The following is a 56823-nucleotide window of genomic DNA, read 5'->3' on the forward strand; positions in this document are numbered from 1 at the left end:
GCGCCCGAACCCGCCGCGCCGCCTGCCGTGGCGGCCCCGCCCGCGCCGAATGCGAACCCGAACGCCGTCACCTACCAGGTGACCGGAAACCGCCAGCTCATCGACCTGGTGACGATCGTCTACACCGACGCCCAGGGCGCCCTGCAGACCGACATCAACGTGGCACTGCCCTGGACCAAGACCGTGGTGCTGAACCCGGGCGTGACGCTCAAGTCGGTGACCGCGACCAGCGTCGCCGGTCAGCTCAACTGCACGATCACCGACGCGTCGGGCGCGGTGCTGGTCTCGCAGGCCAACAACAGCATGATCACCACCTGCACGCAGTGACGCGGTTGGGCCTGGCGTCAGGCCAGGCCCAACTCCTGCATGCGGGCCTGGTGGGTGCTCTGCAACCGGCCGAAGAACTCGGCGAGCTGGGTCAGGCCCTCTCCGCTGGACATCACCAGGTCCACCAATTCGTCGTGATCGGCCAGCACGTACTGCGCCTGGGTGACCGCCTCACCGAGGAGGCGGCGCGCCCACAGCGCCAGCCGATGCCGCTGACGGTCGCTGGCGGTCACCGCCGCGCGCACCTCGGCCACCACGAACTGTGAGTGGCCGGTCTCGGACAGCACGGCCCGGACTACGCCCGCCACTTCCTCTGGCAACGCGTCGGCGATCTCCAGATAGAAGTCCGCGGCCAGCGCATCACCGATATAGGTCTTGACCAACGCCTCCAGCCACGTGCTCGGCGTGGTCATCCGGTGGTAGTTCTCCAACGCCGAGGCGTAGTTGGTCATCGCCGGAACGACGTCAACTCCCCTGCGCTCCAACGCATCCCGCAACAACTCGTAGTGGCCCATCTCGGCGGCGGCCATGCTCGCCATGTTGATCCGGCCGCGCAGATTCGGGGCCATGCGCGCCTCGTCGGTGAGCCGGTAGAACGCCGCGACCTCGCCGTAGGCGAGCACGGCGAACAACTCGTTGACTCCCGGATGATCCGCCTTCACGCCCGATTCGACCGGTTTGACGATCTCCTGTGCAGCAGGCTGAGGGGAATTCATGAGGTCAACTCTAGACGCCATCGGGACACCGTGATCGGCTGGCAAATCGGCCCAGATCCCGCGACCAGCTACAATGGCAATCGGTAACGGCTTCGAGCCGACTATTTCATCGCCTGAGCCGCTACCAGGAAATGTGCGTGCACGCAGTTGGCCCGCCCTGTGGAGCTGGGCCCAACGGATCGGCAGCGCCGAGAGATACGAACCGTATCCGGGTGAACCCGACCGTTTCACCGTCAGACTCGTGTGCGCTGGATGCCCATGAGGTTTGACAGTGAAAGGCCACCTCCACCCACCATGACTCATCTGAATAAAACGTTTGCCGAGCTCGGCGTGCGTGAAGAAATCGTTCGCGCTCTGGCCGAAAACGGCATCAACCACCCGTTTGCCATCCAAGAACTGACCCTCCCGCTGGCGCTGGCCGGCGACGATCTGATCGGCCAGGCCCGCACCGGTATGGGCAAGACCTACGCCTTCGGTGTCCCGCTTTTGCATCGCATCTCCACCGATGAAGCCCGCCCGCTCAACGGCACTCCCCGAGCCTTGATCGTGGTACCCACCCGTGAGCTGTGCATTCAGGTCTACGGCGACCTCGCTGGTGCGGCCAAGTACGTGACCACGGGCGACCGGAAATTCTCGGTGACCTCGATCTACGGTGGTCGTCCCTACGAGCCGCAGATCGAGGCACTGCGCAAGGGCGTCGACGTCGTCGTCGGCACGCCGGGCCGGCTGCTCGACCTGGCCCAGCAGGGCCACCTGCAGCTGGGCGGCCTGTCCGTGCTGGTGCTCGACGAGGCCGACGAGATGCTGGACCTCGGCTTCCTGCCCGACATCGAGCGCATCCTGCGACTGACACCCGACGACCGGCAGTCCATGTTGTTCTCGGCCACCATGCCGGACCCGATCATCACGCTGGCCCGCACCTTCATGAACCAGCCGACCCACATCCGGGCCGAGGCCCCGCATTCGGCGGCCACCCACGACACCACCGAGCAGTTCGCCTACCGGGCGCACGCGCTGGACAAGTCTGAGCTGGTGAGCCGGATCCTGCAGGCCGAGGGCCGCGGCGCCACGATGATCTTCACCCGCACCAAGCGCACCGCGCAGAAGGTGTCCGATGAACTCGCCGAGCGCGGGTTCAAGGTCGACGCCGTACACGGTGATCTGGGACAGGGTGCCCGCGAGAAGGCCCTTAAGTCGTTCCGCACCGGCGCCGTCGACGTGCTCGTCGCCACCGATGTGGCGGCCCGCGGCATCGACATCGACGACGTCACGCACGTCATCAATTACCAGTGCCCCGAGGACGAGCAGGCCTACGTGCACCGCATCGGGCGTACCGGCCGCGCGGGCAAGACCGGCGTGGCGATCACCCTGGTCGACTGGGACGAACTGGCCCGCTGGGAAATGATCGACAAGGCGCTGAACCTTGGCTGCCCCGATCCCGCGGAAACCTATTCCAGCTCACCGCACNACCGGGCATCCCGAGGGCACTGCGGCGCCGGCGCAGGACAGCGCCGATGCCGCACCGGTGACCGATGCGGACACCGCCGGTGAGGCCTCGACCAACGGGCGTCGCCGCCGCCGGCGTCGTCCCCGCAAGACCGAGACCGCGACAGCCGGCTGACCGGCGCTCGCCGAGTCGATGGTCAAACCCGAACGCCGCACCCGCGGCGACATGGCTGCCGCCGCGGCAATCGTCGCGATCGTCGCGCTGGCGGCGGGACTGATCTGGTGGACCAGTGATGCCCGGGCCACCATCAGTAGGCCTGCCGCCACGCCGGTTCCCTACCTGACGCCGGCCCGCGAGGTACCGGCCGGGCTGCAACAGCTGTGGGCCGTCGAAAGCCCCAAGACCACCCAGCCGGTGCTGGCCGGCGGGTCGGCGGTGACGGCCGACGGCTCCACCGTCAGCGGGCGTGATCCGGTCAGCGGTGCGGTGTTGTGGAGCTATGCCCGCGATCTCGAACTGTGCGGTGTGACCTCGGTGTACCAGTACGCCGTCGCGGTGTATCCCGACGTCCGCGGCTGTGGACAGGTCAGCACGATCGACGGCAGGTCCGGCAAGCGAGGACCCGCGCGCACCGCCTACGCCGATCCCGAGGTGCGGTTGTCCTCCGACGGCACGACCGTGCTCTCGGCCGGGGACAGCCGCCTCGAGCTGTGGCGCTCGGACATGGTCCGGATGCTGTCCTACGGCGCCCTGGACGCCCGCATCAAGCCGGGCGTACCTGCTTCACCGATCTGCCGGCAGCTGTCGGCGGCGGCGAGTTCCTCGGCCGTCTCTGTGCTCGAGTCCTGCCCGAAGAGCAAGTTCGTGCGGCTGACGCTGCTGCGCCCGGCCGACGAAGAAGACACCCCCGAAGTGCGCAACGTCGAACTGCAGGACATCACCGACGAGTCCGGCGCCCAGGTGGTCGCGGTGTCGGGTACGACCACCGCGGTATACCTGCCGACCCCGAAGCCGGCGCTGAACATCATCGACGAAACCGGAAAAACTCTGGCCAGCCTGCCGCTGGCCAAGCCTGCCGCACCGCAGTCGACCACCACCCGCGCCGGCGACCTGATCACCTGGTGGACGGGTGACTCGGTGCTGGTGTTCAGCACCACCGGAGGTTCGGGGCTGCGTTACAAGTTCACCATCAGCCCGTCGGGCCCGCATCTGCCTGTCGGACCGGCCACCGTGATGGCCGGCCACCTGCTGGTGCCGGTCAACGACGGCTACGACGTATTCGACCCGGAGAGCGGAACCGGACAGCGCCACATCGCCCTGCCGCGCACGCCCAGTGTGTCGCCCGTGGTGCCCGCGGTGGCCGGAGACACCCTGCTCGAACAACGCGGCACCCAGCTGGTCGCTCTGGGCGCCGCTTAGGGCCCAGGGTGACCGGGCGGGCCCGGGAGTCAGCCGATGTCGATCACGATCACGGTCGTGTTGTCGCTGCCGCCGGCCGCGTTGGCGACCTGCACCAGCCGCTGCGCCGCGTCGTCCGGTTCGGCACAGGTGGCCGCTGCGGCGACCTCGGCGTCGGCCGCACCCGCGAACAAGCCGTCACTGCTGATCAACAACCGGTCGCCGGGACGGCAGTCGAGGTCGAACAAGTCGGGCCGGATGATCGGGCCGATCCCCAGCGCCCGGGTCAACAGGTTGCGGTGCGGGTGGAACCGGGCCTCCTCACGGGTGATCTCACCGGCGGTCACCAGCTCCCCGGAGACACTGTGGTCATCGGTGAGCTGGCGCATGACACCGTCACGGATGCGGTTCAACGGGGAATCGCCGATGTTGATGGCCATCGGCCCGCCCTGGTCGTCGCCGAAGATCGCGACCAGTGTCAGGGTTGCTCCCGAACTCGTGCCCGACGCGCTGATGTGAGCGAAGACCTGCTCATTGGCCTGCTGCACCGCGCCGATCAGCCCACCACGATCCTGGGTGGCGGCGAATCCGGCGGCCAGCACCTCCAAGGCGATCCGGCTGGCGTGTTCACCGTCCGGCCCGAACCCGTCGGACACCGCGTACAGGATCCCGTCGGCCAGCACCGAATCCTGATTGCTCTCCCGCACCGGCCCCTGATCGGTGGCCGTCGCGGCCCGCAACACCGAAACCATGCCCGCGCCTACACGACCTCGGGCGCGAAGGTCGGCAGCTTCTTGCCCGATTTCCAGTGCTTGAGCAGCGCCTGGGCCAGCTCGCGGTACGCGATCCCGCCCTTGCTCTTGCGGCCGGCCAGCACCGAGGAGCCCGAAGCGCTGGCCTCGGCGAACCGGACGGTTCGCGGGATCGGCGGCGCCAGCACCGGCAGCTCGTAGCGGTCGGCGACGTCGAGCAACACGTCACGGCTGTGTGTGGTGCGCGAATCGTAGAGCGTGGGCAACGCACCCAGCAGGGACAGCTCGGGATTGGTGATCTGCTGCACGTCGGCGATCGTGCGCAGGAACTGGCCGACCCCGCGGTGCGCCAGGGTTTCGCACTGCAAGGGCACGATCACGTCGTTCGCGGCGGTCAGGCCGTTGAGGGTCAGCACCCCCAGCGACGGCGGACAGTCGATGATCACCACGTCGAAATCGGATTCCAGTTTGGCCAGGGCCCGTTTGAGCGCATACTCCCGCCCGGCGCGCATCAACAGCATGGCCTCGGAGCCGGCAAGGTCGATGTTGGCCGGCAGCAGCGTCATGCCCTCGGCCGTGTCGACCAGGGCGGCCCCCGGCTCGACATCGCCGAGCAACACCTCGTGCACCGATACCGGCAGCTTGTCCGGGTCGTGGCCAAGCGAAAACGTCAGACAGCCTTGCGGATCCAGATCCACCAGCAACACCCGGCGCCCCTGCTCGGACATTGCCGCCCCCAGCGACGCCACCGTCGTCGTCTTGGCTACCCCACCCTTTTGATTGGCGACCGCTAATACTCGCGTCACACCTTCATCCAAGCACGCTCCCGACGGCAGTGCCGGGACGTGCGGCAGAATCGCCGGTGTGAGCGACCGCCTGCACCGCCTGATCCTGCTGCGTCACGGCGAGACCGAGTGGTCGGCCAGCGGCAGGCACACGGGCCGCACCGAGTTGGAGCTCACCGATACCGGGCGCGAACAGGCCGGGCTCGCGCGGCCGGCCCTGGCCGAGCTGCAGTTGAACGACCCACTGGTGATCAGCAGCCCCCGGCGGCGGGCACTGGTCACCGCCGAACTGGCCGGCCTGCACGTCGACGAGGTCAACCCGGTACTCGCCGAATGGGATTATGGCGACTACGAGGGGCTGACCACCCCGCAGATCCGCCAGACCGTGCCCGATTGGCTGGTGTGGACCCACGGCTGCCCCGGCGGCGAGAGCGTGGCCGCGGTCGGTGAACGCGCCGATCGCGCCGTCGCGCTGGCACTGCGGCATCTGCCTGCCCGCGACGTGGTCTTCGTCGGGCACGGCCACTTCTCCCGCGCGGTTCTGACCCGCTGGGCCGAGCTGCCGGTGTCCGCGGGCATCCGGGTGTCAATGGTGCCCGCTTCGCTCGCGGTGTGTGGTTTCGAGCACGGCGTGCGCCAGATCATCGCGCTCGGGCTGACCGGTCACCCCAACCCCTGCCTGTCGCAGTGAACCCGTCGTTCGTGCTGGCCGGGCCGACCGGCGCCCTGTTGGCCCACGGGCTGCGCACCGGCTTCGCCGACGTCGCCGAGGCCAAGGCGGCGCTGCGAGCGGGAACGCCGATCGTGCTGGGCGCCTTACCTTTTGACCCGACGGCACCGGCCGCGTTGTACGAGCCCGAGTCGGTTCAGCGGGCCGAGGCACTGCCGGACTGGCCGCCCGCACCGCCCCCGGTGATAGCGCACCGCGAAACCCTGCCGCCGAGCCCGGTGCACCGCGAACGTGTTGCCGAGGCGATCCGGCGACTGCAAGATCCGCGGATCCCGATCGACAAGGTGGTGTTGGCCCGCGCCCTGCGGTTGACCGCGGACTCCCCGTGGGACGTGCGCACCGTGTTGCGCCGGCTGGCCGACGCCGACCCCGCGGCCACCGTCTACCTGGCCGATCTGTCCCCGGCGGGCGGCGACCACACCGGTGCCGCGCTGGTGGGGGCGAGTCCCGAATTGCTGGTGGCCCGCGACGGTGAGACGGTGATCTGTCAGCCGTTCGCCGGATCGGCCCCACGCTCGGCCGACCCGGAGATCGATGCGGCCAACGCCGCCGCACTGGCGGCCTCGGCGAAGAACCGCCACGAGCATCAGCTGGTGGTCGACATGTTGCGGCAAGCGCTGGATCCGTTGTGCGTGGACCTGCGGATCGCCGAATCCCCGGAGCTGCACGGCACCGACGCGCTGTGGCACCTGAGCACCCCCGTCGTCGGCCAGTTGCGCGAAAAGCAGACCACGGCAATCGATCTCGCACTCGCACTGCATCCCACCCCGGCGGTCGGCGGCGTTCCGACCGACCTCGCCGCGGCGTTGATCGGCGAGTTGGAGGGCGACCGCGGGTTCTATGCCGGGGCCGTCGGTTGGTGTGACAGCCGCGGCGACGGACGCTGGGTGGTGTCGATCCGCTGTGCGGTGCTGTCGGCAGATCGGCGCACGGCCCTGGCCAGTGCCGGCGGCGGTATTGTCGCCGAATCCGATCCTGATGACGAGGTCGACGAGACCACCACGAAATTCAAGACCATCCTGACGGGACTGGGGGCGATATGAGCGAGCTGATCCGCCGGGCACGGCCGGGCGACGAGGTCGAGATCACCGCGATGATCCGCGAGCTGGCCGAATTCGAACGGGCCGCGCACGAGTGCACCGTGACCGAAAAGCAGATGCACACAGCACTTTTCGGTGACCGCCCGGTGGCATATGCGCACATGGTGGAGGTCGACGGGCAGATCGCCGCGACCGCGGTGTGGTTCCTGAACTTCTCCACCTGGGACGGAGTGGCCGGCGTCTATCTGGAAGATCTCTACGTGCGTCCGGCCTTCCGGCGCCGAGGTCTGGCCCGGAAACTGTTGTCCACCTTGGCCGCCGAATGCGTCGAGCAGGGCTACACCCGGCTCACGTGGGCGGTGCTGAACTGGAACGTCAACGCCATCGCGCTGTACGACGCGGTCGGCGGCGAGCCCCAGACCGAGTGGACCACCTACCGGGTATCGGGCCCCGAACTCAGCGCGCTGGCCGCCGAGTTCGGAGATGCTGATTAGGTGCACTGGGATGCGGACCTGGCGAACGATTCTGGATCAACTGACCTCGCTCGGCGGACGCCGTGACGCGGGCGCCGAACGGTCACCGCAAGCCCGACTTCTGGACCAGGTTGCCTGGCTGGAATCTGCCGAGATTCTGGAGCCCGGTGAGGTGACCGACGACGAACTCATCGGGTGTGCCGAAGGTCTCGACGTGTTCGACAACGTGGACATGTGGGCGGTGATGTGGGTTCTGCGGGCGCTGGAAGGCAAGCGGGGCACACCGTTTCGCCGGCTCGCATTCTTCGACGACCAGTCCGAGACCACGTTCGATACGCCCTTCGAAGTGGTGTCCGAGTTCGCGCGCATCAGTGGATATCAAGGTCCGTTGCGCCAGCTCCGTCTCGACATGGGCGATGACTGCCCCGCCGGCACGCCAAACGGCCAGCCACCCAATGCGGTCATCGAGTTCGAGATGGGCGCTCAAAGGCACTCGCTGCCATTCGTCATGTACGGCAAGTACTCATCCCGCGATCTGATGATGCAGCTGGCACCCATATTCACCCCGTCCGGCAGCACCCGCCGCTTCTACGGTGGCCGGTTCCGCAAACAGCCGGACATCCATCCGGTCATCACCTACGCGAATCCGGAGAAAGTCGCAGACCTGAACGCAGCGATCTGGAGGAAACCGACTTTCCTCCGACTCAGCTGACACACAACGGTATCCACGGCCCGCCGCGTATCCCTACTAGTCGCGACTGGTGATCCAGTCCACCGCGGACGGGCTGAACAACAGGCCCAGGGTCACCAGCGCGAGCACCCCGACCAGCACGCCGTACACGACGTGGTGGGAGGTGATGACGTACCAGGCCACCGGGAGCAACAGCAGGTTGGTCAGCACCGCGATGCCACGGCCCCAGCGCCGTGCCGTGATCAGCGCCCAGCCGCCGGCGAGCACCCCGCCGCCGATGAGGACGAACCAGATCGCGGTGCCATAACCGCTGACGATCTGCTGGTCGGCACCGCCGATCGCGCGCACCAGCAGCACCACGGCCATGATCAGCGCGGCCGCCCCTTCGGCGGCGGTGAGAAAACCTGCGTAGCGGATCGCGGGAGGCTGTGTCACGACAGCCGCTCCGCCAGGTAGCGCACGGCGTACTCGTATCCGGCCGGTCCGGCCCCGGCGATGACCACCTGGGCGACGGCCGATACGTACGAGTGATGCCGGAACGACTCCCGGGTGTGGATGTTGCTCAGATGCACCTCGACCACGGGTAGGTCAACCGCACTGAGCGCGTCGCGAATCGCCACCGAGGTGTGGCTGTAGGCCGCGGGATTGATGATGATGCCGACGCAGTCCTGCCGGGCCGCCTGGATGGCATCGACCAGTTCACCCTCGTAGTTGCTCTGCACCGCGCGGACCTCGAAACCGTACCCGGCGGCGGTGTCGGCGACCTGCTGCTCGATCTGCGCCAGCGTCGTGGACCCGTAGATTTCGGGCTGCCGGGTACCGAGCATGTTGAGGTTCGGTCCGTTGACGAGCAGTAGACAGGGCTTTCCCGGGCGTGCGGTCACCTTCAGTACGGTACCGGCTGGTTTCACGGCGTCGAGATCGACGCGAGGGTTGTGGTCGGGCAGAATTCGCAACCCTGACGTCGATTTCGGCGTGGGCGACCGGCGGCGATAATTGACCGCGTGTCGAGCGACGAGCACTGCCCCTGCGGCACCGGACATCCCTACGCCGACTGCTGCGGGCCGCTGCACGCCGGCACACGGCCGGCCGCCACGGCCGTCGCCCTGATGCGGTCACGGTTCAGCGCGTTCTCCGTCGGCGACGTCGACTACCTGCTCACCTCCTGGCATCCCGACACCCGCCCCGCAGACCTGTCCCTCGACGAGACGATCGCGTGGCGCCGATTGCAGATCGTCGACACCAACGCCGGCGGCGAGGACGACCCCACCGGTGTCGTCGAGTTCCGCGCCCAGTACGTCCACGGCGGCACCCGCCACATCCTGCATGAACGCAGCCGTTTCGAGCGGGTTAAGGGCCGGTGGCGTTACCTCGACGGGGACATCTACAAATAACGGCAGGACACCTTCCCCGGTTAGGCTCATGCCCCGTGCGTGCCGTGCTGATCGTCAACCCGAACGCCACCTCCACGACCCCGGCGGGTCGTGACCTGCTGGCCCATGCGCTGGAAAGCCGGGTGACGCTGACCGTCGAACACACCAACCATCGAGGTCACGCCATCGAGATCGCGCGTGATGCCGCCCGCGACGGGGTGGACGTGCTGATCGTGCACGGCGGCGACGGCACGGTCAACGAGGTCGTCAACGGCGTGCTCGGCGAGTGCGGCACCCGACCCGACCCCAGCGTGGCGCCCGCGGTCGCCGTCGTGCCGGGCGGTTCGGCCAATGTGTTCGCCCGCGCGCTGGGCATCAGTCCCGATCCCATCGAGGCCACGAATCAACTCGTCGACCTGCTCGGCGGCTACCGGCTGGGACGCCCGTGGCGGCGCATCGGCCTGATGGACTGCGGTGAGCGCTGGGGGGTCTTCACCGCGGGCATGGGCGTCGACGGTGACGTGGTGGCGGCCGTGGAGGCTCAACGCGCCAAGGGACGCAAGGTCACCGCCTCGCGCTACATCCGGGTGGCGGTCCGCGAGATGCTGGCCAGCGCCCGCAAGGAGCCGACGCTGACGCTGCGGCTGCCGGGCGCCGAGCCGGTGACCGGGGTGCACTTCGCGTTCGTATCCAACTCCAGCCCCTGGACGTATGCGAACACCCGCCCGGTGTGGACCAACCCCGACACCACGTTCGACACCGGCCTTGGCGTGTTCGCCATCACGAGCATGAACATCTGGGCAAATCTGCGACTGGTCCGCCAGATGGTGGCCCGGAATCCGCGCCTGACGGCCAAGCATCTGATCCGTGAGGACGACCTGTCATCGGTCACCGTGACGAGCAACACGCCTGTCGCTTGCCAGATCGACGGAGATTACGTCGGCGAGCGCGAAATCATGACCTTCACGTCGGTCCCGGAGGCACTGTGCGTAGTCGCTCCGACGAAGAAAACTGATTGACCTGCGCAAACACACCGATCACGGTGGAATTAGGGCGCAGCTGTGTGTGAGTGTAGTACACATGAGTGAGGGGTCTGGTAACCGACCCCGCCAGTGACATTGCCCACGTGTTAACTCAATGCTATTGACATCTGTTCAGCCTGTGAAAGCATCGTTGCAACAGTGCAGAAACATTCGTGTGCACGCGTTAACAGCCGAAGAAAATCTGGTGCGCTTTGCCGCGCACAGATGAACTATGGAACAAGGAGTTTGATCTTATGGATTGGCGCCACAAGGCCGTCTGTCGCGACGAAGATCCGGAGCTGTTCTTCCCCGTGGGAAACAGCGGCCCGGCGCTTGCTCAGATCGCCGACGCGAAGCTGGTGTGCAACCGTTGCCCCGTGACCACTGAGTGCCTCACCTGGGCCTTGGACTCCGGCCAGGACGCCGGCGTGTGGGGCGGGATGAGCGAGGATGAGCGCCGCGCGCTCAAGCGTCGCAACGCCCGGACCAAGGCCCGCACCGGAGTCTGACCCTCGGTCAAGACCTCGACGCAAGCTATGGCCCCGACGAATGTCGGGGCCATAGCTTATTTATGGGGCAATTATCGATAGCAAATTGCGTAATTGTCGTCACAATCCGCATTGAATTGTCGGGTGGTACGGGCGTCCCACTTATCGGCGGTCAGCGGGCCGACCCGCCCGCCTCACTGGATCCCGCGGGCGCGCCGGCCGATCGGCACGCGCAGCACGACATCGGTCCCGCCCGACGCGACGTCGTGCATACCCAGCGACCCGTCCAGTTCCGCGGTGACCAGCGTCCGGACGATCTGCAAGCCCAACCGGTCGGACTTCTCCAGGCTGAACCCGTCGGGCACGCCGCGCCCGTCGTCGTGCACCACCACGTCGAGCCAGCGTGCGGATCGCTCGGCACGGATCGTCACGCAACCTTGCGACGTGTTGGCGTCGAAGGCGTGCTCGATGGCGTTCTGCACCAATTCGGTGATCACCATGATCAGCGCGGTCGCCCGGTCGGCGTCGAGCACGCCCAGTGCGCCCTCCCGGTTGATCCGGATCGGGGTGTCGACTGAGGCGACGTCGTTCATGATCGGCAAGATCCGGTCGATCACCTCGTCGAGGTTGACCTCTTCGTCGACCGACATCGACAACGCATCGTGCACGAGCGCGATCGAGGACACCCGGCGCACCGATTCGATCAGCGCCTCACGGGCCTCCAGATTGTTGGTGCGGCGCGCCTGCAGCCGCAGCAGGGCCGCGACCGTCTGCAGATTGTTCTTCACCCGGTGATGGATCTCCCGGATGGTGGCGTCCTTGCTCAGCAGCGCGCGGTCCCGCCGCTTCACCTCGGTGACGTCGCGGATGAGGACGGCAGCGCCGACTGCGGTGCCGTGCACCACCAGCGGCAGGGTCCGCAACAACACCGCCGCACCGCCCGCGTCGACCTCCATACGCATGCTGGACCCACCAGCCAGTGAATCGCGCACGTGGTTGGCCAGTTCCTGCGCCTCGAACGGGTCGGAGATCAACGGCCGGGTGACGGCCACCAGGTTGTGCCCGTCGAGTTCGGAGGCCAGGCCCATACGGTGATAGGCCGAGATCGCGTTGGGGCTGGCGAACACCACGTCGCCGACCTCGTCGAGGCGGATGAATCCGTCGCCCACCCGGGGGCTGGACCGCGACATCGCCAGATCCCCGACGTTGGGGAAGGTGCCCTCGGACAGCATGTGCAGCAGATCGCTGGCGCAGTCCAGATAGGCGCCCTCCAGCGGGCTGGCCATGCGGCGGGCCGCCAGCGCGGTCTGATGCGTCAGCACCGCCACCACGTGATCGCGGTGCCGTACCGGCACCGCTTCCACGTTGAGGCCGGGCAGGTCCGGCGAATGCCGTTGTGTGCCACCACTTCCCCGGCCGATCGCCCCGGATTCGAAGGCCGTGGTGACGACGGGCAGATCCGCGGCCGCGGCCAGCGTGCCGACCGAGTCCGCCAGCAACACGGTGGGTGCGGTGTTCGGGCGCACCTGCGCCACGCACACCAGCACGCCGTCGTCGCGGCGCACCCACATCAGATAGTCGGCGAACGAGAGGTCGGCCAGCAGTTGCCACTCCCCGACCACGGCATGCAGGTGGTCCACGGCGCTGCCGGGCAACACCGTGTGCTCGGCGAGCAGGTCACCGAGGGTGGACATCAGCCAACTTCTTTCCGCGCACGCGAGGAGCGAGAAGCTCCCGTGTCAGTCGATCACCGCGATGAGATCGCCGGCCTGGATCACGTCACCCTCGGCGACGTTGACCTTGGTGACGGTGCCCGCGACCTCGGCGAGCACCGGGATCTCCATCTTCATCGACTCGAGCAGCACCAGGGTGTCCCCCGCACCGATCTGATCGCCCTCGTGAACCACGACCTCGAGCACACTGGCCACGATTTCGGCGCGAACGTCCTCGGCCATTTTCACCCCACTTCACTACTGCTGCTAACCCGACTACTTCTGCGGCCTATATCGAACCACAAGCCGGGGTGGACAGCGCCGCCCCCGGGGCATGAGACACTAGGGAGCAAGAACTACACCATCTGGAGGATCATCATGGCCAAGCGTGGCCGCAAGAAGCGGGACCGCAAGCACTCGAAGGCGAACCACGGCAAGCGCCCCAACGCCGGTTCGAAGTCAGTGCGCTAGCCACTTTCGGCAGACTTGACCGCCCGACTCCCCTGGGAGATCGGGCGGTTTGTCGTATGGCCATTCGGGGCCGAAAGGCCCCGTCAGCCCCGGATGATCGTGGTTTGGCTGATCTGGATGCGCAGCCGCTCCCGCAGGCCCTCGGGGGCCTTCTCGCCACTGCACTTGGATGCGATGAGGCGCTTGACGCGCTCCTCTACCCCGTAATGGCGCAGGCAGGCCGGGCATTCCTCGAGGTGATGCTTGAGCTTGTCGCGGCTTTCCGGCGTGCATTCACCGTCGAGCAGCGTCCATACCTCGGCGATCACCGCAGCGCAGTCCGGGTGCTCGGGGTCGACGGGACCGATGGGCGGGGTCCAGCGCTCGTCGTCATCGTGCTTGTCACTCATGACGAGACCTCCTCCGGCTCACCAAGCTGCTGACCTCGGATGAAGCCGCGATCCCTGGCCACGTCGGCCAGGAGGTCGCGCAGCTGCTTGCGACCGCGGTGCAGACGGGACATCACCGTCCCGATGGGAGTATCCATGATCTCGGCGATCTCCTTGTAGGGGAAGCCCTCGACGTCGGCGTAGTACACCGCCATCCGGAATTCCTCGGGCAATGCCTGCAGCGCCGCCTTGATCTCGGTGTCGGGCAGGGCCTCCAGCGCCTCGACCTCTGCCGAACGCAGACCGGTCGAGGAATGCTCGGCATTGGATGCCAGCTGCCAGTCGGTGATCTCGTCGGTGGGGTACTCGGCGGGCTGACGCTGCTTCTTGCGGTAGCTGTTGATGTAGGTGTTGGTCAGGATGCGGTACAGCCACGCCTTGAGGTTCGTGCCCTCGCGGAACGACCGGAAGCCGGCGTAGGCCTTGACCATGGTTTCCTGCAACAGGTCCTCGGCATCGGCGGGGTTGCGTGTCATCCGCAGTGCGCCGCCGTACAGCTGGTCCAGCAGCGGGATCGCGTCGCGCTCGAAGCGCGCGGTCAGCTCGGCATCGGTCTCGGCAGTCGGCTGCGGCGTGTCAGGCTCGGCCTGCTCGACGTCAGTCATCGTGGGAAACACCTTCCCTTCTGTCGCGGCGCCACCAAGCGGTACGGAATACCACCGGGTATCCGCGGGCCGTTCCAGGCATACGGCTGGCACCAGAATCCTCCTTAACGATCCTAGAGCGTGCTACCGACAAGTAGCGCTGAGCAGGTGTCGAGAGCAATAACAGCATGCAGTGGCCCTGATGTTCCCCGCTACTCTGGGCCGATGGCACGTGCAGCCACCCCGGCCATCGCCGCCCTGGTCACCGCCGGTATCGACCATCGAGTCGTGCAGTATCACCACGACCCGCGCAACGACTCCTTCGGCGCAGAGGCGGTCGCGGAACTGGCCGCCGACGGTTTCGCCGCCGAGCAGGTGTTCAAGACGCTGGTCATCGCGCTGCCCAAGGGACTGGCGGTGGCGGTGCTTCCGGTACCCACCAAGTTGTCGCTCAAGGCCGCCGCGGCGGCCCTGGGAGTGCCCAAGGCCGAGATGGCCGACCCGGCCGCCGCGCAGCGCTCCAGCGGCTATGTGGTGGGTGGCATCTCCCCGCTCGGCCAGCGCAAGCCGCTGCCCACCGTCATAGACGAATCCGCGTTGGCGTTCGAGACGGTGCTGTGCAGCGCGGGCAAACGAGGCTGGGACATCGCCCTGGCCCCGGCGGATCTGATCCGGGCCACCGGCGCGGTGACCGCCGGCATCGCCGTGCCGGCCTGAGATCAGGGCCGGAGAATCCCGCCCCGCCGGCATGTCCCGATCGGAAACCTGCCGGTGTCCGAATCCGTGATTTACACCACGCCCGTGGCCCGCTTGCATGGATCCGAACGAGGAAGGCGGGTGCCCATGACGATCAGCGTGGCCGAGCGGGCGGAACTGGCCGCCGCGGTGCGGGACTTGTTGCACGACGAATGCACCGAGCAGGACGTACGACGGGTGATGGCCACCGACGACGGGTTCGATCGGGAGTTGTGGCGCAAGCTGGCCGCCCAGGGTGTCGCCGGCCTCGTCGTCGGCAGTGACTACGGCGGCGTCGGCCTCGGCGCGCTCGAACTCGAAGCGGTCGCCGAAGAGACGGGGGCCGCCCTGTTGCCTGCGCCGTTCCTGTCCAGCGCGGTGCTGGCCTCGGCGCTGATCGACGTGGCGGGCACCGAGGCCGACAAGCACCGGCTGCTGCCGAGCCTGGTGGCGGGAACCTCGGTGGCCACCGTCGCACTGACCGGCGCCCGCGGCACCTGGGCGCCCGAGGGCGTCGCGGTTCGCGCCACGCCGGAGAACGCCTCGGCGGGGCCGGATTACACGTTGAGCGGAAATGCGCACTACGTCCTACACGGGCAGGTCGCCGATGTCATCCTGGTGGTGGCCCGCATCGACGGGACCTTCGGGATCTTCCAGGTCGAAGCCGGCGCGGACGGGTTCGAGCGCACCGCCGCAACGGTTTTCGATCCGACCGTGCCGTTGTCGACCTACACGTTCGATGCCACCCCGGCCCAGCGGCTCGGCACCGCAGGCTGGGATGCGGTGCAACGGGCCCTCGACCTGGCGCTGGTCGCGCTGGCCGGGGAACAGGTCGGCGGGACCAGACGGATCTTCGACATCACCGTCGAATACCTCAAGACCCGAATCCAGTTCGGCAGGCCCATCGGCAGCTTCCAGGCCCTCAAGCACATGGCGGCCGATCTGCTCCTAAAAGTGGAATCGGCCACCTCGGCCGCCCAGCACGCGGCCGCCGAGTTGGCTGCAGGCAGCGAAAAGAGCAGTGGGGCAATCGCACTGGCCGGATTCACCTGCGCCGAGGCCTTCCACACGACCGCCATGTCGGCCATCCAGATGCACGGTGGTATCGGATTCACCTGGGAGCACCCGGCCCACCTGTTCCTGCGCCGGGCCCGAACCGGCCTGCAACTGTTCGGCGGCTCCGGGATGCACCGCGAGCGCTACCTCTCTTCGAAAGGCGCATGAAGATGACGGCCGACAACCTGCCCAGCGCCGATGAACTGCGCACCGAGGTGCGCGACTGGCTGACCGAGAACTGGACCGGGCTACCGAAATCCACCAATCCGTGGGTCAGTTCGCCCGAGCGCGTGGCATGGCTGCACAAGGTGCTCGACGCGGGCTATGCGGTGCCGACGTACCCGACCGAGTGGTTCGGCCGAGAGTACCCGAACTCCCTTGCGGCGGTGATCGAGCGGGAGTTCCGGGCGGTCAAGGCCCCCGGCGCGCGGCAGGACAAGTACAGCATCCCGGCCAACACCGCGCTGAAGTTCGGCACCGAACAGCTCAAGGGCGACCTGATGCGGAGCTTCCTCACCGAACAGATCCGCACCTGCCTGCTGTACAGCGAACCCGGGGCCGGATCCGACCTGGCCGCCGTGCGCACCACCGCGGTCCGGGACGGCGACGAGTGGGTGGTCAACGGCCAGAAGGTGTGGACATCGGGCGCGACCACGGCCGAGTACGCGCTGCTGATCGCGCGCACCGACTGGGATGTGCCCAAGCACAAGGGCTTGAGCTTCTTCATGATTCCGATGCGGCAGCCAGGCATCGAGGTGCGTCCGCTGGTGCAGATCACCGGCGAATCGCACTTCAACGAGGTGTTCATCACCGATGCCCGAGTATCCGACGCCTACCTGCTCGGCGGCGAGGGCAACGGGTGGAAGGTGTTGCAGACCGCGCTGGCCTACGAGCGGTCGATCATGGGTGACGCCGGCCGAGGCTCCCGCAACCGCACCCGCGCCGACGACCTCATCGGCCTGGCCCGCGAACACGGCCGGCTCGGGGATCCGGCGGTGCGCCGGGACCTGGCGAACGTGCTGGCACTGCGTGAACTCAACTCGCTCAACAACGCCCGGGCCAAGGCAGCTGCGGCACAAGGGACCTCCAGTTCGATCATGTCCTTGGGCAAGCTGGCCATGTCGAGCATCCTGCATGCCGAAGCACGACTCAAGACCGAGATCATCGGTGCCGAAGCACTTCTGGCCGGCCCCGACAATCCCGAGGCCGACGACATCAACTTTTTGACCCTCAACGCGTTCTTCACCTCGATCGGTGGCGGCACCGACCAGATCCAGCGCAACATCATCGGCGAACGAGTCCTCGGCCTGGCCAAGGAGCCCGAGGTCGACCGCGACATCCCGTTCCGTCAGGCACGCCGGAGCTGACGTCGATGAGCGACCCAGATCGATACGACCCGCCACTGTCCGGGGTTCGCGTGCTCGACCTGACGCGCGGCCCGATGGCCGCGGTGGGCCGGTTGCTGGCCGACCTCGGCGCCACCGTCACTCAGGTCCACCTGCCCGGTGTCACCGACGAGCCTCCCGCCGCGATCGGAACCGACACCGGGATCGAGCCGGACTCGGTGGCCTGCGCGATCAACCGGCGCGGGCTGGAGTCCGTCGTCATCGATCCGTCGGTCCCCGGCGGACACGACCGATGGGTCCAGTCGCTGGCCGGTGCCGACATCCTGATCGAGGGCACCCGGCCGGGGTCTCGCGCCGAAAAATCCTTGGCAATCAGCATGATTCACGCCGAGCACCCCGGGCTGGTCATCCTGTCGATCAGCGACTTCGGCCGTGACACCGACTACCGCGGCTGGCAGGCCACCACCCCGGTGCTGCACGCCCTGACCAGCGAGCTGTCCCGTTCCGGCATCCCCGGTCGCGCGCCCCTGGTACCACCGGCCGCGCAGCTCCCCTATCACGTGGCCGCCGCCCAGGCCGCGGTGATGACCGTCAGCGTCTACCTGGACCGGTTGCGCACGGGCGAAGGCGATCTCATCGACTTCTCCATACTCGACGGGGCCATGCAGACGCTCGACCCGCCGTACGGCACAGCGGGCACGGCCTCGGCCGGTGTCGCACTCAGCGCGCAACAACGCGACTGGGACGCCGAACGGCTGCGCTACCCGATCATCGCGTGCAAGGACGGGCACGTCCGGATCTGCCTGCTGGCAAAACGCCAGTGGCACGGCATGTTCGAGTGGATGGGTCGCCCGGAGCAGTTCACCGATCCGTCGTTCGACCGGCTACGGGTGCGGTTCAGCTCGCCGGAGCTGATGACCGCGATCGGGCAGTTCTGCGCCGGGCAGACCCGAGCCGAGTTGGAGGCCGCCGGCCAGCGGCACGGCGTCCCGACGGCGGCGGTGCTGACCCTGGCCGAAACCCTGGAAACCGCACAGGTCAAGAGCCGTTGGTTCTTTCACGAGGCGGAGCTGGCCCCCGGGGTCTCGGCACCGGTGCCGGCCGGCGTCATCGAGATCGACGGGCACCGAGCCGGCGCACTGGCACAGGCCGAACCGCACCGACGCCTCGATGTCGCCCCGGTGCTCGGGCGCCGCCAACGCCGCGACGAAGGCCTTCCGCTGGAAGGCGTGCGGGTGCTCGATCTGGGCGTGATCGTGGTCGGCTCCGACACCGGACGACTCTTCGGTGACCTCGGCGCCGAGGTGATCAAGATCGAGAACTCGGCGTTCCCGGACGGACTGCGCGGCAACCTGGCCTCGATGTCGCAGACCTACGCCGCCGGCCATCGCAACAAACGGTCGATCGGCATCGACCTGAGAACCGCGCAGGGCCGGGACCTGGCGCACCGGCTGGTGGCGTGCTCCGATGTGGTGCTGACCAATTTCAAACCAGGGGTGGCCGAGACGCTCGGGATGGACTACCGGACCTTGCGAGAGGTGAACCCGGGCATCGTGGTGGTCGACAGCTCGGCTTTCGGCCCCACCGGGCCATGGGCCAAGCGCATGGGATACGGCCCGTTGGTGCGCGCGGCGGCCGGCTTCACCGATCTGTGGGTCTACCCCGGTGAACCGGAGTCGTTCTGCGACACCGTCACCGTCTACCCCGATCACGTCGCGGCACGGATCGGCGCGCTCGGCGCGCTGGCGCTGTTGCTGCGCCGCGAACGCACGTCCTCCGGCGGTGCCGTCAGCGTCGCGCAATCGGAGGTCATGCTCAGCCACCTGGCGGCGGAGATCGCCGCGGACGTCCTGGTGCGCCGCGGGCATGCCGCATCGACCAGGCCCGCCCATGATGCGCCGTGGGGCCTGTTCCCGGCCGCCGGCGCCGACCGGTGGGTTGCGGTCACGGTGCGCGACGACGCCGACTGGCGCGCGTTGTGCGCGGTGATCGACCGCCCCGATCTGGCTGCCGACGAGCGCCTGGGCACCCGCAGCAGTCGGCACGCCCAGCGCGAACGCATCGATGAGGCGGTACGGGCCTGGACGTCCGCGCATCCGGCTCCGGAGGCGATGGGCCTCCTACAGGCGGCCGGGGTGCCGGCCGGGGCTGTCCTGAGCGCCACCGAGGTGGCCGACTGGGATTACTACGTGCAGCGCCGGGCCTTCCGTGAAGAACTGCATCCCCACGCCGACGAGCCGTTCACGATGGAGAACGTGCAGATCCACTCGGATCGCATCGCCGATCCCCCACTGCGGCAGGCACCGTTGCTCGGCGAGCAGACCCGCGAGATCGCCTCCGAGCTACTGGGTTTGGCCGATGCGGACATCGACGACCTGATCGCCGCCGGAGTGCTGGAGGTGCCACCGAGCGAGGCCCGACAACGGGCCGCCGGATCAGCACCGAACAGCCGCTGACCGCACGTCTCGTACCATTCGTGGGTCAGCCACCCTCGAATCGTCGGAATGACCGCATGGACTTCACCAGACTCAGGTACTTCGTGGCGGTCGCCGAGGAACTGCACTTCAAGCGGGCCGCCGACCGGCTGATGATCACACCGCCGCCGTTGAGCAAGCAGATCAAACTGCTGGAATCAGAACTCGGCGGGCAACTGTTCGAGCGCAACTACCACGAGGTCCGGCTGACCCCGCTGGGCGCCAAGTTGCTCGGGCCGGCCCGCGAAATCCTGCGCCAGGTCGACGATTTCAAGGCCGCCGCCAACCGGTTCGTCGAGGGCGCGGCCACGGTTCGGGTCGGTGCCACCGCCTATGCACCCTCCGATTTCGTGGCCCGGGTCGAGTCCGCCGTGGGCGATCTGCCGGTGCCGACCGAGTTCAGCGTCCCCGGGTCGGCGGCGGAAGTGACGGCCAAGCTCGTGTCCGGTCACCTCGACCTCGGTCTGATCCATCTCCCCACGTCCGACAAACGACTGCACTACCGGGTGGTGGCCACCTTCCAGGGTGCGGTGGCGGTCCGCTTCGACGACCCCCTGGCCGCGCGGGATCTGGTGTCGATCGAGGAACTGCGCGATCGCGACGTGGTCATCGACTTCGCCCGGCCCAATCCCGTCATGCTGGCCGGTCTGACCCGCGCCCTCAACGCACGCGGGGTGACGCGCATCGTGCGCACCACCAACCAGTTCGGTGGTGAGCTGGAGATGGCCGCCCAGGTGTTCAACCGCCACCTGGTCGCCGTCGTGCCCTACGCACCCGAATCACTGATCGGCAAGATCTTCTCGCCCCCGGAGTTCACCCTGGTTCCGATCGACGAGGGCACCTGGGCACCGGCCCGGATCGCGCTGGCCTGGGTCCCGGACCGGCTGAAGAACCCGGCGGAGATCGAAGCGCTGGTGGACCGGCTCGAGCCGGTGATCGCGCGCGGACGGGCGCAGTAGTGTGGTCACAGTGATGCCGATGATGGTCGCGAGCACGGCCTCGACAGTCGCCGCCCTGGCGGCCCTGCTCGGCACGTCCACCCCCGCACCGCAGATCCGGCTGGTCGACGACTCCGTCCCGATGCACCAGGGTGACGGCTCACTGCCCGACGGACAGGCCCTGACCCCGTTCGACGTGCAGGATCCGGCGATCGGCCGGTTGGATCCGCGGCTGCTGGCCGCCATCCAGAACGCCGCCACCGCGGCGGCCGCCGACGGCGTGACCATGACGATCAACTCCGGGTGGCGATCGGCCGAATTCCAGCAATCGCTGCTGGATCAGGCGGTGCAGACCTACGGCAGCCTCGCGGCGGCTCGCCAGTTCGTTCAGACGCCGACCGCATCCCGGCACGTCTCCGGCGAGGCCGTCGATGTCGGCGGCCCCGAGGCCGATCACTGGCTGATCGCCAACGGTGGGCGGTTCGGCCTGTGCCAGATCTACGCCAACGAACTGTGGCATTTCGAACTGGTGGCCGACCCGGCGGGCAACTGCCCGCCGTTGCAGCCGAACGCGGCCGGCTGACCTGTTCAGGCCTATTCGGTGACCGGCACCATGTCCGCGCCGCACGTGCACTTGTAGCTGCTTTCGGGGCCCTCGCAGTGGCACTCCGACTCGACGCGTATCCGGCACCCGCAGCCCTCGTGTGCACAAGTCAGCACGGTGCCTGCCGGGACGACACTCATGTCTCCTCCATCCTGTTTCAGCCGACTCCCATCGTCCTCCCCTCGACCGCGCTGACGCTGCGAAATCGATGCAAAACGGTCGGCCTATGGTGTCCCTATGACACTGTCCGGGAAGACCATGTTCATCTCCGGCGCCAGCCGCGGTATCGGCCTGGCGATCGCCAAGAAAGCCGCCGCCGACGGCGCCAACATCGCGCTGGTCGCCAAGACCGCCGAACCTCACCCCAAGCTCGAGGGCACCGTCTACACCGCGGCCAAGGAGATCGAGGAGGCGGGCGGCCAGGCCCTGCCCATCGTCGGTGACGTTCGCGACGGTGATTCGGTGGCCGAGGCCGTGGCCAAGGCCGTCGAGCAGTTCGGCGGCATCGACCTGTGCGTCAACAACGCCTCGGCCATCAACCTCGGGTCGATCGAGGAAGTGCCGCTCAAGCGCTTCGACCTGATGAACGGCATCCAGATCCGCGGCACCTACGCGGTGTCGCAGGCCTGCATCCCGCACATGAAGGGCCGCGAGAACCCGCACATCCTCACCCTCTCGCCGCCGATCCGGCTGGAGTCGGAGTGGCTCAAGCCGACTGCCTACATGATGGCTAAGTACGGAATGACGTTGTGCGCGTTGGGTATCGCCGAGGAGATGCGCGAAGCGGGTATCGCCTCCAACACGCTGTGGCCCCGTACCCTGGTGGCCACGGCCGCGGTGCAGAACCTGCTCGGCGGAGACGAGGCGATGGGCCGGGCCCGCAAGCCCGACGTGTATGCCGACGCGGCGTACACGATCTTCAACAAGCCGGCCCGCGAGTTCACCGGCCAGAGCCTGCTCTGCGAGGACGTGCTGCTCGCGAACGGGGTCACCGACCTGTCCGTGTACGACTGCGTGCCCGGCGCCGAACTCGGTGTCGACCTGTGGGTGGACACCCCCAACCCGCCCGGGTATGTCCAGCCGTAGTAGCCCAGCACCGCGAGCGTGCGCTGAATGTGGTTCGGGCCTGCGCAATCCACCGCGTGACGGTGAACTTCTCTAGGCTCGTCTGCATGCCTGACCCACAACCCACCAACTGGGCCGCCGGCCGCTATCAAGCCGTCGCCGATCAGATCGCCGTCATCGCCGGGGAGGTCGTCGCGGCCGCCGACCGGGTGCGTCCGGTCGCCGACACCGAACTGGTCGACCTGGCCTGCGGTACCGGCAGCGCCGCCCTGGCCGCAGTCAAGGCCGGCGCCCGCGTCACCGGCGTCGATCTCACCGCCGAGCTGATCTCGATCGCCGCCGAGCGGCCCGGCGCGGATGCGGTGCGGTGGGTGGTCGCCGACGCTGCGCACACCGGCCTGACCGGCGGCGGGTTCGGCACCGTGGTGTCGAACATGGGCATCATCTTCGTCGAGCCCACCAGCCTGGTCGCCGAGGTGGCCCGGTTGCTGGCCCCGGGCGGGGTGTTCGCGTTCTCCACCTGGGTGCGCGACGAGAGCGGCAACCCGTTCTACAACCCGATCATCGAAACCCTGGGTCAACCGCCCGCTGGGGCCTACTCCCCCGACCAGTGGGGTGTTCCTGACCTCGCGTGCTCCCGACTGGCCGCCGCATTCGACGAGGTACACATCGAATCCGGTTCGCTCACCTGGCGGTTCGACTCGGTCGAGTCCGGAGCGCGGTTCATCTCGGACGAATCACCGATGCATGTCGACCTGCTGGGCCGCCTCGATGAGCCGACGCGGGCCCGCCTGCTCGAAGCCTTCACCGCCGCCCTGCGGGCACACGCCGACGATGACGGCCGGGTCGCCTTCGATGCGCCCTATGCGGTGGTGACCGCAGTCCGAAGCGCGTGAAGCACGCCGCCACACAGCGGGTTCCAGCTCCGAAGGGAAGCCAGTTGAGGTCGTGCGCCAGAGGGGTCACCTCCTTACTTCTCGTCGTCATCCTGCTCTGTACGCCGACGAACCCGACTGCGGCCGGAACTCCCGACGCACTCGCGGCCGCCGTGGAACGCGCGTTCCGGCCACTCATGGCCCAATACGGCATACCCGGCATGGCCGTCGGGGTGACGGTCGACGGCCGGCAACGCTTCTTTGAATTCGGCGTCGCCTCCAGGCAGAGCGGTGCGCCGGTGTCACAACACACTCTCTTCGAGATCGGTTCGGTCAGTAAGACTTTCACCGGGACACTGGCGGCGTACGCACAGGTGCTCGGCCGAATCTCGCTGGACCACCACCCGGGCGCCTACCTGCCGGAGTTGGCGGGCAGCGCCATCGACACGGCCAACCTGCTCAACCTCGGCACCTACACGGCAGGCGGTCTGCCACTGCAGTTTCCGGCCGAGGTCACCGATGACACCCAGATGGTGAGCTACTTTCGGCAGTGGACGCCCGATGCCGCGCCCGGCCGGCAGCGCCGATATTCCAACCCGAGCATCGGACTGCTCGGTCACCTCACCGCGCTGGCCATGAACCGCGATTTCGGTGAGCTGATCGAGGCGGAGATCTTCCCGAGGCTGGGGTTGCACCGCACCTATGTCGATGTGCCGCAGGCCGAAATGGACCACTACGCCTGGGGCTACAACGCCGACGACGAGCCGGTCCGGGTCAACCCCGGCGTCTTCGATGCCGAAGCCTACGGCGTCAAGACCTCTGCCGCAGATCTGCTCCGGTTCGTCGAGGCCAATATCGCGCCCGATGATCTCGAGGCACCGATGCGCGATGCCGTCACGGAAACCCACATCGGCTATTTCCAGGTGGGCGACATGACCCAGGGGCTCGGCTGGGAGCAATATCCCTACCCGGTCCCCCTCGACCGGCTGTTGGCCGGCAACTCAGCCGCCATGGCCATGCAACCCCACCCGGCGCAGCCACTCGTTCCGCGGGCCACCGCGACTCCGGCGCTGTTCAACAAGACGGGCTCGACAGATGGGTTCGGCGCCTATGCCGTGTTCGTGCCCGAGAAACGGATCGGCGTGGTGATGCTCGCGAACAAGAATTACCCCATCGCCGCACGCGTCAGCGCGGCCCATGCTGTCCTCGAACACCTTTCGTCCGGACCCCGATGACGGCGAGGGTCTAACGTCGCGTTCCGCCGGACAGCATGGTCTCGACACTGTCGGCGAAGGCCGCGGTGGTGAAGCAGGTGGGTTCGGCGAACTCTTCGAGCGTGAGTGCATCGTTCCAATTGGCGTCGGCCGCGGCACGCAACAGAGGTTTGGCCATCGCGACCGCGTGCGGAGGCAGCGCGGCGACGCGTGAGCACCACTCATCCGCGGCCGTGAGCAGCTGCCCGTGGGCGACGACCTCCTGGACCAACCCGAGTCGCTGCGCGGTCTCGGCGTCGATGTGGTCACCTTTCAGGTAGTAAGCCAGCGCGCCCTGATAGCCGAGTCGCCGGGTGAGCGCCCAGCTGGTACCGACCTCCGGGATCAATCCCAATCGGGCGAAAGCCGGCACGATGACGGCCTTTTCACTGGCGATGGTGACATCACACGTGAGCGCCCAGGCCAAGCCGACACCGGCCGCCGGACCGTTGAGGGCGGCCACGAAGATGGTGTCCGCACCGGCGATGAGCCGGGCGATGCCTCCGAATTCACGCCGTATCCAGCGCCATACGTCCGCGGTGCCCTCGGCCTGGTAGCGACTCTCGATGGCCGAACGCATCATGCGCAGGTCACCGCCTGCGCTGAAGCCGGGATCGGAGCCGGTCAACACCACGGCACGAATATCGTTGGCGGCCACCAGATCCTCCAGCGCGCGGCGCAACTGGCGGACCAGCGGTGCGGACAGCACATTCAACCGGTCCGGCTCGTCCAGGGTCACCACCGCACGATCACCGCGGCGTTCGACGATGACCCGCGCCGGCGCATCCGGGTCGTCACCGTCGGAAACCATGCGGCGGTACAAGGGCTGATCCATGAGAACTACTCCTCAATCGGTCTGGCTTGCAATGCTTTCCATGCCGCGTCGGCAAATGTGTCGACGACGTCGCTGTCCATGTCGCCGCTGCCGCCGGCCAGCCAGTAGCGGGCATACTCGTGGGCGGGACCGAGCCACAGCGCGGCGGTGATGCCGGGCCGAAGCGCCACCAGCGCGCCATAGGTGTGATGCGGGCGCCACCAATCGCGGATGGCCGCGAAGAAACTCCGGTTGGTCTCGCGCAGCTCGGAGCTGTCCAGCCGGTCGCCGAGCAGAAGCGCCGCCTCGCCGCAGTGGGCCGCGACCCAGTTCAAGTGATTGCGGACGCCGCCGCGGATACCGCCTTCGGCCGTCGCCTGGTCACGCAGCATCGTCACGAAACCCTGCTGATATTCGGCCATGATCTGCGCGTAGACCGCGGCCGCCAATGCCGCCTTGTCGGGGAAGTGGTGGTAGAGCGATCCGACACTCACCTCGGCCTCACGCCGCACGTCGTCCAGCGTGGGGGCAATCGTTCCCTCGCCGGCGAACCGGCGCCGCGCAACCGACACCAACCGGTCGCGCGCACCCGTGGCCCTGGACGGTGGCACGAGGATTACTCTATCAAAACCGAGGAATTCTCTAGCGCTATTCCGCCTGGTAGAGAATTCCGCGGCCGATCGCCACCCGCACCTCGGGCAACGCCGCTTGCGCCAGTGCATCGGCATCCACGCCATGATGGGCCGCCAGCAGGTCGATCAGGGTGCCGAGCGGCACCTCACCCCGGCAACCGGCCAACAGCGCGCGCAGCACCTCGTCGACCCCGATGACGGCGGCCGGGCCGCCCGGGCGACGCACCGCCGCCCCGATCTGCTGCCAGCCCTCGGCGCCCGGCAGGAACTGCTCCTCCAGGAACACCGGCGCCGTGGACAGCCGGGCGGCCAGCAGCGCGTCGTCGGAGGTGTCACGCAGGTAGGCACGCCGGGCGAAGAACGCGTCCACCTCCACACCGGTGAGCGCCTCGTCGGCACCGGTGATCTCCTCGAAGATCTGCTCGGGCGACTCTCCGTCCCGCGGCACGCGCAACGAGATCATGCCCATGCCGACACCGGCGATGTCCTGTTCGGCGAACCAGTCGAGCCACTGCCCGCCGCGCTGCGCCTGCCGGTCGAGGTCCTCCCCGGCGTCGGCCAGCCACAGCGACACATAGCTGACCGGGTCGGCAAGTTCGCGCTGCACCACCCAGGCATGCAGGCCGGTCCCGTCCAGCCAGCCCGAAACCCGTTCCCGCCAATCAGATCCGGAACGCGCGATCCAGTTCGCCATGATGTGAGCGGTACCGCCCGGCAGCAGGTGGTCACCGACTTGCTCGATGAGGCTCTGGCACAACGCATCTCCGGCCAGGCCCGAATCGCGGTAGATGTAGTCGCGAGCGCCGGAGCCCACCACGAACGGCGGATTCGACACGATCAGGTCGAAGCGCTCGCCGGCCACCGGTTCGAAAAGACTGCCGCCGCGCAGATCCCAGGACATGCCGGCCAGGCGCGCGGTCATCGCCGCCAGGGCCAGCGCCCGCTCGTTGGTGTCGGTCGCCACGATCTCGTCGCAGTGCGCGTTGAGGTGCAATGCCTGAATGCCGCATCCGGTGCCCAGGTCCAGCGCGCGGCCGACGTGGTTGCGGGTGACGGCGCGGGCCAGCGAGATCGATGCGCCGCCGATGCCGAGGACGTGGTCGTGGCGCAGCGGCCCACGACGCACGGCAGCGTCCTGGTCGGACACCACGTAGAAATCCCGGCTGCCGTCGCCGTGCGGACGGATGTCCAAGGCCGCCCGGACCCGCTCACCGGTGAATTCCAGCACCCCGTTGGTCACCAACGTGTCCAGGCTGGTCGACGGGAACGCCGCCTCGACCAGACCAGGCGACTCCTCGGTGCCCAACAGGAACAGGCGCACCAGCGCAGCCAGCGGCTGCAGCTCCGCCGGCGCGGCGCGGGTTACCCGCAGCGCGGGCCACCACACCCCACGGCCCAGCGCCGCGTCGGCGTCGGCGCCCAAAAACTCTGCCACCCCGTCGGTGGTGTAACCCGCCGAGCGCAGATCGGCGCCGATCGCGTCGACGACAGCGCCGTCGACGCTCACCTCGGTGCCGCTCAAAACAGTCCCATCTCTTCGGGTTCGGCCGGCTCGATCAACTCCGGGCCGTTGTTGCGCACACTGTTGACCAGACGTGACACCTCACGGACGGAGATGCGGTCCAGATCGCCGTGGCCGCGCAGCAGCCCCTCGTCGATGGGCGCGTCCGGGTCCAGCCACCGGTCCCAGTCGGGTGCGCTGATGGTCAGCGGCATGCGGTCGTGAATCTCGGCGAGCGGCCCGGCGGCGTCGGTGGTGATGATCGTGCAACTGAGCAGCGGCGGCGCGTCCTTGGGCGCGCCCTTGGGACGCCAGGTGGTCCACAGCCCCGCCATGAACAGCAGCTCACCATCGGCGCCGTACATGTAGTAGGGCGTCTTCCCTTTCTTCCCGGCCTCCGGGTTGGGCTTCCACTCGTACCAACCGTCCATCGGGATCAGGCAGCGCTTGTTCTTGGCCGAGTTGCGGAACGCCGGCGAGCTGGTGACCTTGTCGGAGCGCGCATTGATCAGCAGCGGCCCCTTGGTGTCCGGACCGCCGTCCTCGGCGGTTTTCACCCACGGCGGGATCAGCCCCCACCGCATCGAGCGGACCCGACGCGTCGATTCGTCCTCGGGTTCGGAGTGCCGTTTGACCACGCTGCTGATGGTCGTGGTGGGAGCCACGTTGTAATTCGCGCCCGACACATCCTTGTCGCCGGAGCTCGACGCGCTCGCCGTGCTTTCATCGAGCGCCTGGATCTTCTGCGCCAGCAGCGCGGGATCGGTGGTCACCGCGAAACGTCCACACATAGTGCCCATGGTTGCAGAGTCGGCGGACAAGGCAGGATATAGAGCGTGAGCGCACGTGAGGAGCAGATGACGCACTGGCCGGCTCCGACGACGACGGTCCCGGTCGACGCGACGGTGACGGTGCCCGGGTCGAAGTCTCTGACCAACCGTGCGCTCGTGCTGGCCGCGCTGGCCACCGAACAGGGCACCTCGACCGTCCGTGGCGCGTTGCGCAGCCGCGACACCGATCTGATGATCGACGCGATCCGTACCCTCGGCGTCACCGTGCGGGAGGCCGACGGCGACGCCACCGAGCTCACGGTCAGTGGCCGCATCGCCCCGGCCCCCGATGCCCGGGTCGACTGCGGGCTGGCGGGCACGGTGTTGCGGTTCGTGCCGCCGGTCGCCGCGGTGGGCACCGCCTCGGTGACCTTCGACGGCGACGAACAGGCCCGGTCCCGGCCGATCTCCCCGTTGCTCGACGGGTTGCGCGGCCTTGGCGTCGATGTGGACGGCGACGCCCTGCCGTTCGCGGTGTGCGGTCGCGGCGCCGTGGCAGGCGGCACCGTCGAGATCGACGCGTCGGGTTCATCCCAGTTCGTCTCCGGGCTGTTGTTGTCCGGCGCCACCTTCACCGACGGGCTCACCATCGTGCATACCGGCACCTCGGTGCCATCGGCTCCGCACGTTTCGATGACGGTGGCGATGCTGCGCGACGCCGGTGTGCAGGTCGACGATTCCGTGCCCAACCGCTGGCGGGTCTCCCCCGGCCCGGTGGCCGCACGTGAGTGGAACATCGAGCCGGACCTGTCCAACTCCACACCCTTTCTCGCCGCCGCCATCGTCACCGGCGGTACGGTGCGGATCGCCGGCTGGCCGTCGGCCAGCATTCAACCGGCCGACACCATCCTCGACCTGCTGGCGAAGGTGAATGCCACGGTTCGCCAAGGTGATTCGTACCTGGAGGTCAGTGGCGCCGAGGGCTATGACGGGTTTGACGCCGATCTGCACGATGTCGGTGAGCTCGCCCCGACCGTGGCCGCGCTGGCCGCACTGGCCCGCGACGGTGCCACGTCGCGGCTGCGGCGTATCGCCCATCTTCGCGGCCACGAGACCGACCGGCTGGCGGCGCTGACGGCCGAGATCAACGGACTCGGCGGCGACTGCGCTGAAACCGAGGACGGCCTGCTCATCACGGCGCGTCCGCTGCACGGCGGGACCTGGCGCTCCTACGCCGATCACCGGATGGCGACGGCCGGCGCGATCATCGGCCTGCGGGTGCCCGGCGTGGAGGTGGAGAACATCGAGACGACCGCCAAGACCCTGCCCGATTTCCCGCTCATGTGGGTCCAGATGCTGGCGGGCGATCCGCCCGCGAGGGGGTAGTAAACCACTTGGGCGCACGGGATTACGACGAGTCCGATGTCCGGATCAGGCCGGGCCGCGGTACCCGTCCGCGCACCAAGATCCGGCCGGACCATGCCGATGCCCAGTCCGCGATGGTGGTCACCGTCGACCGGGGCCGCTGGGGTTGCGCGCTGGACCGCGACCCGCACCACCGCGTGGTCGCGATGCGGGCCCGGGAACTCGGGCGCACCCCGATCGTGGTCGGCGACGACGTCGACATCGTCGGCGACCTGTCCGGACGGCCGGACACCCTGGCCCGGATCGTGCGTCGCGGTGAGCGGCGAACGGTGTTGCGCCGCACCGCGGATGACGACGATCCGACCGAACGCGTGGTGGTCGCCAACGCCGATCAGCTGTTGATCGTGGTGGCGCTGGCCGACCCGCCGCCGCGCACCGGGTTCGTCGAACGCGCCCTGATAGCCGCATATGCCGGTGGGCTGAAACCCATTCTGTGCCTGACGAAATCCGACCTGGCCCCGCCCGAGCCGTTCGCCGAGCAGTTCTCCGACCTGGATCTGACCATCGTCACCGCGGGTCGCGAGGATCCGCTCGACGCCGTGGCACCGATGCTGAGCGATCAGGTCACCGTGTTTCTCGGGCATTCGGGGGTCGGTAAGTCCACCCTGGTGAATCGTCTTGTCCCCGAAGCGGACCGGGCAACGGGCGAGGTATCCGGGGTGGGCAAGGGCAAGCACACCTCGACCCAGTCGGTGGCGATACCGCTCGACGGCGAGGGCTGGGTGATCGACACCCCCGGGATCAGGTCGTTCGGCCTGGCCCACATCGAGCCGGACGACGTGATCCTGGCGTTCTCGGATCTGGCGGAGACCATCGAGGACTGCCCGCGGGGCTGCGGGCACATGGGTCCTCCCGCCGATCCCGAATGCGCGCTCGACACGTTGTCGGGGCCCGCGGCAGGCCGGGTCGCGGCCGCTCGGCGCCTGTTGGCGGTGCTGAAAGAGGGTGGACCGATCTGATGTACCACTGGGCGGCACTTCAGATCGACTGAGCACCGCAGCGCGCTATGGTCGCTGATCGTGGCTACTTATGTTCTCACCGGCAGCGCCTCCGGACTCGGCGCGGCCACCAAGAAAAGGCTGGAATCCGACGGGCATCGGGTGATCGGCGTCGACCTGCGAGATGCCGACGTCAACGTGGATCTGAGCACGGCCGACGGTCGTGCCGAGGCGATCGCGAAGGTCACGGAGCTGGCCGCCGGGGGCATCGACGGTTTCGTCCCGTTCGCCGGGCTGGCCGCGGCCACCGGGCGCCCGGCGCATCTGCTCATCGCCGTCAACTACTTCGGCGCGATCGAGCTGCTGGAGGGTCTGCGCCCGCTGCTGGCCGGGCGCGAGAACGCCTCGGTGGTGCTGATCAGCTCCAATTCCACCACCACGCAGCCGAATTGGCCGGCCGAGCTGGCCGAGGCATGCCTGGACGGCGATGAGGTGGGGGCCAACACCGTCGCCTCCACCTACGGCGATTTCGCGGCGGTGCAGGCCTATCCGGCGACCAAGGCGGCCCTGGCGTACTACGCGCGGACGAAGTCGGCGGAGTACATCGCGGACGGCATCCGGCTCAACGCGATCGCACCGGGACTCATCGATACCCCGATGACCCAGGAGGGCCGCAAGGACCCGCTGATCGGTGAGGGGATGGAGCAGTTCCTCAAGACCATTCCGGCCGGACGCGGCGGACGCCCCGAGGAAGTGGCCGCGCTGGTGGCATTCCTGCTGCGGCCCGAGGCGAGTTACTTCGTCGGCTCGGTCATCTTCGTCGACGGCGGCACCGACGCGGCGTTCCGCGGCAAGGACTGGCCGAAGGTGTGGGAAATCAACATGTGACGCGCCGCCGGGGAGGTCAGCGCCTGGCCTTGGCCTGATCGGCCTGCGCCTGCTGCTGTTCCTCCTCGGCCTGCTGCTTGGCCTGGGCGATGGCGGCCCGGCCCTCCGGGCTGGCCGCCGAGTTGCCCGGGTTCTTGGCGCTGGCCACCCCGGCGCTGCAATTGAGGTTGAGCAGCACCGTGTCGGTGACCGGCGTGAAGTTGTCGCCCTTGAGCCAGGGCGCCTTCTCCGAGCTGGTCACCACGCAATCGTCGTTGGACAGCGAGTCCCCCGAGCGGGTGGAGATGACGCCTTTCATACCGGCGTCCGCGAGCGCCGATTGCGCATCGGAGTACGTCTTCCCGGCGTAGTCGTCAGCGGACGCGACGCCGGTGGCCACCGCGCCGACGGCGACAGCTCCGGCCACCACGGTGGCCACACCCAAGAATTTGTTCACGGGCGATGACGCTATTGCCGCCGACTGCCAGGAACCTGGGACTGCATGGGGCAATCGCTTGGAGTCCGTCGAAACGCCGAACGTGAGCATGATGTCGATTCTTCTGGCGAATCTCGACACCATGCTCACGTTCGATGCGAAACCTACTTGCGGCGCCAGCCGCGCACCGTCTCGATGGCCGTCTTCAGGCCGCGCCGGCGTCCGGTGTCGGGATCGGTGACGCCGTACCCTTCGAGCTCGGTGAACATCCGCTCGCTGCGGGTCTCCGGCGCGTTGTCGGCCGTGTCCTTCAGGAACCGGTCCGGCAGCGACAGTTTGGCGATCGTGCGCCAGGTCTTCCCGTACTGCACCAGGAAGGGACCCGTGGTGTAGGGCAGGTCGTACTTGTCGCACAGCGCCCGCACTCGGACCGCGATCTCGGCGTACCGGTTGCTCGGCAGATCCGGGAACAGGTGATGCTCGATCTGGTGGCACAGGTTGCCGCTCATGAAGGCCAGCACCGGGCCGTTGTCGAAGTTGGCACTGCCGAGCATCTGCCGCAGATACCACTGGCCGCGGCTCTCACCCACCATGTCGGTCTTGGTGAATTTCTCTGCGCCGTCAGGGAAATGGCCGCAGAAGATCACCGCGTTGGCCCACACGTTGCGGATCACGTTGGCCACCGCATTGGCCTTGAGCGTCGACTTGAAGGTCGCGCCCGGGGACAGCGACGTCAACGCCGGCCAGACCACGTAGTCCTTGGCCAACTGCTGGCTCGCCTTGACCCCGAACTCGCGGACGCGGACCAGGGTGGCATTGCGGTTGTCGCGGCCCTTGAAGATCTTGCCGAGCTCCAGGTGCTGCAATGCCACGCCCCACTCGAAGCCGATCGCGAGCAGGGTGTTGAACAGCAGGTTGCCGTACAGGTTGAACGGCTTCCACTTCGCATCGCGGGTGACCCGGATGACGCCGTAGCCCACGTCGTCGTCCATGCCCAGGATGTTGGTGTACTTGTGATGCATGAAGTTGTGGGTGAACCGCCAGTGCTTGGACGCCCCGCTCATGTCCCACTCCCACGACGAGGAGTGAATCTCGGGATCGTTCATCCAGTCCCACTGGCCGTGCATGACGTTGTGGCCGATCTCCATGTTCTCGATGATCTTGGCCACGCCCAGGGTCACGGTGCCCGCCCACCATGCCGATCGCCGCGAACTCGCCGTCAGCAGCAGCCGCCCGGTCAGATCCAGGGCCCGCTGCGCGGCGATGGTACGACGGATATAGCGCGCATCGCGCTCACCACGGGAGTCTTCGATGTCCTGCCGGATCGCGTCCAGCTCGATGCCCAGGTTCTCGATGTCGGCATCGGTGAGATGCGCGAACGCAGGAACGTCGGTGATTGCCATCGTCAGCCTCCTCTCATTTACCTACGGTAGCGTAACCTACGACTCCGTAGGTTACTAGCCAGTAAAGCCTAGACGTCCAGAACACAGTCACCGGACGCAGCCGAAACGCATGTCTGGATCCGGGTTCCCGGCTCGTGTTCGACGCCGGTGCGCAAGTCGCGCACATGCCCGTCGACCAAGCCCACCACACACGACTGGCAGATACCCATCCGGCAGCCGAAGGGCATCTGGATGCCGACCTGCTCGCCGGCGTCCATCAACGGTGTCGCGCCGTCGACCGCGATCTCCTTGCCGCTGCGCTCGAATGTAACCGTGCCTCCGGCGCCGTGGGCGGCCGCCCGCGTGACGGCGAACCGTTCCAGGTGCAGATTGTCGGCGATGCCGGCCGTCGTCCATACCTGCTCGGCATCGTTCAGCATGCCTTCGGGCCCGCACGCCCACGCCTGGCGCTCGCGCCAATCGGCGACGACGTCGCCCAGACGCGACAGGTCCAGCCGGCCCTCGGTCCGCGTGCTGCGCACCAACAGCCGGTAACCCGGATGCGCATCGTGCAGCGCCGCCAGTTCCGGCCCGAACATCACGTCGGATTCCGTTGGCGCCGAATGCACATGCACGATGTCGGTGATCTGATCGCGGCGCACCAGCGTGCGCAACATCGACATCACCGGGGTGATGCCCGAGCCCGCGGTGAGGAACAACACCGACGCCGGCGCCGGATTCGGCATGACGAAATTGCCCTGCGGCGCCGCCAGCCGCACCACCGTGCCCGGCTGCAGGCCGTCCACCAGGTGGGTGGACAGGAAGCCCTCGGGCATCGCCTTGACCGTGATCGCGATGGTGCGCGCGCCGGACGAGGGCGTCTTGTCCGGTGACGAGGTCAGCGAATACGACCGCCAGCGCCACCGGCCGTCCATCAGCACACCGATGCCGACGTACTGACCCGGCTCATAGTCGAACGAGAATCCCCAGCCCGGCTTGATCACCAAGGTCGCGGAATCGGACGTCTCCCGCCGTACCTCGACCACCCGGCCGCGCAACTCGCGCGCCGACCACAGCGGGTTGGCGAGTTTGAGGTAATCGTCGGGCAGCAGCGGAGTGGTCACCTGACCCACGATGCGCCGCAAGGCGTTCCAGCCGGGGCGCCGATCGGCGCCGGCGATCGTGGGACGCACCGTGTCGGCCACATTGGCCGAGACCTTGATGTAGTTCTTGGCCATGAACCTACGGTACCGTAGGTTACCCGCCCGTAGCCAGTCGTACCCCCGACTTCGCAGGTCAGGACACCAAGGTGTTCTTGTACGTTTTCCCGTCCTTCATGATCACTTTGAAGTTGCGCTCGGGATCGGCCACCAGGTCCAGGCGCGCCAGCGGGTCGCCGTCGACCACCAGCAGGTCGGCCAGCGCACCCTCCTCCACCACACCGAGCTTGCCGGCATACGGGCTGCGCTTGCCCGAAAGCGCCAGCAGCTCGGCGTTGGTGGCCGTCGCCATCCGCAATGTCTCGGCCGGCGAGAACCACTTGCCGAGGCCGGCCAACAGGGCGCCCTGCTTCCGGGCCAGCTGCGGCGAGAACAGGATGTCGGTACCGAAGGCCGTCTTGATCTTGTACTTGCGGGCCAGCTGGTACACGTTGTCGACCCCGTCGACGATCTCCCTGGCCTTGGCCGCCTCATCGGAACCGGGCGGGAAGGCGCCGATCATCTCGGCGGGAATGGGCTGAGTACTCAGCCAGATGTCTTTGTCCGCCATTTCTTTCGCGGTGGCCTCGTCCATCAGGTGAGCGTGCTCGATATTCCGTACCCCGGCGCGGATCGCCTGCGTGATGGTCTGCGGGGTGTAGGCGTGCACGGTGACGTACGTGCCCCAGTTGCCCGCCGCCTCGGTGGCGGCACGCAGTTCGGGTTCGGTGAACGTGGTGACGTCCAGCGGACTGTGTGGCGACGACACCCCGCCGCCCGCGGTCAGTTTGATCTGCGACGCGCCCTGGAACAGCTGCTCGCGGGTCCGCATCCGCACCTCGTCGGGGCTGTCGGCGACCATGGCGGCGCCCAACGCCTCCTGATGCGACACGTGACCGGTGGTCCGCGGCAGGTCCGCGGGGGTGCGGAAGTCGCCGTGGCCACTGGTGACGGTGATGATCGCGCCCGAGGGGAAGATGCGCGGGCCGTCGACGGCACCTTCGTCGATGGCCCGCTTGAGCCCGAAACTCGGCCCACCCAGGTCGCGCACCGTGGTGAACCCGCGCATCAACGTGTCTTTGGCCTCGGCACCGGCCAGCAGATTGAGGTAGCCCGGATCGAGCGTCGTCAGTTGTGTCACGGGCGGCCGCACCAGCATCGTGTGCCAGTGGTTGTCGATCAGGCCGGGCATCAGGGTCCGGCCACCGCCGTCGATCACCGTTGCCCCTGGGTCGGCGGGTAGCGCCTGGGTCGAGATCTTCTCGATGCGGTTGCCCTTGACCCGGACATTCGACGGCGCCGACAGCGTGTCGGCGCGACCGTCGAAGATCCGCACATTGCGGAACTCCACCGATGCCGGTGCCGGACCGCCTCCGGGCGTGGGCGCGGGCCCCGGCGCCGACGGACTCGATTCAGCGGGCGGCGAGCTGGTCGCCGTGGAGTCGGCGCCGTCCTGAGCCGAACAACCGACACCGGCCAGGATCAGTGAAAGTGCCGCAATGATGCGCAGATTCCGCAACGGAATCCCCATTTCGTCGTAAATGGTCAGAGCAACTCGAGCAGAAACGGCAATTCCTGCGGGGCGTACCACGCCAGGTCGTGATCCTGTGCGTCGCCGACCGTGAGCTCGGCGTCCTCGTCCCCCAGATCGGCCTCGTCGATCACGTCGACCGCGGCCAGCACCGCGGCCTCCGCATCGGCGTTGTCGACATACACCGCGACCACGGCATCGATCGGCACCGGGCCCGACAACCGCACCACGGCGTCGTCGAGATCGGGACGAACGGTGACGTCATCGGCGTCGGCCACCACCACGGCCCGGCGCGGCGGCAGCTCCGAGTCCGGGGCGCCGGCGAGCAGCCGCAACGAGCCCAGCGCGGCGTCCCGCAGTGCCACCTCGGCGAGTTCCTCGTCGTCCCCCTCGGCATAGGCCTCGCGGAGCGTCGGGGTGACCGCGAAGGCGGTCCCGTTCACGACGAGCAGATGACGGTCGGCGACCAGCTGCTGCAGGGCGACCAGGGTCGTCGGAATGTAGACGCGCACACGGCGAGATTAGCCGTCGTCGGCGTCCTTTCGGTCGTCGGCTTGCGGGTCCTTCTCGACTGCGATGACAAAGTCGTCGCCGTGCTGGGTCACGCCGGCGACCACCGCGTCGTTCACGGCCTCCACCGCGTATTGGCGACGGACCACCAACGGGTCGTTGCGGAGGTCGCGCACCAGCGCAACCGCCAGACCGACCATCACCATCACGAACGGCAGCGCCGCGATGATGGTGATCTTCTGCAGGCCGTTGAGCGCATCCTCGCCACCGACCAACAGCATCACCGCCGCCACCGCACCGGTGGCCACGCCCCAGAAGATGACGGTCGGCCGCGTGGGTTTGATGGTGCCCCGCTCCGACAACGACCCCATCACGATGGAGGCCGCGTCGGCTCCCGACACGAAGAAGATAGCCACCAGAATCATCACCACGACGCTGGCGATCGTGGCGATCGGGTACTGGTCGAGAACGCTGAACAGCTGCTGCTCGATACCGATGTCGTCGCGCACGAGGTCGGCGCCTTCCTGCTGCGCCCGGATCGCCGCACCGCCGAACACACAGAACCAGATCAGCGAAACCACGCTGGGCACGAACAGCACCCCGGCGACGAACTGGCGGATGGTCCGGCCGCGGGAGATCCGCGCGATGAACATGCCGACGAACGGCGTCCACGAGATCCACCACGCCCAGTAGAAGACCGTCCAGCCCTGCAACCACGCCTTCACCTCGGCGCCTTCGGCACCCGTGCGGGCCGACATCATCGCCATGTCCTGCACGTAGCTGCCGATGGAGGTGGGCACCAGGTTGAGCATGAACACCGTCGGCCCGACGACGAACAGGAACAACGCCAGCGTGACGGCCAGCACCATGTTGATGTTGGACAGCCACTGGATGCCCTTGGCGACGCCCGACACCGCCGACAGCACGAACGCGACCGTGAGGATCGCGATGGTCATGATGAGGATGGCGTTGCCGGTGCGGCCGATCCCGCCGACGATCTCCAGTCCGCTGCGGATCTGCAGCGCACCCAGGCCCAGCGACGCGGCGGAGCCGAACAGCGTGGCAAAGATCGCCAGCATGTCGATGACCTTGCCCCACGGCCCGTTGGCGCGGTCGCCGAGCAACGGCTCGAACGCGGCGCTGATCAACTGCAACCGGCCCTTGCGGTAGACGCCGTAGGCGATGGCCAGCCCCACGACGGCGTAGATGGCCCACGGATGCAGCGTCCAGTGGAACAGCGTGGTGGCCATCGCGGTCTGCACCGCCTCGGGATTTCCCTCGAGGCCGGTGCCCGGCGGCGGTGTCGCGAAGTGCGACAGCGGCTCGGACACCCCGAAGAACATCAGGCCGATGCCCATACCGGCGGAGAACATCATCGCCACCCAGGACACGGTGCGGAACTCGGGCTCCTCGTCGTCGCGGCCCAGCGGGATGTTGCCGTAGCGGCTCAGTGCCAGCCAGATCACGAACACCACGAAGCCCGATGCGGTGAGAACGAACAACCACCCCGCGTTGTTCATCACCCAGTTCAGGGCGGAGGTGGAGGCGCTGGCCATCGACTCGGTGCTGACGAAACCCCAGACCAAGAATCCCACCGCGATCAGCGCGGTGACCCCGAACACCACCCAGTCGAGCCCCTCACGACGGGTGTAGGCCTTCTGCTCGACCGGAATGTCGAGCACCGGGTGGGGCACGACCTCGGACACGGGCGACTTCAGCGCGCCCTCGGTCTTCTTCTTGACCGTCGACTTGTCGGCGCTCACGGTGTGTTTGTCGGAATCTCGGTTGGTCGTCTCAGCTGGCATGATCAATTCATCAGATCGCGAATTGCAGCTCAGGTCAAACACCGCACCGGGTTTTCGCCGGGATTACCTGGCGGCTTCGAGCAACTCCTCGAGAGATTCGCGCAGCAGGCTGGGCAGCACGTCGACGTCGCTCATCGCATCCCGGTCGGCGTTGATCCCGAAATAGAGCATGCCGTCGTACGAGGTGACCCCGATGGCCAGCACCTGGTTGTGCAGCAGGGGCGGGACGGCATAGGTCTCCAGCAGCTTGGTGCCCGCCACGAACATCTGTTTCTGGGCCCCCGGCACGTTGGTGATCAACAAGTTGAACAACCTCGCCGAGAAACCGGTCGCCACCCGAATTCCCATGGCGTGCAAGGTCGGTGGCGCAAACCCGGACAGCGTCACGATGGTGCGCGCATCGACCAGGCTGGCCGCGGTCGAATGCGATTCCGTGGCGTGGGCGATCTGTGACAACCGCACCACCGCGTTGCCCTCGCCGACCGGAAGATCGACCAGGAACGGCGACACCTCGCTGATCGCCTGCCCGGGTCCGGTCGAATCCAGTTCGGCGTCCGGGTACACCGACATGGGCGCCATCGCGCGCACGGTGGTGCTGGGCGTCACCGGTTCCCCGCGTGACAGCAACCAGTTGCGCAGCGCACCGGCGACCACGGCCAGCACGACGTCGTTGATGTCGCAGTTGTAGCGGGCCCGCACCAGCCGGTAATCCTCCAACCGGTGGTGGGCCACCGAGAATCTCCGGTTGCGCGAAACCCTGGTGTTCAGCGGGCTGCTGGGGGCAGTGCCACGGGCCACGGTGCGGGCCACGTCGGCGACCCGGCGCCCCACCGCGGCGAGCTCGCTGGCACTGGTGGCCACCTCGGTGACGGTGTCCCGCAAGGCGGCCAGCTGACTGGTCGGCCGGGTGATCCACTCCCCGATCGCGCCGAGCACCAGTTGACGGTCGCTCGGTTCGCGGGCCGGAATCCAGATGTCCTCACCGAACTCCGGCGGCTTCTGCGACCGGTCGGCGATCACGTGCCCGATCTCGAGGGCGGTCATCCCGTTCACCAGCGCCTGGTGCGTCTTGGTGTAGATCGCGATGCGGTTCTTGGTCAGCCCCTCGACCAGATACATCTCCCACAGCGGACGGGTGCGGTCCAGCGGCCGCGAACCGAGCCGGGCGATGAGGTCGTGCAGCTGGGCGTCGCTGCCCGGGGACGGCAGCGCCGAGCGCCGGATGTGATAGGTGATGTCGAAGTCCCGGTCGTCCACCCACACCGGCCGCGCCAGGCCCAGCGTCACCTCGCGGACCTTCTGGCGGTAGCGCGGGATCTGCGGCAAGCGGTGCTCGACGGTCTCCAGCAAGGTCTCGTAACTCAGGCCGGACCGCGGCCTGCGCAGGATCGACAACGACCCCACGTACATCGGCGTTGCGGTGTTCTCCAAGTGGTAGAACGCTGCGTCGGACGCCGACAGTCTGTTCACCATGCGGCGCCAACCTCCCCTTATCGCTCCGCTCGAACCCCGTCACGGTAACCGGCGATTCCGCGACCGCGCATCACGGGTGCGCGAGACGCGAAAAACCCGTGCGATCATTGACAGGTCTGCACCTCTCCAGCAGATGTCGCCCGTCGATGCCGACCGCTGGAGGTTGCCCGTGCCCATCCCCGAACTCGCCGCACAGGGTTCTGCCCGTCCACCCTTGACCGCTCCGGTCATCGACTGCGAACCACCGGCACTGCCGCTCGGACAGGTGGCGTCGAATGTGCCTGTTGCGCCGTCTCGTCCGGCGCCCTGTCCCGCACCGACCGTGCGGCACCGGCATACCCCGCGCCGGTTGCGGGTGGTCGACGACCCACCGGAGCACCGATTGCAGGCCGACGCGGCACAGTTCGCCGACCTGGCATNCGCTGCGGCGGCCGCAGCAAATTCGGCCAAGCCGCTCGGCGCGGCCACCGGGCCCACCGACTGCGCGGGCGTGGGCGCGGCCTCGACCTGGACGTTGAACAGGAATCCGACGGACTCCTCCTTGAGCGCATCGAGCATGCCGACGAACATGTCGTAACCCTCGCGCTGGTACTCGACCAGTGGATCGCGCTGCGCCATCGCCCGCAGGCCGATGCCCTCCTTGAGGTAGTCCATCTCGTAGAGGTGCTCACGCCACTTGCGATCGATCACGTTGAGCAGAACGTTGCGCTCGAGCTGACGCATGGCGCCCTCGCCTGCCAGTTCTTCGAGCTGCTTCTCGCGCTCGGCGTAGGCCCGCTCGGCATCGGCGATCAGCGCGTCGCGCAGCTCGTCGCGGGTCAGTTCGCCTGGCTCACCGACCGCGTCGGAATCGATGAGGTCGTGGTGGTCGATGCCGACCGGGTACAGCGTCTTGAGCGCGTCCCAGAGCTTGGCCAGATCCCAGTCCTCGGCGTAGCCCTCGGCGGTGGCGCCGTCGACGTAGGCGGTGATCACGTCGACGAGCATGTCGTGCGCCTGCTTCTCGAGGTTCTCACCCTCCAGGATCATCCGGCGTTCCTTGTAGATGACCTGACGCTGCTGGTTCATCACCTCGTCGTACTTGAGGACGTTCTTGCGGACCTCGAAGTTCTGCTGCTCGACCTGGGTCTGGGCGCTCTTGATGGCGCGGGTCACCATCTTGGCCTCGATCGGCACGTCGTCGGGCAGGTTGAGCCGGGTCAGCAGCGATTCCAGCGTCGCGCCGTTGAACCGCCGCATCAACTCGTCACCCAGCGACAGGTAGAAGCGGGACTCACCCGGGTCGCCCTGGCGGCCCGAGCGACCACGCAGCTGGTTGTCGATGCGTCGCGATTCGTGACGTTCGGTGCCCAGCACGTAGAGACCGCCGGCCTCGACGACCTTCTTCGCTTCCTTGCTGGCCTCTTCCTTGATGGCCTTGAGGGTGTCGTCCCAGGCGGCCTCGTACTCCTCCGGCGTCTCCACCGGGTCCAGGCCCTTCTCCCGCAGCCGCTTGTCGGCCAGGAAGTCCGCGTTGCCGCCGAGCACGATGTCGGTACCGCGACCGGCCATGTTGGTGGCGACCGTGACCGCGCCGAGGCGCCCGGCCTCGGCGATGATGTTCGCCTCGGACTCGTGGTATTTCGCGTTCAGCACGTTGTGCGGGATCTTGCGCTTGGTGAACTGCCGCGACAGGTACTCGGAGCGCTCGACGCTGGTGGTGCCGATCAGCACCGGCTGGCCCTTTTCGTACCGCTCGGCGACGTCGTCGACGACCGCGATGTACTTGGCTTCCTCGGTCTTGTAGATCAGGTCGGACTGATCCTGGCGGACCATCGGCTTGTTGGTCGGGATGGGCACCACGCCCAGCTTGTAGATCTCGTGGAGCTCGGCGGCCTCGGTCTCGGCCGTACCGGTCATGCCGGACAGCTTGTCGTAGAGCCGGAAGTAGTTCTGCAGCGTGATGGTGGCCAGCGTCTGGTTCTCGGCCTTGATCTCGACGCGCTCTTTGGCCTCGATGGCCTGGTGCATGCCCTCGTTGTAGCGCCGGCCCACCAGCACGCGGCCGGTGAACTCGTCGACGATGATCACTTCGCCGTCGCGGACGATGTAGTCCTTGTCGCGTTGGAACAGCTCCTTGGCCTTGATGGCGTTGTTCAGGTAGCTGACCAGGGGCGAGTTGGCGGCCTCGTAGAGGTTCTCGATGCCGAGCTGGTCCTCGACGAACTCAACTCCCAGCTCGTGCACACCGATGGTGCGCTTGCGGATGTCGACCTCGTAGTGGACGTCCTTCTCCATCAGCGGGGCGAGCCGGGCGAACTCGGTGTACCAGTTGGAGGCGCCGTCGGCCGGGCCGGAGATGATCAGCGGGGTTCTGGCCTCGTCGATCAGAATCGAGTCGACCTCGTCGACGATGGCGAAGTTGTGGCCGCGCTGGACCATGTCCTCGGTCGAGTGCGCCATGTTGTCGCGCAGGTAGTCGAAGCCGAACTCGTTGTTGGTGCCGTAAGTGATGTCGGCGGCGTAGGCGGCGCGGCGCTCTTCGGGGGTCAGGCCCGACAGGATGACACCCACGTCCAGGCCCAGGAACCGGTGCACGCGGCCCATCCACTCGCTGTCGCGCTTGGCCAGGTAGTCGTTGACCGTGACGACGTGCACGCCCTTGCCGCCGAGCGCGTTGAGGTAGGAAGGCAGCACCGCGGTCAGGGTCTTGCCCTCACCGGTCTTCATCTCCGCGACGTTGCCGAAGTGCAGGGCCGCGCCGCCCATGATCTGGACTTCGAAGTGCTTCTGGCTCAGCACCCGCCAGGCGGCCTCGCGGGCGACGGCGAACGCCTCGGGCAGCAGGTCGTCGAGGTCTTCCCCGCCGGCGATCCGCTTCTTGAACTCGTCGGTCTTGGCTCGCAGCTCGGCGTCCGAGAGCTTCTCCATGTCGTCGGACAAGGTGTCGACATAGTCGGCGACCTTCTTGAGGCGCTTGACCATGCGGCCTTCACCGAGACGGAGCAACTTCGACAGCACGCTATTTCCCCTGTGGGTTCGATGGATCCCACGACGGGGATCGCTCGGGCTTAGTTGGCCTCCATCGTAGGTGACCGGTCGAACCCGCTGGTTCTGCTGGCGCGAAGAGACAAAATCGCACCCCGGAAAGCTCCGGGGTGCGATTCGTGTCGGCCGGCGGTCAGGCCAGCCGGATCAGTCCGTAGTCGTAGGCGTGGCGGCGGTACACCACCGTCGGCTTGTCGCTCTCCTTGTCGTGGAACAGGAAGAAATCGTGTCCGACCAGCTCCATCTCGTAGAGGGCGTCGTCGACCGTCATCGGTTTCGCCGGGTGTTCCTTGGTGCGGACGATCCGGCCCGGCTCGTGATATTCGACGCCGTCCGTCGTGGGGGCGGTGTCGGCGGTCGAGGCCGGTTGGGCATCGAACAGTGTCTCGTGCGCGGTCGCCTCGGCCAACGAGACCGGGGTCTTGTCCCCGTAGTGGATCTTGCGACGGTCCTTGCTGCGGCGCAGCCGGCTCTCGAGTTTGCCTGCGGCTGATTCCAGCGCGGCGTAGAAACTGTCGGCGCAAGCCTCGCCGCGCACCACCGGGCCGCGGCCGCGGGCCGTGATCTCGACGTGCTGGCAGTTCTTGCGCTGACGACGGTTGCGTTCGTGGTCGAGCTCGACGTCGAACAGGTAGATGGTGCGGTCGAACCGCTCCAGGCGCGACAACTTTTCCGAGACGTAGATGCGGAAGTGATCGGGAACTTCGACGTTGCGTCCCTTGACCACAACCTCTGCGTTCGGCTCCGGGGTGGTGTCGGCGACCGGTTCGTCGTCGACGACCATGGTGGCGCTTGAATCCGGGGAATGGGTTGACATATTCGGCAACTCGTTTCTCTCAGTTGTCACACGCTTTGCGTGTGCCGGACTACTCAACGAATCGCGACGATAGGTCGGAAAATCTGCTCCACCCATCGGCGCAAGGTGTGGGGTACTCACCTCCTACCGTTATGCGGTGAAGTGGCGCTGTGTTGCGGAGCGCCGCCGTGAGTCGTTCACGGGTGGTTGCTGCCGACGGTAGTCCGTATTCACCCACTCGTGCCACCAATTTCAAATACGTGTTCTCAGTTCTTCATGTGGGTTTGATCGCAGTGAAATTTCGGGGCCGTCAAGCATGGGCGATCGCGACCACGGCGACCACTTCCGCNCCCCGGACGCGTCGCGGATCGCCCGCACCACGTTGGTGTCGTCGACCACCACCCACACCGCCTCGTCCAGCGACCAGCTGGGCCGGGTGAGCTTGCGGCCCTCGATGGCCTTGGCCGTGGGTCCGCCGAGCGGGCCCATCCACAGCGAGGCGGCCGTCGCCTCCGGGGCGTCGGGCAGCACCACGACCGAGGCCGCGTCCTGACCGTTGCGCGACACCGACGCCGACATCTGATGCGGTGCCGAGCCGAAGGCACCGGGCACCCGGGTGGTCTGCTGGCCGTCCAGGGCCACCAGGGAGCCGCCCACCAGCGCGTGCAACCCGGCCACCGCACCCGGCACCGCACCCGGGTCGGTGGCGGCGACGTCGGAGGTCTCCCAGCCGTCGGCGAAGCGGTCGTCGAGTGGGGCGCCGTCGACGTTGATCACATACGGACCGCTGACCCCGGCCCGCGACAGGGTCCAGATGATCTGCGCCGCAAGCAATTGCCTGCTGTGCGGATCGGTGGTCGACAGGTTCTCCAGATCGATCCGCGCGCCGCCGTAGCCGCGGCCGACCCCGGTCTTGCCGCCGTCGGCCCGGGTGACCGGGCCCCGCAGGCGCAGCGGCGCTTCGAGCAGATTCCGTACGGTCCTGGCCATCTCCGGACGTGGCCCGGCCACCAGTTTGGAGATCAGTTCGGTGGGCAACTGGTCGGGATCCGACACCGCCACATAGCGCGGATCGGGCACGACCGTACTTCCGGTGGGGTCGACGAAATAGAGCGTGTTGCGCTTGTAGGTGGACTGAAACTGTTGCCAGTCAAGGAAAACGCCGTTGGGTAGCCGGTCGATGCGCCAACCGGCCGGGGTCTGCACGAGTTCGATGGGACCGGGATCCGGCAGGGCCCCCTCCCCCGTCTCGAACACTCCCATGTCGGACAGCGAACCCAGGATGTCTGCCCGCATGCTGACCGAGACCCGATCCGCCCCACGGGTTTCGACGAACACCACGCGGTCGAGCAGCAGCGCGCTGCCGGCATCGTCCCAGGAACTGGAGGCGGACTCGGTGAGGAACTGCCGGGCCGCCAGGTGCCGGTTGGCGGGATCGGCAGTGGCCTTGAGGAATTCACGCAGCAGCACATCGGGATCCATGCCCGGGGCCGGTTTGGGCAGGTTCGGCGGTGCCGGCTTCTCGACCGTCCCGATCGCTTGCGGGGAGGACGAATTCGGGATTCCCGCGCATCCGGACACCAGCACGACCAAACCGACGATCACCACCGTCAGCAGGCGCTTCACACGCTCTCCTCCGCAGGCTCCCGGTCTCGGCTGGGGCGCCGCCGCTGTCCTTGCTGCGGCGCAACGGGTTTCAGGGGCAGCGGGCTCGTGGTCACCTTGTGACCGCGGACCAGCGGCAGGGTCAGGCGGAAGCAGGCACCCTTGCCCGGCTCACCCCAGGCCTCCAGCCGGCCCTGGTGCAGACGGGCGTCTTCGATGCTGATGGCCAGGCCCAGGCCGGTACCGCCGGAGCGACGCACCCGCGACGGATCCGACCGCCAGAACCGGCTGAACACCAATTTCTCCTCGCCGGGGCGCAGGCCGACACCGAAATCGCGGACCGTGACGGCCACGGTGTCCTCGTCGGCGGCCATCCTGATCCGTACCGGCTTGCGCTCGGCATGGTCGATGGCATTGGCGATGAGGTTGCGCAGAATCCGTTCCACCCGGCGCGGATCCACCTCGGCGATCACCTCGTCGTCGGGCATGTTGACGTCGAGTTCCACCTCGGCGTCGGCGGCCAGGTGCCCGACGTTGTCGAGCGCGCTCTGCACGGTGGAGCGCAGGTCCACCGACTCCACCGACAGTTCGGCCACGCCGGCGTCGTGCCGGGAGATCTCCAGCAGATCGGCCAGCAGGGTTTCGAACCGGTCCAGCTCGTTGACCATCAGCTCGGTGGACCGTCGCAGCGCGGGGTCGAGATCCTCGGCGTGGTCATGGATCAGATCGGCCGCCATGCGCACCGTGGTCAGCGGGGTGCGCAGCTCGTGGCTGACGTCGGAGGTGAAGCGGCGCTGCAGATTTCCGAATTCCTCGAGCTGCTGAATCTGCCGCGACAGGCTCTCGGCCATGTCGTTGAACGACACCGCCAGCCGGGCCATGTCGTCCTCGCCGCGCACCGGCATCCGCTCGGTGAGGTGTCCTTCGGCGAACCGCTCGGCGATGCGCGAGGCCGACCGCACCGGCTGCACGATCTGACGGGCCACCAGCAACGCGATCGCGGCGAGCAGGCCCAGCAGCACCACCCCACCGGTGGCCATCGTGCCGCGGACCAGCGCGATGGTGCTTTCCTCGTTGTTCAGCGGAAAGATCAGGTACAGCTCAAGATTCGGTACCGACGAGGATGCCGGGCTGCCGACGATCAACGCCGGCCCGGAGAACGCGTCGGTCTGCACGGTGGCGTACTGGTAACTGACCTGGCCGGCCTTGACGAAATCGCGCAGGGCCGTCGGCACCTGCTGCACCGGCCCGGCCGCCGTGGCCTCCCTCGGCCCGTCGCCGGGGACGATGAGCACCGCGTCGAATGCCCCGGCGATGTCCGCGCGCGCGTCGGCCTTGCGGTCGATCAGGGTGTTGCGGGCCAGCTGCAGGCTGCTGTCCAGCGACCGGCTCTCCTCACCGCCGACGATGCCGCCGACGGTGACCCGGGCACGTTCCACCTCCTCGGTGGCGGCCTTGACCTTGACCTCGAGGATCCGGTCGGTGATCTGGCTGGTCAGCACGAAGCCGAGCACCAGGATGACGGCAAGCGAGAGCCCCAACGTCAACGTGACGACCCGAAGTTGCAGCGAACGCCGCCACACCAGGCTCAGGGCCCTGCCAAGCGTCCCCAATCCGCGCAACAGTGGGCCGGAACCTCCCCAGCGCCCACGGATGCGCCGTCTGGAGCCGAAGATCACGGGGGTCCGGCCTTGTATCCCACTCCTCGAACGGTCAACACCACCTGCGGGTTCTCCGGGTCTTTCTCGACCTTGGCCCGCAGCCGCTGGACATGCACGTTCACCAAACGGGTGTCAGCGGGGTGGCGGTATCCCCACACCTGTTCGAGCAGCACATCACGAGTAAACACCTGCCGCGGTTTGCGTGCCAGCGCCACCAGCAGGTCGAACTCCAGCGGTGTCAGCGAAATCTGCTCGCCCTGCCGGGTCACCTTGTGAGCAGGCACATCGATCTCGACATCGTTGATCGACAGCAACTCGGCGGGCTCGTCCTCGTTGCGGCGCAGCCGCGCGCGCACCCGGGCCACCAGCTCCTTGGGCTTGAACGGCTTCATCACGTAGTCGTCGGCGCCGGATTCCAGGCCGAGCACCACGTCGACAGTGTCGGTCTTGGCAGTCAGCATGACGATCGGCACGCCGGAATCGGCACGGAGCACCCGGCACACGTCGATCCCGTTCATGCCCGGCAGCATCAGGTCCAGCAGGACCAGGTCGGGTCGCAGTTCCCGGACCGCGGTGAGCGCCTGGCTGCCATCGCCGATGACCGCGGTGTCGAATCCCTCGCCACGCAAGACGATGGTGAGCATCTCAGCCAGCGATGGGTCGTCGTCGACGACAAGGATCCTTTGCCTCATGGTGTCCATGGTGTCACCCGATCGCGATAAAACCGGGGTACCACACGCGGGTTTCTGGCTTTATCTGCTGCTGAGCCGCCCCGCGAGTGCCGCGGGATCCACATCCGGTCCCGCGACGGCCCATCGGCCGCACCAGTCGGCGGCGGCCAGCGCGGAGTACACCGCACCGGTGCGCTGTTGCAGCCCGCCGTCGCGCTCATAGGCGTCCCTGGCGCGGTCGGCCTCGGTGTTGGCGCGGTGCTCGGCCCGCTGGGCGGCCAGCTCGGTCGGGACGTCGAGCAGGATCTGCCAATCCGGGGCGGGCAGTTTCAGCCGGCCGAACTCCAATTCGCGCACCCAGGCCACCGCCTCGCCGTCGGCGCCCTCGTGCAGCCGGGCCGCACTGTAGGCGGCGTTCGAGGCGACGTAGCGGTCGAGGATGACGACGTCGTAGGCGCTCTGCAGATGTTGGATCTCGTCGCGCGCCCCGGCCCGGTCCAGGGCGAACAGGGTGGCCATCGCGTAGACCGAGTCGGCCAGGTCCCCATGGGCCCCGTGCAACGCCTCGGCGGCCAGATCGGCGGGCACCGAGTGGTGGTACCGAGGGAACGCCAGGCTGCCGACGGACAGGTGGTCGGCCTCGAACGCCGCCCTCAGACCATTGGTCAACGTACGTTTGCCTGCGCCGTCGACACCCTCGATCGCGATGAGCACAGGGGCAGCGTAGTTGGCGCACGCCACTGGCTGCCGACGCTGCGCCGTGACCTTGTCACGCTGGAGTGGCTGCCGAGCTCGAGCGTCACGCCAGCGTGACGTACGGTCGCTCGGTGCCCGAGATCGCCGACGAATGAGGTAGTGGGATGCACCAGGACACGATGCTCGCTGCGGCCACTTTGGTGGACCTGCTGCAGCAGCGAGCCGACACCTACCGGGACAAGGTGGCGTTCAGCTTCTCCTACAACGGCGACGACGAGAACCGCACGCAACTGACCTACGCGGAGCTGGATCGCAAGGCGCGGGCGATCGCATCGACCCTGCAACAGCTGGACGCCCGCGGCGAACGCGCGCTGGTGCTGTGCCGTCCGGGTCTGGACCCGATCGCCGCGTTCTTCGGCTGCGCCTATGCCGGAGTGGTCGCGGTACCCGTGCACGAGCGGTTGGCTCCGCGCCTGTCCTCGGTGGTTCCCGATGCGCATGCCCGGTTCGCCCTCGCCACCGCCGAGACCCAAGGCAAGATCAAGGCCGCGATCGATGAGCTGGCCGAGGGGCGCGACCTGCACTGGGTCCGCACCGACGACGTGGACGACATCTGCGGCCGGGCCGAGAGCTGGGCCGCCACCGAGATCGACCCGGATGCGATCGCCATGGTGCAGTACACCTCGGGCTCCACCACGTCGCCCAAAGGCGTTGCGCTCACTCACCGCAACCTGCTGCACAACATGGAGTCGATCCGTCGGGTGTGGAACGGCGACGACACGGCCGTCAGCGTGTTCTGGCTGCCGTCTCATCACGACATGGGACTCATCGGCGCGATCCTGTCGATGCTCTATGTCGGCTGCACCACGCATCTGATGTCACCGGCCGCCTTCGTCAAACGGCCGATGCGATGGTTGGAGGCGATATCCCGGCAGCACGCCACGTTCACCGCCGCCCCGAACTTCGCCTACGATCTGTGCGTCGAACACAGCACCGCCGAGCAGCGGGCCGCGCTCGACCTGTCGAGCCTGGCCACCGCGATGAACGGGGCCGAGCCGGTGCAGGCCGCCACTCTTGAGAGTTTCGCAAACGCGTTCGCCGACGCCGGCTTCCGGCCGGAGGCGTTGCGCCCGGTCTACGGGCTCGCGGAGGCCACCCTCTTGGTGTCCGGCGGCTCGGACGCCGCACGCCCGGTGGTCCACCATCTCGATCGCACCGGACTGCAGGAGGACCGGGTGGTCGACGTCGCCGCCGACCACCCGTCGGCCACCGCGTTGGTGAGCTGCGGCCGCCCGCACGACGACCAAGAGATCGCCATCGTGGACCCGGTGACGCATCGTCGTTGCGGCACAGACGAAGTCGGTGAGATCTGGATCGCCGGCCCCAGCGTGGGCTGGGGCTACTGGAGTCGTCCGGACGAGAGCAAGGAGACCTTCTCGGCGGCCTTGGCGGACACCTCGGCCGGCCCGTTCCTGCGCACCGGCGATCTCGGGTTCCTTCGCGGCGGCGAGCTGTTCATCACCGGGCGCTGCAAGGACCTCGTCGTCATCCGTGGCGGCAACTACTACCCCAACGACATCGAACGCACCGTGCAGGGCTGCCATCCGGCACTGGTCTCGGGGCGCGGCGCCGTGTTCGCATTCACGCCGGGCCTCGGCGCGGTCGAGCAGCTGGTCGTGGTGCAGGAGGTACACCGCGATCGAGATCCGGCGGTCGACCTCGCCGAGGTCGCCGAGACGATCCGGTCCGCGGTGACCGAGCGTTACGGGGTCGAGCCGAACTCGGTGGCCCTGGTGGCGCATCTGTCGATCCCGACGACATCGAGCGGCAAGATCCAGCGAGGCCTGTGCCGCCGGCAGTTCCTCGACGGCGAGATCACGCCCGTGGCGCACTGGCAGGTCGCCTCGGCGGTAGACGACCGCATGAAGGCGAGAGAGCTGGAGGCGGCGATCCAGATCGCCGATCTGGTGAAGGCTGAGGCGTCCCGTCAGCAGGCCGCCGGCCGGCCCTGACGCCAGCTAGTACCGCTAACCACTGTTTGCCTACCGCGCCACCTGCCGATGGCGCGGAGACCGCGGACAGCCACCCCGGAAAGCGTCGGCGCCCGATCCGGCGTCGGCCACCGCATGGCCGCGAAAGCTCCGCCCGGACGCGGCCCGGCCGACCGCGAGGTCGATCCACCGTGCGGGAATCGTGTTGCCGCACAGGATCTATCACCAACGTCACGATGATCAAGATCAACCACCCAAGTGCGTACACGTGATCGGGCACTGAGTGTAGCCCGCCCGCGCATCGCCGGCGCACCGGCCCTCGCACACTCAAGCTGAGCCGAACATTAGAAAAACCTTAAGAATTTGCCATGCCACGAGCATAACGCGACTTATCAGCACGTTCGTCAACGCCGGAGATTGCCCCGTCGTCAAGACCTGAATCTGGCGTCAACTTTTGCCAGAAATTTGCGTTTTCAACTACTTCTACGGGCTACGGTCTGTGCCTGTTATTTACAGATGCGAAAGGAGATGCCGTGCATCTCGTTGCTCAGCCCCACAACGACGTTGGTGCGAAGCAAGAAAATACCCGTCATTGGCTCGCCGCCGGCGCCGTTTTGGCCAGCGCCGCGATGATCGCGGCCGCCCCGGGGATCTCCCCCGTCTCGGCCGCCGCCCAGCCCGACGTTCACGCCGCCGACGCCGTGCGGCTCACGGCGGGCTGGGACCCGTTCGCACCGTGGCAGGCGGCGTTCGACGCCGCGAAAGCCGACGGCAAGATCCTCACCGACAACTTCCTGCTGGCCCCGGGCGTGGGATTGCAGCAGGCGATCGTCAACCAGCTGGGTTACGCCAAGCAGCTGTTCGAGGACCCGGCGAGCTTCGAGGCTGTGTCGCAGCAGTTCGCCGCCAACGTGATGAAGGTGGCGACGGGTCTCACCCTGATCGGTGCGGACGAGGACACCCGGAAGGCGGTGCTCAAGCACACCCTCGGCGGTATGCACGGCATGGCGATCGACATGTTCCCCGGCTTCCTGGCCGAGGGCGTTGACCCCGAACTCTTCTCGGGGGTCATGAATGTCTTGGCCTCGCCGCTGAGCGGTGTCCTCATCGGTTCCGTGGGCCCGCTGGTCAGCCCGGCGGTGGCGCTGCTCAACAGTGCCGTGGCGATTTCGAACGCGCTGCAGGCCGGCGACTCGACGACCGCACTGTCGAGCCTGCTCGGCGTACCGGCCGGCATGGTCGACGCCTTCCTCAACGGCGCCACGCTCAACCTCGATGCTCTGGCGCCGATGATCAACGAAGCGGGCCTGATCAAGGACACCGTCACCATCGCCGGGCTGAACATCGCCTTCGGCGGTCTGCTCACCCCGGGCTCCACCGACCGGAGCACCTACGAGTACGTCGACGAAGAGGGCAACAAGGTCACGATCCCCTCGGTCGGCGGCTCGATCTTCAACAGCCTCGGCATGGACATCAAGCTCGGTGCCCTGCCCATCTCGGTGAAGGGCGAGGCGGTCGGTCCGATCGGCGCCCTGCAGGGGCTGTCGCAGACGGTCGGTGTGCTGCTCGGCAGTGGCTGGGACGATTGGGACGGCAAGGGCAATGCCCCGGCACCCAAGCCGCCGCTGTTCGGTTTGAAGCCGGCCGCATTGGGTGACATCTTCAGCGACACCGCCGAAAGTGCCGGCATCACGAAACTCCGCGACCTGCTGCGCACCGCCACGGTCGAGGACATCGTCAAGAAGCTGCAGGGTGTCGACGCCGCCACGGAGACGGTTGCCGACGAGGCCGCCACCGCACCGGTGGTGGAAAGCCCGGTGTCCGGCGAAGCCGCTGCGGCAACGGAATTGACCCATGCCACCGCGAACAAGTTGGTTTCGGTGGCCGTGCCGAAGCCGGCCGCCTCGGCCCCGGCCGAGGAAGTCGCCGCGGCACCGGCGGCCGATGCCGAGACCGCCGCACCGACCGAATCGGCCGGCGAGACCGAAAGCGCTGCCACCGCAACGCCGCAGAAGGTCAAGACCCGCCCGAAGGCAGCCCTGCCCAAGAGCGGTTCGTCGGCGCACGACACCAAGCGCAACCTGGTCAAGGGCATCAAGGACGCGGTCAAGAACGCCCGCGGCGGGTCGGGTGCACAGGGCAGCCGTGACGCGAGCGAATCCGGTTCCAGCTCAACTGGTTCGAGTGCCGGTTCGTCGAGTGCGGGTGCGTCCGGCGCCAAGGCCGGCGGTGCCGACGGCGCCAAGGGTGGCTCGGCAAAGAAGGACAGCTCGGCCAAGAAGGCCGGCGACAAGGAGTAATCACACCGGCGTCACGAGGATGGGCCCCTCTGTGGAGGGGCCCATCGCGTGCTCGCAGGTCGCCGGATCACCGCACGGGACCGCGGACCTGCCGACTCGTGCGTCGCTCCTACCATCGGCTTATGAAGCGCGAGCAACTCAGTGACTTCCTGCGGACTCGCCGCGCCCGGCTCAAGCCGGCCGACGTGGGGTTGGTCGAAGGCCACCGGCGCCGCACTCCGGGCCTGCGCCGCGAAGAGGTCGCTCTGCTGGCGGGCGTCGGAACCTCCTGGTACACGTGGCTCGAACAGGGCCGCGACATCAGCGTGTCGCCGAATGTGCTCGATGCGATCAGCACTGCCTTACGGCTCTCGCAACCCGAACGGTCGCACCTGTATTCGCTGTCGGGCATCAATCCCCCGCCGGCCGGTGAGCCGCGGGCGACTGATGTCAGTCCCGAACTTCTTCATCTGCTCGAGGCTTGGTCGCCGCGGCCCGCGATGCTGCAGGATCGGTATTGGAATCTGCTGGGCGTCAACGACGCGACCCGTCGGGTGTTCGGCTACGGCGATACCGACCGCAATTGCCTCGTCACCTTCTTCACCAACAGCCGGTACCGCGGCATGTACCGCCATTGGGCAGCGGCGGCGCCCGCAGTGGTGTCGGCCTTTCGCGCCGATGCGGCACAGTATCCCGGCGATGCCCGGTTCGCCGAGATCGTGGATGATCTCTCCGCGGTCAGCCCCGAGTTCGTCGACCTGTGGGAACGTCACGACGTGGGCCGCCATTCACAGGCGATCAAGGCCGTGCTGCATCCCGAGGCCGGCGAGCTGGTGTTCGACAAGACGACGCTGGCCGTCACCGATCATCCGGGCTGGCACCTGGTGTTGTACAACCCCAGGCCAGGGACCGGTACCGACAGACGGCTGGACACGGTGATGCGGGCTCAATCTCGGAACGGCGCGGTCAGCTGAGCGAGTTCGTCGAGATGGCGCAAGGCTTCGGCGTCCTCGGCCGCGGCGTCGCGGAAGAACACGCAATGATCGACTCCGCCCTCGGCCAGCACCTCCAGCTCACGTCGGGTCAACGGCGTGATGGTGCCCTGCCGATCCGGCCCCAGGTAGCCACGCTGGTCGGCACCGATCAGCGTCACGGGAATCCGGTCACGTCCACGATCGGCGGCCCGGCGTTGCAGTTCCTTCACCCGCGTGACCAGCTCCTCCGGTGTGCCAACCAGATTCGGCGCCCACTGGTCACCGTATTCGAGCACTCGGTCGAACACGGTGGGTCCGTTGCCGCCGACAAGCACCGGCACGTGCGGCCGTTGCACCGGCTTGGGCCATGAGTAGATCGGGTCGAAATCGACGAACTGGCCGTGGAATTGGGCGTGATCGGCCGTCCAGATCTCCTTCATCGCCAGCACCCTCTCGCGCATCAGCGCCAGCCGGGTCCTCGGTTCGGTGCCGTGATTGCGCATCTCCTCACGCAGCCAGCCGGCGCCGACGCCGAGCTGGAACCGGCCGCCGGAGAGGTGGTCCACCGTGGCAACTTCCTTGGCGAGCGTGATCGGATCCCGTTGCACCACCAGGGCGATCCCGGTGCCGAGGAGCAGTCGATCGGTGACGACGGCCGCTGCTGCCAGCGCCACGAACGGGTCCAGCGAGCGGTAGTAGTCGTGCGGAGGCAGGTCCCCCTCGGGCGGTACCGGCCCGGCCACCGGTAGATGAGTGTGTTCGGCGACGAACAGCGAGTCGAATCCCCGCTCCTCGAGGGCTTTCGCCAGTTTCGTGGGCGCCAGGCCCTGGTCAGTCAGAAATGTGCTGACACCGAATTTCATGACTCCACCGTGCCGCTCGCCGGCCACACGGAAAAGGGCGCAGTCAACATGGGACTGCCACCACCACCTTCGCGAGACGCAAAATCCCCCGATTCCCTGGGGAAGAGGGGGATTCCGCGTCCGCTCGCGCTATTTCAGCGACTCAGTAGCGGTAGTGCTCCGGCTTGTACGGACCCTCGACGTCCACACCGATGTACTCGGCCTGCTCCTTGGTGAGCTTGGTCAGCGTGCCGCCGAGTGCCTCGACGTGGATGCGCGCGACCTTCTCATCGAGGTGCTTGGCGAGGCGGTAGACCTCGTTGTCGTACTCGTCGTTCTTGGTCCACAGCTCGATCTGGGCGATCACCTGGTTGGAGAAGCTGTTGCTCATCACGAATGACGGGTGGCCCGTGGCGTTTCCGAGGTTGAGCAGGCGGCCCTCGCTCAGCACGATGATCGACTTGCCGTCCTCGAAGGTCCACTGATCGACCTGCGGCTTGATGTTCAGCCGCTTGGCGCCCGAGCGCTCCAGCGCCGCCATGTCGATCTCGTTGTCGAAGTGGCCGATGTTGCCCAGGATCGCCTGGTCCTTCATCGCCTTCATGTGCTCGAGCAGGATGATGTCCTTGTTGCCCGTCGAGGTGACGACGATGTCGGCATTGCCGATCGCCTCTTCGACCGTCACCACGTCGAAACCGTCCATCAGCGCCTGCAGGGCATTGATCGGGTCGATCTCGGTGACCTGGACCCGCGCGCCCTGGCCGGCCATCGACTCGGCACAGCCCTTGCCCACGTCGCCGTAGCCACAGATCAGCACCTTCTTGCCACCGATCAGCACGTCGGTGCCGCGGTTGATGCCGTCGATCAGCGAGTGACGGGTGCCGTACTTGTTGTCGAACTTGCTCTTGGTGACCGAGTCGTTGACGTTGATGGCCGGGAACGCCAGCTCACCCGCGGCAGCGAACTGGTACAGCCGCAGCACACCGGTGGTGGTCTCCTCGGTGACACCCTTGACCGCGTCGGCGATCTTGGTCCACTTGTCCTTCTCGGTCTCAAAGCGCTTGCGCACCAGGGACAGGAAGACCTTCCACTCGGCCGGGTCGTCGTCCTCGGCGGGCGGGACCACGCCGGCCTTCTCGTACTGGGCGCCGCGCAGCACCAGCATGGTGGCGTCGCCGCCGTCGTCGAGGATCATGTTGGCCGGCTCGCCTTCCCAGGTGAGCATCTGCTCGGCGGCCCACCAGTACTCCTCCAGCGTCTCGCCCTTCCAGGCGAAGACCGGGGTGCCCTTGGGCTCCTCGGGGGTTCCGTGCGGGCCGACGACGACGGCCGCGGCGGCATGGTCCTGGGTGGAGAAGATGTTGCAGGAGGCCCAGCGGACCTCGGCGCCGAGGCTCGTCAGAGTTTCGATCAGCACGGCGGTCTGCACGGTCATGTGCAGCGAGCCGGAGATGCGCGCGCCCTTGAGCGGCTGCACGTCGTGGTACTCACGACGCAGGGCCATCAGGCCCGGCATCTCGTGTTCGGCCAGGCGGATCTCCTTGCGGCCGAAATCGGCCAGCGACAGGTCGGCAACCTTGAAGTCGATGCCGTTTCGGGTGTCGGCCTTCAACTCGGTCATGTAGAGCCCTCTTTCAGTCGTGATTGCTTGCCAGCGCACGCGGGCGCCAAGCGGCGACGCCACATGCTGATACCTCTAGCCTGCGGGCTCGCGGGACAGGCGCTCATGCGTTTCACAGCGGCGGCGCACTGACAGCTACGGGGTATCTATGACACCGTAGCGCTCGGCGAAAGGCGTCATGAGTCGGGCCAGGTCACCGGCCACATCATGATCGGCCTCGGGGGGCATGGACACGTAGCTCATCGCCAGGCGCACGATCGCCCGGGCCAGCACACCGGCGTCCTCGTCGCTGGCCTTCATCCAGCTGTTCTGGAAGGTCCCGGTCAGCCGGGCCGAGCACCGGGTGATGATCGGCCCGCTTCCGGTGGTGATGATCTGCAACAGGTCGGGCTTGGAGGCGCCGGTGAGCAGGGAGATCACCAGCGGATCGGCGGCGGATTCCAGAAAGAACGCCCGGAAGCCCTCCAGGAACGCCGCATGCACCTCACCGACGTTGTTGTTGATGGCGTCGTCGACCGCGTCGACCAGGCGATCGGCCAGGCGCATGGCATAGCCCTCGGCCAAGCCCTGGCGGGATCCGAACTCGTTGTAGAT

53 protein-coding genes and 3 pseudogenes (1 of these 56 cut by a window edge) are annotated in these 56823 nt (G+C 67.5%); 26 read left to right on the plus strand and 30 right to left on the minus strand.

The genetic code is table 11. The annotated features are described in order from the left end of the window. On the plus strand, positions 1-327 hold a 327-nt coding region (locus BN4332_RS29640), incomplete at its 5' end, for an MmpS family transport accessory protein (RefSeq protein ID WP_268811537.1). Between the two features lie 17 nt (positions 328-344). Here the strand turns inward: BN4332_RS29640 and BN4332_RS29645 are convergent. After that, the gene (locus BN4332_RS29645; RefSeq protein ID WP_066903416.1) at positions 345-1043 is read right to left on the minus strand and encodes a ferritin-like fold-containing protein; all 699 of its coding nucleotides are present in this window, start codon (positions 1041-1043) and stop codon (positions 345-347) included. 294 nt (positions 1044-1337) lie between these two features. Between BN4332_RS29645 and BN4332_RS29650 the strand changes: the two are divergent. Then, positions 1338-2664, plus strand: a pseudogene (locus BN4332_RS29650) (DEAD/DEAH box helicase). Positions 2665-2682: 18 nt separating this feature from the next. After that, the gene (locus BN4332_RS29655) at positions 2683-3909 is read left to right on the plus strand and encodes an Rv3212 family protein (protein ID WP_066903418.1); all 1227 of its coding nucleotides are present in this window, start codon (positions 2683-2685) and stop codon (positions 3907-3909) included. Positions 3910-3938: 29 nt separating this feature from the next. Here the strand turns inward: BN4332_RS29655 and BN4332_RS29660 are convergent, their stop codons facing one another. Next, entirely contained in the window at positions 3939-4640 is a 702-nt protein-coding gene (locus BN4332_RS29660; RefSeq protein WP_066903420.1) for a PP2C family protein-serine/threonine phosphatase, read from the minus strand. 8 nt (positions 4641-4648) lie between these two features. Further along, positions 4649-5446, minus strand: a complete 798-nt coding sequence (locus tag BN4332_RS29665; RefSeq protein ID WP_074133227.1) for a ParA family protein — start codon at positions 5444-5446, stop codon at positions 4649-4651. Positions 5447-5504: 58 nt separating this feature from the next. Between BN4332_RS29665 and BN4332_RS29670 the strand changes: the two genes are divergently transcribed. From BN4332_RS29670 to BN4332_RS29685, 4 genes are read left to right on the plus strand one after another with little or no spacing between them, the layout of a single operon-like run. Then, positions 5505-6116: an acid phosphatase gene (locus tag BN4332_RS29670; RefSeq protein ID WP_066903424.1), complete on the plus strand. Its 612-nt coding sequence runs from the start codon at positions 5505-5507 to the stop codon at positions 6114-6116. Beyond that, positions 6113-7198 carry an isochorismate synthase gene (locus BN4332_RS29675; RefSeq protein WP_066903426.1) on the plus strand — a complete coding sequence of 362 codons (1086 nt, stop codon included), beginning with the start codon at positions 6113-6115 and terminating at the stop codon, positions 7196-7198. The genes BN4332_RS29670 and BN4332_RS29675 overlap by 4 nt, the downstream gene beginning before the upstream one ends. After that, positions 7195-7689 carry a GNAT family N-acetyltransferase gene (locus BN4332_RS29680; protein WP_066903428.1) on the plus strand — a complete coding sequence of 165 codons (495 nt, stop codon included), beginning with the start codon at positions 7195-7197 and terminating at the stop codon, positions 7687-7689. Before BN4332_RS29675 ends, BN4332_RS29680 begins: the two co-directional genes overlap by 4 nt. A gap of 10 nt (positions 7690-7699) precedes the next feature. After that, on the plus strand, positions 7700-8380 hold the full coding sequence (locus BN4332_RS29685) for a hypothetical protein (RefSeq protein WP_066903430.1): 681 nt from the start codon (positions 7700-7702) through the stop codon (positions 8378-8380). Positions 8381-8416: 36 nt separating this feature from the next. On the opposite strand, the gene BN4332_RS29690 is transcribed toward BN4332_RS29685, so the two are convergent. Both BN4332_RS29690 and aroQ read right to left on the minus strand, forming a co-directional pair. Then, positions 8417-8794, minus strand: coding sequence for a hypothetical protein (locus BN4332_RS29690; RefSeq protein WP_066903432.1), 378 nt, complete (start codon positions 8792-8794; stop codon positions 8417-8419). Continuing rightward, positions 8791-9243 carry a type II 3-dehydroquinate dehydratase gene (aroQ, locus tag BN4332_RS29695; protein ID WP_074133233.1) on the minus strand — a complete coding sequence of 151 codons (453 nt, stop codon included), beginning with the start codon at positions 9241-9243 and terminating at the stop codon, positions 8791-8793. The genes BN4332_RS29690 and aroQ overlap by 4 nt, the downstream gene beginning before the upstream one ends. Before the next feature lie 120 nt (positions 9244-9363). Between aroQ and BN4332_RS29700 the strand changes: the two genes are divergently transcribed. The 3 genes from BN4332_RS29700 (at position 9364) to whiB1 (ending at position 11263) form a co-directional block, all read left to right on the plus strand. Further along, a complete protein-coding gene (locus BN4332_RS29700; RefSeq protein ID WP_066903434.1) occupies positions 9364-9753 on the plus strand; it encodes a YchJ family protein in 390 nt (129 codons plus the stop codon). 35 nt (positions 9754-9788) lie between these two features. Then, entirely contained in the window at positions 9789-10751 is a 963-nt protein-coding gene (locus BN4332_RS29705; protein WP_066903436.1) for a diacylglycerol/lipid kinase family protein, read from the plus strand. A gap of 257 nt (positions 10752-11008) precedes the next feature. Beyond that, entirely contained in the window at positions 11009-11263 is a 255-nt protein-coding gene (whiB1, locus tag BN4332_RS29710; RefSeq protein WP_003882795.1) for a transcriptional regulator WhiB1, read from the plus strand. Positions 11264-11436: 173 nt separating this feature from the next. Here the strand turns inward: whiB1 and BN4332_RS29715 are convergent, their stop codons facing one another. Continuing rightward, positions 11437-12936: a two-component system sensor histidine kinase PdtaS gene (locus BN4332_RS29715; protein WP_066903437.1), complete on the minus strand. Its 1500-nt coding sequence runs from the start codon at positions 12934-12936 to the stop codon at positions 11437-11439. Positions 12937-12981: 45 nt separating this feature from the next. After that, positions 12982-13197: a biotin/lipoyl-binding carrier protein gene (locus tag BN4332_RS29720; protein ID WP_003882798.1), complete on the minus strand. Its 216-nt coding sequence runs from the start codon at positions 13195-13197 to the stop codon at positions 12982-12984. Between the two features lie 135 nt (positions 13198-13332). Here BN4332_RS29720 and BN4332_RS35690 point away from each other — a divergent pair, with 135 nt between their 5' ends. Then, a complete protein-coding gene (locus tag BN4332_RS35690) occupies positions 13333-13425 on the plus strand; it encodes a 50S ribosomal protein bL37 (protein ID WP_003882799.1) in 93 nt (30 codons plus the stop codon). Between the two features lie 83 nt (positions 13426-13508). On the opposite strand, the gene rsrA is transcribed toward BN4332_RS35690, so the two are convergent. Together rsrA and BN4332_RS29735 are read right to left on the minus strand one after the other, a co-directional pair. Continuing rightward, positions 13509-13814: a mycothiol system anti-sigma-R factor gene (rsrA, locus tag BN4332_RS29730; protein ID WP_066903438.1), complete on the minus strand. Its 306-nt coding sequence runs from the start codon at positions 13812-13814 to the stop codon at positions 13509-13511. Then, positions 13811-14458 (minus strand): sigma-70 family RNA polymerase sigma factor, encoded by a 648-nt coding sequence (locus BN4332_RS29735; RefSeq protein ID WP_066903440.1) that lies wholly within the window; start codon positions 14456-14458, stop codon positions 13811-13813. The genes rsrA and BN4332_RS29735 overlap by 4 nt, the downstream gene beginning before the upstream one ends. Positions 14459-14662: 204 nt before the next feature. On the opposite strand from BN4332_RS29735, the gene ybaK reads away from it, so the two are divergent. The 6 genes from ybaK to BN4332_RS29765 all read left to right on the plus strand — a co-directional run bounded on the left by ybaK (position 14663) and on the right by BN4332_RS29765 (position 21569). Beyond that, positions 14663-15154 (plus strand): Cys-tRNA(Pro) deacylase, encoded by a 492-nt coding sequence (gene ybaK / locus BN4332_RS29740; protein ID WP_066903442.1) that lies wholly within the window; start codon positions 14663-14665, stop codon positions 15152-15154. A 126-nt stretch (positions 15155-15280) separates the two neighbouring features. Continuing rightward, positions 15281-16396, plus strand: coding sequence for an acyl-CoA dehydrogenase family protein (locus BN4332_RS29745; RefSeq protein ID WP_066903444.1), 1116 nt, complete (start codon positions 15281-15283; stop codon positions 16394-16396). A gap of 2 nt (positions 16397-16398) precedes the next feature. Next, positions 16399-17595 (plus strand): acyl-CoA dehydrogenase family protein, encoded by a 1197-nt coding sequence (locus BN4332_RS29750; protein ID WP_066903586.1) that lies wholly within the window; start codon positions 16399-16401, stop codon positions 17593-17595. A gap of 5 nt (positions 17596-17600) precedes the next feature. Continuing rightward, positions 17601-20030, plus strand: coding sequence for a CaiB/BaiF CoA-transferase family protein (locus BN4332_RS29755; protein WP_066903446.1), 2430 nt, complete (start codon positions 17601-17603; stop codon positions 20028-20030). A gap of 56 nt (positions 20031-20086) precedes the next feature. After that, a complete protein-coding gene (locus BN4332_RS29760; protein WP_066903448.1) occupies positions 20087-21007 on the plus strand; it encodes a LysR family transcriptional regulator in 921 nt (306 codons plus the stop codon). A gap of 19 nt (positions 21008-21026) precedes the next feature. Further along, positions 21027-21569: a M15 family metallopeptidase gene (locus tag BN4332_RS29765; RefSeq protein WP_435405215.1), complete on the plus strand. Its 543-nt coding sequence runs from the start codon at positions 21027-21029 to the stop codon at positions 21567-21569. Positions 21570-21580: 11 nt separating this feature from the next. Here BN4332_RS29765 and mymT read toward each other — a convergent pair whose 3' ends face one another. Continuing rightward, positions 21581-21730, minus strand: coding sequence for a copper-binding metallothionein MymT (gene mymT / locus BN4332_RS29770; protein ID WP_074133229.1), 150 nt, complete (start codon positions 21728-21730; stop codon positions 21581-21583). Between the two features lie 97 nt (positions 21731-21827). Between mymT and BN4332_RS29775 the strand changes: the two genes are divergently transcribed. The 3 genes from BN4332_RS29775 (at position 21828) to ampC (ending at position 24765) form a co-directional block, all read left to right on the plus strand. After that, the gene (locus BN4332_RS29775; protein WP_066903453.1) at positions 21828-22676 is read left to right on the plus strand and encodes an SDR family oxidoreductase; all 849 of its coding nucleotides are present in this window, start codon (positions 21828-21830) and stop codon (positions 22674-22676) included. Positions 22677-22762: 86 nt separating this feature from the next. Next, entirely contained in the window at positions 22763-23551 is a 789-nt protein-coding gene (locus BN4332_RS29780) for a class I SAM-dependent DNA methyltransferase (protein ID WP_066903455.1), read from the plus strand. An 89-nt stretch (positions 23552-23640) separates the two neighbouring features. After that, a complete protein-coding gene (gene ampC / locus BN4332_RS29785; RefSeq protein ID WP_435405220.1) occupies positions 23641-24765 on the plus strand; it encodes a class C beta-lactamase in 1125 nt (374 codons plus the stop codon). 10 nt (positions 24766-24775) lie between these two features. Here the strand turns inward: ampC and BN4332_RS29790 are convergent, their stop codons facing one another. From BN4332_RS29790 to BN4332_RS29805, 4 genes are all read right to left on the minus strand, one after another. Further along, positions 24776-25618, minus strand: a complete 843-nt coding sequence (locus BN4332_RS29790) for an enoyl-CoA hydratase/isomerase family protein (RefSeq protein WP_066903457.1) — start codon at positions 25616-25618, stop codon at positions 24776-24778. Between the two features lie 5 nt (positions 25619-25623). Beyond that, positions 25624-26169: a TetR/AcrR family transcriptional regulator gene (locus tag BN4332_RS29795; protein WP_235654355.1), complete on the minus strand. Its 546-nt coding sequence runs from the start codon at positions 26167-26169 to the stop codon at positions 25624-25626. A gap of 76 nt (positions 26170-26245) precedes the next feature. Continuing rightward, positions 26246-27751 (minus strand): DUF7782 domain-containing protein, encoded by a 1506-nt coding sequence (locus tag BN4332_RS29800; protein ID WP_066903461.1) that lies wholly within the window; start codon positions 27749-27751, stop codon positions 26246-26248. Further along, the gene (locus BN4332_RS29805; RefSeq protein ID WP_200820471.1) at positions 27748-28521 is read right to left on the minus strand and encodes an SOS response-associated peptidase; all 774 of its coding nucleotides are present in this window, start codon (positions 28519-28521) and stop codon (positions 27748-27750) included. The genes BN4332_RS29800 and BN4332_RS29805 overlap by 4 nt, the downstream gene beginning before the upstream one ends. Positions 28522-28587: 66 nt before the next feature. On the opposite strand from BN4332_RS29805, the gene aroA reads away from it, so the two are divergent. From aroA to BN4332_RS29820, 3 genes are read left to right on the plus strand one after another with little or no spacing between them, the layout of a single operon-like run. Continuing rightward, positions 28588-29886: a 3-phosphoshikimate 1-carboxyvinyltransferase gene (gene aroA, locus BN4332_RS29810; protein ID WP_066903592.1), complete on the plus strand. Its 1299-nt coding sequence runs from the start codon at positions 28588-28590 to the stop codon at positions 29884-29886. Between the two features lie 8 nt (positions 29887-29894). Further along, complete coding sequence (rsgA, locus tag BN4332_RS29815) at positions 29895-30884, plus strand: ribosome small subunit-dependent GTPase A (protein ID WP_066903465.1); 990 nt, start codon at positions 29895-29897, stop codon at positions 30882-30884. A 60-nt stretch (positions 30885-30944) separates the two neighbouring features. Continuing rightward, the gene (locus tag BN4332_RS29820; protein ID WP_066903467.1) at positions 30945-31751 is read left to right on the plus strand and encodes an SDR family oxidoreductase; all 807 of its coding nucleotides are present in this window, start codon (positions 30945-30947) and stop codon (positions 31749-31751) included. A gap of 16 nt (positions 31752-31767) precedes the next feature. Here BN4332_RS29820 and BN4332_RS29825 read toward each other — a convergent pair whose 3' ends face one another. From BN4332_RS29825 to BN4332_RS29885, 13 genes and pseudogenes are all read right to left on the minus strand, one after another. After that, positions 31768-32187, minus strand: a complete 420-nt coding sequence (locus tag BN4332_RS29825; protein ID WP_066903469.1) for a PASTA domain-containing protein — start codon at positions 32185-32187, stop codon at positions 31768-31770. A 143-nt stretch (positions 32188-32330) separates the two neighbouring features. Continuing rightward, positions 32331-33569 (minus strand): fatty acid desaturase family protein, encoded by a 1239-nt coding sequence (locus tag BN4332_RS29830; RefSeq protein WP_066903471.1) that lies wholly within the window; start codon positions 33567-33569, stop codon positions 32331-32333. 68 nt (positions 33570-33637) lie between these two features. Further along, on the minus strand, positions 33638-34786 hold the full coding sequence (locus BN4332_RS29835) for a ferredoxin reductase (RefSeq protein WP_066903473.1): 1149 nt from the start codon (positions 34784-34786) through the stop codon (positions 33638-33640). 58 nt (positions 34787-34844) lie between these two features. Further along, entirely contained in the window at positions 34845-36278 is a 1434-nt protein-coding gene (locus tag BN4332_RS29840) for a metal-dependent hydrolase family protein (RefSeq protein ID WP_074133230.1), read from the minus strand. A gap of 14 nt (positions 36279-36292) precedes the next feature. Beyond that, the gene (locus BN4332_RS29845; protein WP_066903475.1) at positions 36293-36790 is read right to left on the minus strand and encodes a DUF6912 family protein; all 498 of its coding nucleotides are present in this window, start codon (positions 36788-36790) and stop codon (positions 36293-36295) included. Positions 36791-36799: 9 nt separating this feature from the next. Further along, a complete protein-coding gene (locus BN4332_RS29850) occupies positions 36800-38593 on the minus strand; it encodes a BCCT family transporter (protein ID WP_066903477.1) in 1794 nt (597 codons plus the stop codon). A gap of 63 nt (positions 38594-38656) precedes the next feature. After that, a complete protein-coding gene (locus BN4332_RS29855) occupies positions 38657-40066 on the minus strand; it encodes a WS/DGAT/MGAT family O-acyltransferase (RefSeq protein ID WP_066903479.1) in 1410 nt (469 codons plus the stop codon). 411 nt (positions 40067-40477) lie between these two features. Further along, positions 40478-43066, minus strand: a pseudogene (secA, locus tag BN4332_RS29860) (preprotein translocase subunit SecA); the annotation flags it as partial. 160 nt (positions 43067-43226) lie between these two features. Next, complete coding sequence (hpf, locus tag BN4332_RS29865) at positions 43227-43910, minus strand: ribosome hibernation-promoting factor, HPF/YfiA family (protein ID WP_066903481.1); 684 nt, start codon at positions 43908-43910, stop codon at positions 43227-43229. Positions 43911-44240: 330 nt separating this feature from the next. After that, positions 44241-45515 (minus strand): annotated as a pseudogene (locus BN4332_RS29870) (LpqB family beta-propeller domain-containing protein); the annotation flags it as partial. Continuing rightward, positions 45512-47173, minus strand: a complete 1662-nt coding sequence (mtrB, locus tag BN4332_RS29875; protein WP_066903484.1) for an MtrAB system histidine kinase MtrB — start codon at positions 47171-47173, stop codon at positions 45512-45514. The pseudogene BN4332_RS29870 and the gene mtrB, both read right to left, overlap by 4 nt. Beyond that, positions 47170-47856 carry a two-component system response regulator MtrA gene (mtrA, locus tag BN4332_RS29880; RefSeq protein WP_019343547.1) on the minus strand — a complete coding sequence of 229 codons (687 nt, stop codon included), beginning with the start codon at positions 47854-47856 and terminating at the stop codon, positions 47170-47172. Before mtrA ends, mtrB begins: the two co-directional genes overlap by 4 nt. A 51-nt stretch (positions 47857-47907) precedes the next feature. Further along, positions 47908-48540 carry a dTMP kinase gene (locus BN4332_RS29885; protein WP_066903486.1) on the minus strand — a complete coding sequence of 211 codons (633 nt, stop codon included), beginning with the start codon at positions 48538-48540 and terminating at the stop codon, positions 47908-47910. A 146-nt stretch (positions 48541-48686) separates the two neighbouring features. On the opposite strand from BN4332_RS29885, the gene BN4332_RS29890 reads away from it, so the two are divergent. The 3 genes from BN4332_RS29890 (at position 48687) to BN4332_RS29900 (ending at position 53766) form a co-directional block, all read left to right on the plus strand. After that, a complete protein-coding gene (locus BN4332_RS29890; protein ID WP_066903487.1) occupies positions 48687-50534 on the plus strand; it encodes a fatty acyl-AMP ligase in 1848 nt (615 codons plus the stop codon). A gap of 512 nt (positions 50535-51046) precedes the next feature. Next, positions 51047-52813: an outer membrane porin GjpA gene (gjpA, locus tag BN4332_RS29895; protein WP_160110956.1), complete on the plus strand. Its 1767-nt coding sequence runs from the start codon at positions 51047-51049 to the stop codon at positions 52811-52813. A 122-nt stretch (positions 52814-52935) separates the two neighbouring features. Beyond that, positions 52936-53766: a helix-turn-helix transcriptional regulator gene (locus BN4332_RS29900; protein WP_066903489.1), complete on the plus strand. Its 831-nt coding sequence runs from the start codon at positions 52936-52938 to the stop codon at positions 53764-53766. Here BN4332_RS29900 and BN4332_RS29905 read toward each other — a convergent pair. The 3 genes from BN4332_RS29905 to alkX form a co-directional block, all read right to left on the minus strand. Next, complete coding sequence (locus BN4332_RS29905) at positions 53739-54629, minus strand: LLM class F420-dependent oxidoreductase (RefSeq protein WP_066903596.1); 891 nt, start codon at positions 54627-54629, stop codon at positions 53739-53741. The genes BN4332_RS29900 and BN4332_RS29905 overlap by 28 nt on opposite strands. Positions 54630-54771: 142 nt before the next feature. Continuing rightward, on the minus strand, positions 54772-56229 hold the full coding sequence (ahcY, locus tag BN4332_RS29910; protein ID WP_066903490.1) for an adenosylhomocysteinase: 1458 nt from the start codon (positions 56227-56229) through the stop codon (positions 54772-54774). Positions 56230-56364: 135 nt separating this feature from the next. After that, positions 56365-56823 carry the 3' portion of a TetR family transcriptional regulator AlkX gene (alkX, locus tag BN4332_RS29915; protein WP_066903598.1) on the minus strand. 165 nt of this gene lie beyond the right edge of the window, so 459 of the gene's 624 nt are visible here — the last part of the coding sequence; its start codon lies beyond the right edge, outside the window; the stop codon is at positions 56365-56367.

This window comes from Mycolicibacterium houstonense (assembly GCF_900078665.2).
GTDB classification, from domain to species: Bacteria; Actinomycetota; Actinomycetes; order Mycobacteriales; family Mycobacteriaceae; genus Mycobacterium; species Mycobacterium houstonense.

What these genes read in the sequence shown, in the direction of transcription:
- BN4332_RS29750 (WP_066903586.1), top strand. Translation starts at nt 16,399, where the DNA reads ATGACGGCCGACAACCTGCCCAGCGCCGATGAACTGCGCACCGAGGTG.
- BN4332_RS29755 (WP_066903446.1), top strand. Translation starts at nt 17,601, where the DNA reads ATGAGCGACCCAGATCGATACGACCCGCCACTGTCCGGGGTTCGCGTG.
- rsrA (WP_066903438.1), bottom strand. Translation starts at nt 13,814, where the DNA reads ATGAGTGACAAGCACGATGACGACGAGCGCTGGACCCCGCCCATCGGT.
- BN4332_RS29775 (WP_066903453.1), top strand. Translation starts at nt 21,828, where the DNA reads ATGACACTGTCCGGGAAGACCATGTTCATCTCCGGCGCCAGCCGCGGT.
- BN4332_RS29765 (WP_435405215.1), top strand. Translation starts at nt 21,027, where the DNA reads ATGATGGTCGCGAGCACGGCCTCGACAGTCGCCGCCCTGGCGGCCCTG.
- BN4332_RS29760 (WP_066903448.1), top strand. Translation starts at nt 20,087, where the DNA reads ATGGACTTCACCAGACTCAGGTACTTCGTGGCGGTCGCCGAGGAACTG.
- BN4332_RS29855 (WP_066903479.1), bottom strand. Translation starts at nt 40,066, where the DNA reads ATGGTGAACAGACTGTCGGCGTCCGACGCAGCGTTCTACCACTTGGAG.
- BN4332_RS29805 (WP_200820471.1), bottom strand. Translation starts at nt 28,521, where the DNA reads ATGTGTGGACGTTTCGCGGTGACCACCGATCCCGCGCTGCTGGCGCAG.
- BN4332_RS29900 (WP_066903489.1), top strand. Translation starts at nt 52,936, where the DNA reads ATGAAGCGCGAGCAACTCAGTGACTTCCTGCGGACTCGCCGCGCCCGG.
- BN4332_RS29655 (WP_066903418.1), top strand. Translation starts at nt 2,683, where the DNA reads ATGGTCAAACCCGAACGCCGCACCCGCGGCGACATGGCTGCCGCCGCG.
- BN4332_RS35690 (WP_003882799.1), top strand. Translation starts at nt 13,333, where the DNA reads ATGGCCAAGCGTGGCCGCAAGAAGCGGGACCGCAAGCACTCGAAGGCG.
- BN4332_RS29685 (WP_066903430.1), top strand. Translation starts at nt 7,700, where the DNA reads ATGCGGACCTGGCGAACGATTCTGGATCAACTGACCTCGCTCGGCGGA.
- BN4332_RS29835 (WP_066903473.1), bottom strand. Translation starts at nt 34,786, where the DNA reads ATGGCCAAGAACTACATCAAGGTCTCGGCCAATGTGGCCGACACGGTG.
- aroA (WP_066903592.1), top strand. Translation starts at nt 28,588, where the DNA reads ATGACGCACTGGCCGGCTCCGACGACGACGGTCCCGGTCGACGCGACG.
- BN4332_RS29645 (WP_066903416.1), bottom strand. Translation starts at nt 1,043, where the DNA reads ATGAATTCCCCTCAGCCTGCTGCACAGGAGATCGTCAAACCGGTCGAA.
- BN4332_RS29780 (WP_066903455.1), top strand. Translation starts at nt 22,763, where the DNA reads ATGCCTGACCCACAACCCACCAACTGGGCCGCCGGCCGCTATCAAGCC.
- BN4332_RS29735 (WP_066903440.1), bottom strand. Translation starts at nt 14,458, where the DNA reads ATGACTGACGTCGAGCAGGCCGAGCCTGACACGCCGCAGCCGACTGCC.
- BN4332_RS29905 (WP_066903596.1), bottom strand. Translation starts at nt 54,629, where the DNA reads ATGAAATTCGGTGTCAGCACATTTCTGACTGACCAGGGCCTGGCGCCC.
- mymT (WP_074133229.1), bottom strand. Translation starts at nt 21,730, where the DNA reads ATGAGTGTCGTCCCGGCAGGCACCGTGCTGACTTGTGCACACGAGGGC.
- BN4332_RS29720 (WP_003882798.1), bottom strand. Translation starts at nt 13,197, where the DNA reads ATGGCCGAGGACGTTCGCGCCGAAATCGTGGCCAGTGTGCTCGAGGTC.
- whiB1 (WP_003882795.1), top strand. Translation starts at nt 11,009, where the DNA reads ATGGATTGGCGCCACAAGGCCGTCTGTCGCGACGAAGATCCGGAGCTG.
- BN4332_RS29715 (WP_066903437.1), bottom strand. Translation starts at nt 12,936, where the DNA reads ATGTCCACCCTCGGTGACCTGCTCGCCGAGCACACGGTGTTGCCCGGC.
- BN4332_RS29840 (WP_074133230.1), bottom strand. Translation starts at nt 36,278, where the DNA reads ATGGGGATTCCGTTGCGGAATCTGCGCATCATTGCGGCACTTTCACTG.
- ahcY (WP_066903490.1), bottom strand. Translation starts at nt 56,229, where the DNA reads ATGACCGAGTTGAAGGCCGACACCCGAAACGGCATCGACTTCAAGGTT.
- BN4332_RS29790 (WP_066903457.1), bottom strand. Translation starts at nt 25,618, where the DNA reads ATGGATCAGCCCTTGTACCGCCGCATGGTTTCCGACGGTGACGACCCG.
- BN4332_RS29680 (WP_066903428.1), top strand. Translation starts at nt 7,195, where the DNA reads ATGAGCGAGCTGATCCGCCGGGCACGGCCGGGCGACGAGGTCGAGATC.
- mtrA (WP_019343547.1), bottom strand. Translation starts at nt 47,856, where the DNA reads ATGGACACCATGAGGCAAAGGATCCTTGTCGTCGACGACGACCCATCG.
- BN4332_RS29660 (WP_066903420.1), bottom strand. Translation starts at nt 4,640, where the DNA reads ATGGTTTCGGTGTTGCGGGCCGCGACGGCCACCGATCAGGGGCCGGTG.
- BN4332_RS29890 (WP_066903487.1), top strand. Translation starts at nt 48,687, where the DNA reads ATGCACCAGGACACGATGCTCGCTGCGGCCACTTTGGTGGACCTGCTG.
- BN4332_RS29745 (WP_066903444.1), top strand. Translation starts at nt 15,281, where the DNA reads ATGACGATCAGCGTGGCCGAGCGGGCGGAACTGGCCGCCGCGGTGCGG.
- BN4332_RS29830 (WP_066903471.1), bottom strand. Translation starts at nt 33,569, where the DNA reads ATGGCAATCACCGACGTTCCTGCGTTCGCGCATCTCACCGATGCCGAC.
- ybaK (WP_066903442.1), top strand. Translation starts at nt 14,663, where the DNA reads ATGGCACGTGCAGCCACCCCGGCCATCGCCGCCCTGGTCACCGCCGGT.
- BN4332_RS29850 (WP_066903477.1), bottom strand. Translation starts at nt 38,593, where the DNA reads ATGCCAGCTGAGACGACCAACCGAGATTCCGACAAACACACCGTGAGC.
- hpf (WP_066903481.1), bottom strand. Translation starts at nt 43,910, where the DNA reads ATGTCAACCCATTCCCCGGATTCAAGCGCCACCATGGTCGTCGACGAC.